This is a genomic window from Okeania sp. SIO2C9 (assembly GCF_010672455.1).
In the GTDB taxonomy this organism is placed as follows: domain Bacteria; phylum Cyanobacteriota; class Cyanobacteriia; order Cyanobacteriales; family Microcoleaceae; genus Okeania.
This window is the reverse complement of the sequence record NZ_JAAHGO010000046.1, coordinates 1-57,671: the sequence shown is the minus strand read 5'-3', so window position 1 is coordinate 57,671 and position 57,671 is coordinate 1. Positions and strand designations below refer to the sequence as shown.

The following is a 57,671-nucleotide window of genomic DNA, read 5'->3' as shown; positions in this document are numbered from 1 at the left end:
TCTATTTGAATTACTGTAAATTTTTCATCTAAATATATTTTTCGATAAGCTTTAACAATCCCATTTGTAATGCTATGCTCCCCACCTATAGCAATGACAAATTTTCCATCATTAACTAATTTTTCTACTGTTTCTTGAGTGACTTTTAGCATATCCAATGGTAATATTTTTTTGCCATTACGAGTATCTGCTATGGATTCGTGGGTATATATACCAACTTCTAAACCAGTTTCCCGGTCTAATTCTTCGTCATAACATTCTAACTGTTGAGACGCATCTAATAATGCTGATGGACCGTTAACACAACCCCTTCTATAAGTGGTAGTTGCTTCATAAGGAATTGGTAAAATTGCTACTTTGGCAGTGGTGTAGTCTGGTTCAATTTCCGAACCGATAAATGGTAGAGTTGATGTAGGGTAAATTGCTGACATTTTTAATATTTTAGTATTCTAGAGTTAAATAATTTTTTGAATTTTTTGATGGTTATTGTAAATTTTAAACGTAGAGTATTATAGCAATCCTATTTAAGTTTTCAACAATTAATAATTAATAATTACTTCTTCTTGTAAAGAAGAGGATTGACTAAAAGGATTTTTTTCTTCTCTTGGTCGATTGGATATGGCGAGAAGACTAGCTCTTGACAGAGCTGCTCCGAATTGCGCCATCCTACCCTACGGGAAGCCGCGCTTTTTCCTATCGGAATGCTCCGCAAAAATTTGGCGTAGCAAAACGACCGCTTTTTTCTCCATGAATGGAGAGGCTTTATACCTTAATTTTTCGGTAATATTTTTGTGGTTGGGGAAGGCGACGTACAAATTTTTAAAGGTTTTCAGTTAAAATTAACTATTATAAAAATTGTCACAACCAATTGAGGATTTATATATAACGTTTTTCATATTAATGATGAATGGTAACTATACTTGAAAACAAAGTATAAGTATGAAAATAAAAACGCTAATATCAAAATTTATTTTAGATAAAACCTTTAAAACTCTTACTCCTATTTCTTAATTAGGGAGTAGGGAGTAGGGAGTAGGGAGTAGATAGGGATCTTGCATACAACGTCCGTACAGAGTAATAATTCGGGAAACAGGAAATAGCGATGCGACCCCGCGGGGTGCGACAGAGGTTGGAACAAAAGGCCAGCAGGTCGCGCCTGAGAAAGCCGACAAATGCACCTGTAACGCACACCAAGAAAGAAAATAAGAAAAACAACTGTAGCTCAAGTAACTTGAGAAACACTATATATATCAACAAATAATAAATCTAATTTAGAAGATAATTATTGAGATAAATTGCTGATTTTTTCTAGGTTTAAGATGAAAATTATTCTTCCATGGCAAACTACAAAAAATTCCTCAAGGTAGATTCAGGTAAAATAATAAAACTAACGATTAATACATCTTAAATCTGATGACTACCGCTAAAACTTGGATATGGCGAGGCTGGCCTATCTGCTACCAAAGCCAAGGAGAAAAAGGCCCTTCTATAGTATTAGTACATGGTTTTGGTGCTTCCTGGGGACACTGGCGCAAAAATATCCCTGTATTAGCTACAAGTTGTCGCTGTTATGCTATTGACTTACTTGGTTTTGGTGCTTCAGCTAAACCAACTCCAAGTAAAGATGTTACCTATACATTTGAAACCTGGGGTCAACAAATTGCTGATTTCTGTAGAGAAATAGTTGGTACTCCTGCTTTTCTGATCGGAAATTCTGTTGGTTGTATTGCGGTTATGCAGGCGGCAGTGGATTATCCAGATATTTCTTTGGGTATAGGAATTATCAATTGTTCTTTGCGACTTTTGCACGAACGGAAACGCTCTACTCTTCCTTGGTATCGCAGTCAAGGAGCATCCTTAGTACAAAAAATGCTAAAAGTCAAGTGGATAAGTCAAATATTTTTTAACCAGTTAGCAACAAAGAAAACAGTCAGGCGAGTATTGTTGCAAGCTTATAAACGTTCTGAAGCTGTTACTGATGAATTAATAGATCTACTCTTAAGTGCAGCAAAAGATGAGGGAGCAGTTGATGTTTTTGTAGCTTTTACTGGTTATTCCCAAGGACCTTTACCTGAAGATTTATTGCCAATACTACCATGTCCGGCTCTCATTTTATGGGGAGAGGAAGACCCCTGGGAAAATATTGAATTGGCAAAAGAATTTGCTAAGTTTGAAACAGTTGAAAAGTTTATTCCTTTACCTGGGGTTGGTCATTGTCCTCAAGATGAAGCGCCAGAATTAGTCAATCCTATTTTGCAAGAATGGATATTTGAAAAATGGGAGCGATAACTCCATTTAGCGTTTTAGTGTAACAAACTTTGTTCGCATTTTTATTTGGGAGGTAGAGACCAAGTGTTATGAAAAAGGTATGGAGGGAATATTCAACAATGAATAATGAATAATGAATAATGAATAATTACCTCTCCTTGAAAAGAAGAGGATTGACAAATTCATGAAAATTTTTTTATTATCCCCTTAAAAGGGGAGGCTTTAAACCACAATTTTTCGGTAAAGGAGAGAAAACAGCAATAAATACTAGCAAACACAAGGATATAAGCTACTCCATCAGTGCACTTTTTTTTATAAAAAAAACCTTAATCTAGATTTACATTTCAAATAAAAACACTATATAAAATCAGCTAATTCTCTAAATATATCAAAATTTTTGATTAATTATTGCTATGCTGATTAAATCTAAAAGCATTAACAGGTAAAGGTTGTAGCTTTTTTTCGCTGTAAAAAAGTGCAACTTTTTAAGCTTGAGCAACCAAAAAGTTAGGATAAAAGGCAGAATAATTGCAGAAAAATCAAGGGATAAAATATCTGACTAACTCCTCTAAATTCCCCATTCCTCCTGACTCCTGATATCAAATCCGTTTAATTGGACATAAAAAAAATCTTCAATCGTCATAACTACTATATCTGGTAGTGGTGCATTGTAATTTTTTCGGTAACGGTATAGCAAGCATTTCAGCCACCATTCACCATTACTATACAGGACTACCCTATATCTTTGTGATTCTCTCTAATCCTGACTGCTAACTCCTGACTCCTGATTCCTCCTTACTTAACCAATCTATAACTATTTAACCGGATTTTATATGATTCCTGACTCCTACCCTATACCAAAAGACTTCCATAAGCAAACCCTAATTATTCATAAGAATAACTGAGCCGATAAAACTTTGAGCGTTAAACTTTCTTCTCATTTACCATTTGATTTTCAAATATTTCTAGGGTTCTTAAAAGAGAAATTGCTGACTGAAAAGCTTCCTCACTAAGTTCTACCTGTTCTTCGGGTGTATCAACTATTTCATCAGCTAATAGTCTTAAAGAACCAATAATTTGATTTAGAAAACCACGAGCTTCATAAGAAGCTTTAGTCAAAAGTTGGTGGTCAATATAACTATCTGGCTTAGATTGGTCGCCAAACTGTATAGAATAGAGACGGCGATAGTAACCATCTTCTTTTTGTAGAAGTTCTAAATGAGTGCCAATTTCCACTAATTCTCCACGCTCTAAAACAGCTATCTGGTCTGCATTTTGAATTGTTGAGAGACGGTGGGCAATAACTAAAACTGTTCGGTCTCGACTTAATTTATCGATGGCCTCCTGCACTAAACGCTCAGAAACAGTATCAAGGGCACTGGTGGCCTCGTCTAAGATTAATATTTCTGGATCTTGCAATAATGCTCTAGCAATAGCCAAGCGTTGACGTTGACCCCCAGAAAGCATAACACCCCGATCGCCTATTTCGGTCTCCCATTGCTTTGGCAATTCCATAATAAAATCATAAGCATTAGCTTGTTTGGCCGCTTTAATCATTTCATCTTCTGTGGCATCAGGACGAGCATAAAAAATATTATTTCTAACTGTGTCGTTGAATAAATGAGTAGTTTGACTAACAATACCAGTTTTTCTTCTGAGACTGGTAATATCGAACTCACGCAAGTCAATGCCATCTATAGTAATGGAACCAGAGATAGGGTCATAAAATCTTGGTAGTAGGTCAGCAAATGTTGACTTACCTGCTCCCGAACCTCCCACTAATGCTAATGTTTTACCTTTAGGTACAGATACATCAACATTTTTGAGGACTAAATTACTATTACCTGGATAAGAGAAAGAAATCTTATTAAAATGAATTTTTCTCCTAACTTTTTGAAAAGGTATGGAACCAGGTTTCATAATTGGTTTATTATCTCTTCTCCATAACTCTACAGCCATATCAAAACTAGCAGACCCTTTGGCAATTTGATTACGACTACCATTAATTCCTGATATCATTGGCAGTAAACGAAATAGAACAAAAAGATAGGTAAGTAATATAGCAGAAACGTTTGCCATTTGATCGGCTAAGAAAGTTTTACCTAATAATAAAATACAGATTACTGTAATTATGCTGGTCACCTCATTCACTGGTGCAATTAATGCTGAATTCATTTTTGCTTTCAGCGCTATATCTTCCAAGGACAGCATTAATTTTCTTAACTGTTTATATTCTCTATTTTCGCTACTTACTGATTTAATTAACCGGATACCACTGAGAGTTTCAATTACTTTGATGGCATAAGTTTTTTGTTGCCGGTTCAACAAAGATCCAAATTTCTTTGAGCGATGTATAAATAATTGATTAATACCTGCTATTAAGCTTACCAATAGAGTAGAAATTAAAGTAAGCTGCCAAGAGATAGAAATTAGTATGCTAACAAATAATAAAATAGTTATTGATTGAGTTATTAAATTAATATAAGCATTAATTGTTGCAGTGCATTGAGCTGTATCTGAGCCTAAACGTTTTGTTAAATCTCCTACTTTTACTTTCGTGAAGAAGTCTAAGTCGCTGTCCATTAATGTTTGGAACATTTCCGATTTAATACTATTTGTGAGGCTACGACTAAAGGCTACTGATAACAAACTCTTTAAATATATGGTTAAATTTTTCAGAATAATAGTTAATATCACTGCTAAAAGCATCACCACAAGGCGATACTTTTCTGGTACTCCGTCAAAAGGAGATAATAAAAACTTAATTATAGTTGGAGCATCCTTCAATTCAATTTCTTGCCCAGAAATTCTCAGTAGTATTGGTACTATTAGGGCTGTATTAACTCCATTAAATAATCCTCCGGCAAAGCCTAATATAATATTTCCTATTATGTGGAAAGGATAACGCCGAATAAATTTTAAAATAAATTCTTTTGTAGACATTTATATTTTCCTGGGATATTAAATTATCTCAATTTTTACTACTATTAATAGCTGCTCGCTAACGCTATATTTTGATTAACTCTGATAAAATGGCTGCCATAGCATCAATACTATAATATTTAATACATCTTTCTCTAGCTTTCATGCCTTTAATATTTGCTGTGGCTAAGTCGTTAAATATTAATTCAATTTGTGCTGCAATTTGTTCGGGAGAACTAGGATCGACTAAATAACCAGTATCGCCTACAATTTCTGGTATGTCCCCTACTTTTGTGGCGATAATTGGTTTGGCCATTGCCATCCCATCAGTTAATTTTAATGGAAATTGTGCTTGAGCTTCTGGAGTATCTCTCTGGGGGACTACTATTATATGGGCGGCCGCTACAATTTCTGGCATAACTGTAGGTGGATATTTTGGCATTTTAATTATCCAATTTCCCCATCTTTCCATTAGTTGACGGTCATAATCATCATAAGGACTACCTCCGACAATGACCAACCTTAAATCTGGCTGATTGATATTCTCTAGGGCTATTAAAACATCTTCTACGCCTTTATAAGGTCGTGGTGCCCCTGGAAACATTAAAATTTTATAATCGCTCAAGCCGTAACTAGTTCTACTTACCTCTGGATCGTACTTGCTTGGGTCGAATAAATTCGTGTCTTTTCCATTTGGTAAATAAGTACCACCAAAGCGTTTTTTGAGAAATTGATTGTGTAGAGTTACCCTGTCTGCTTTGGAGACAAAACTTTCTACCCATTTTAAATAAAAGGGATGGTCTGGTTGTCGCAATGCTCCTTCTGGTTTCAAGATATCTCTAGCTAATTGTTTAAGACTGGGATGATATTTCCAACTATCTCCTCCATGCCAGCTTAACTCCCAATCGTCAATATCTAAAAATACTGGGCGATGGATTTGCATTTTTCTGATTAGAGATAAACCTAGACTGGTAGGTTTTAATTTGTAGGCATAAATTATGTCTCCTGTTATTTTATCTAGAAGTTGTTTGGCTGATAATAAAAATTTGGGATAGTAATTGTGGCTATCTATGGCGATAATAGTATTTTCCTGATTAGTTGTTAGTTGTTGTTTTTCTCCACTAACAAAGCCCACAATTTCTACATCTACTTGTAGTTTTTTTAGTGCTTGAGATAATAAGAAAGGACGTACTGCGCCTCCCCATCTTCCCACACCACTGGTTGATAAGTCACTAACAACTAATGATATTTTCACTGATGATTAATTTCCTGAGTTTACTACTTCTATTATAATTTTATTTATTCGATCTAAGGATTATTTTATTGATTTGGTAATTAGTTATTGAGAAATTTTATTCTATATTCCTATGTAGATATTTTATTTGTGCGATATTTTTGAATCAAAATAGTAGGGATTAGTGTAATGGATAAATTTAAAAAGTATTGATACAACTCAAGACCTATGAAGATAGTCATAAATTATTTTTTTTTTTTATTTATGGATAGCAAGATAGCAAGTTTTTCTAGTTTATACATATAATAAATTTGACTAAACTTGTAGTTCCTCATCAAAAAGATTGTTTCATAAAATATTTTTACTTAAATAATATAATAGAAATTATTTAAATAGGTTTTGAAAAAAATTTAATCATCTAAATACTGACGGTTAATTCTCTTTATATGTAGCTTATATTCATATTCTATCTTAGGATGGCTATAGTTGATTAAGAGTGATAATAACTCATGTTAAAGCTTCCTGTCAATTATTACATGAAAGTTCAGAAGTAAGTATTAACCCTGAACTCTTGAGATAGCTAATTATTTCAAGTGTTAGAGAGTAAGAAGTATAAAATAGGCTGGTTACTATAGTATTTTTCATATTCTCAGTTAACTATTATAAATTTTGTACTTTAGACAATATGATAGATGTAATATTAGGCTGTCATTGATTAACTTTATTTAGTTGAGTTATTGAAAATTGTATAATTTTTATAAAACTCCTGTTATCCCACCAATATTACAGATATTATCGTCATACAATTTACAGTATTATATGTCTACTCAAAACATTCAGAATCTCACTGTTGTTCAAGCTGAAGAAATCCTCCATAAATTTACCTGTCAAAACATTAAGTTAGTAGAATCACCAGAGGAAAAAGCTATTACTCAAGCAGCAATTTTGCTATTAGCTAATTTGTCTGACTATCAAATGTTGGGAATTTGTGCCGAATCAACTACTGAGGCTTTATCTGCTTTAGAAAGCTATCTAGGGGCATTAGGATATAATACTACCCTAATTGATGATTCTAATTTTAGAACAATTGAAGGTTCAGTTTATATCAAGTTTAATGGGATAAAAGAGTCATATCATCTTGAATCCTATATTGGAGAATATAGAGGGGTATTAGTATCTTGTCAATCTGCTGAAGATACAGGAATTAATGGAACTTATGGTCATTTACCGCTAGATTTATTTACTTAAAAAAAGAATTTTTGATGTTAATTCAGTAAATTAACTAGCTTTAAAAGCAAGACGTTCGGAGAAATAAAAAAGCTGACAACTGATACATTTCAGTACAAGCTTTCTATAAAAAGAAATAAAGAAATAAGGAATTGGGTGTTTTAACTCAATTCCTATTCTAAAATTAGGTTTTACTAGACTAATTCAGGCTCCTTGTCTGTTGTTGTTTCTTCCTCAGGTAAGCCAAGTATTGATTTGTACATTTTAATATACTCCTGAGCTGATTTGTCCCAACTAAAGTTTTCTCTCATACCACGTTTCTGTAATTCTTGCCATTGCTCTTTAAAGCGGAAAGCTTCACAAGCTCTAACCATTGCAGTAAAGAAGTCTAGTGGTTCATAGCGATCGAAGCAATAGCCAGTACCAGTATTGTTAACCGGGTCATGGAAAGATACTGTATCAACTAAACCTCCTGTGCGACGCACAATAGGTACACTACCATAACGCATGGCCAACAATTGGCTAATACCACAAGGTTCAAACCGACTAGGCATTAAAAAAGCATCGGTACCTGCATAGATCCGCCTAGATAGGGCATCATTATATAAAAGTTGGACACTCATACGACCAGGGTAACGAGTAGCTATCTGCCACATTTGGGTTTCATAGAAGCGATCGCCTGTGCCTAACAATATAAACTGACTATCGGTATAAGCCATAAACCGATCCAATACTTGCAGCATTAAATCAAGTCCTTTTTGATCTACCAGTCGGGAGACCATTCCTGTTAAAAACGTGTTTTTATTTACTTCAAAGCCTACCTCTTCTTGGAGAGCAATTTTATTAGCAGCACGTTTTTCTAAGGTATCGATAGTATAAGTTTGAGCAATGTATCTGTCATTAGCTGGATTATAAAAGTTCAGGTCAATACCATTAAGAATACCTGTTAACTTACCGCTAATAAAAGACATTAAACCATCTAGGCGTTCGCCATAAGCTGGTGTTTGGATCTGACCTGCATAAGTAGGAGAAACAGTAGTTACCCGGTCGGCAAACTGTATTGCTGCAGCCATTGTATTATGTCCCTCCATATACCAGGGACACCAAGTAATTCTTTCTAATAACCAGCGCCAAGGTCCTTGATAAGCTAGGTTATGAATAGTAAATACGGTTTTAATATCTGGGGTTTCGTGCATCCAAACTGGAATCATGCCTGTGTGCCAGTCATTGCAATGAATAATATCTGGTTTCCAGCCATTCCAGCAAAACTCAGCCGCTCCATTGGCAAATAGAGTGAACCTCCAGTCTTCGTCATCTCCGTAGTAGATACGACGTGGCCAAAAAGTTGGATGGCCAAATAGGTACAACGGCACGTCGCTTTTTGGTAGTACCGTCTCATAAATGCTAAAGCTTTGATACATGGCATTTCCTTCCCAGATTGGTTGTTCTGGAATTTCCATTTTGTCGCCCAGAAAGCCATAGTAAGGCATAAAGATACGGACATCGTGACCCATGGCCCGTAGCACTTTGGGTAAGGCTCCGACTACATCGGCCATACCACCAACTTTGGCTAAAGGAGCTACTTCAGCTGCCACAAATAAAATTCGCATGATTCTTTAATTTGCGTTCCCTTTTTGATGCTCAATATCGTCATCATACCTGTATGGGCGCACCTAAACTATAAGTCAAAAGTTAAAAATTAAAAGTCAAAAGTCAAAAGTCAAAAAAGAGTTATATCATCTTCGGTTGAACAGTTATAAATAAACGATGAAGGATGACCGAGTCAGGAGGGAAGAAAGAAGAAGAAAGATGAGGAGAAGGAGAAAGTTTTTTTATCACGCTATTATCCGGACATGATATTATTTGATTTGATGATAATTCAGGCTGAGAAAAGATAACATTAATATTAAGTAGCTAGATAGATGTTAAAAATTATTGTGATTAAGGGTCTCAGTTGGGTTTGCCAGTGAGGTTTTTTTATTTATTTCAAAAATTTAGTTAAATCAAATTCTGCTTCTGGCTGAGATTTTTGATATCTCTGGGAAATTAAGACTAATAAAAGTCGTTCTGAATAATCTACTGCACCCCGCATTTCATCTCGTAATATTTCTAACCCTCCATTGGCATATTCTTCAAATATTTTAATGTAATTTTCTTCTATTTCTTCATTTGTTGGAGAGAGAATTTGTGTATCTTTTGTGTCGGCGATCGCGATTAATTTAATAATATTTTCATATCCCCTAGACCAAAACACTTCTATACTAATTGGACCTGGTTCTCTTTGAGAAATTTCTGTTAGTGGAACTCGGTGGTTTTTCTTAATTGCTAAAGATGCGGCAAATACCATTACATCAGCATAAGTTTTAAAAGGACCTGTTTTTTCTTCTGACTCGGTTAAAGCTTTGACTAAATCTGCTTTATCTCTGGCAATTCTTATTCTATTCATTACTAAAAATTCAATATATTAATCTATTTGGGATTTGTAAAATTTTCAAAATTTATAGATAAAAGCTATGAATTTTTCACCGAATAATTAAGGTTTAAATCCTCTTTTTAGCTACACTACAGGCTGTCGCTCTACAAGAAGAAATAAACAAAAAAACCCTGTTCGCAAATTCTATCCTTAAAAGGGATAATTAATTATTAATTATTGAATATTATCTATAGTATGATTAAATATAATGTAGATATTTAACCTCTTTATTCTTCTTCTGAAATATCAGCATTTGCTTCAATTTATACTAACATTTTTGGAGATATTAAACGCTTTACTTATACCATTGTAGTAGCGGGTTTAATTTCACCAAATAATGTACTATGTGCCTTACCTATTTGTTCCCATTCCTTGATATTTGTTACATAAATTCTGGTTCTCAGTACGTCTTTTAAACTTGCTCCGACTGTCTGTAAAGCTGTTTCAATATTCTGGATAATTTGTACATTTTGTTCATCAGCATCTGTACTAATAATTTTCCCTGTTTTATCGGTAGCAGTAGTGCCTGAAACGTAAATAAAATTACCGATTTGTACTGCACGGGAATAACCTACAATTGTTTCCCAAGGTGTATTAGTTGATATGTTTTTTATTGACATTTTTAATGGTTTCTATTTAGTAGTATTTTCTTCTGTCCACAATAACATGATTTTCTGCTCAAAATCTCCTTTAGTTGCCCGTTTTTTGTCTCGTTCGAGTATAATTTGATTATGAGAAATACCGTAACTTTTAAGTAAAGCATCTACTACTTCTAATAAGTCAGCTATTTCTATAGCTAAATCAGCGCTACTTGCTGTTGTTGTTTCTTGGGCTTTTTCAATAAGTTTATTTCGTAATGCTTGGCGATATTCTGTTTCTGAGAGAGTTATAGTTTTACACTCTAAACCACTTTTACGGATAATTTAGGGAATGCGATAACGCACTAATTTATTATATTCTTGAGGCATAATTATATTACTTTTTCAACTATTTTTATTTATTTATCAAATTGCTACAAACTACTGTATCTCAAATCAAAATATATACCAAAGGGGTAAAGATGGGAATATTTATGTTGTTTATCACTTGTGGTATAACTAAATTTATTCAGTTTAAAATTATGTGTTTGTGCTTGGATATATAGCATTTTGACTCCAAGTAACCTAATAATTAATTATTAATTATTTTAGGCTTTAATATTCTCTGTTTAAGGATAAAAATTATTGAGATTTATTTTGAGAAATAGGATTTATTAAAAATCAGAGTTTCTTAGGCTAACCTCTTAAATACAACTGCTAACAACAGATATATCAGGTAAGTATAAGGAAAGTAGTTATAACTAAATTTTGCTTTGGCTTTAATTAGTATTCTTGTGGAATATGATAGTATGATTCCAGTTATTTAATTCTAGTTTGCTATGAATATACTGTTCATTAACTCTTTGAAAAATATAGGTATAATTTTATGTATACTTATTCTAAGTCTACTCTTAAATGCTTGTTCTATAAAAACTAATGTTGCTGCTACTTCAGATGGAATTTATCAATATAAAACTATCCATAATCCGGAAGGTCTTGGGAAATTTTATCTAGGTCGAGAAATAGCTAAAGTTATGGGTCATGAAGGTGCTGCATGGTTAGAAAGACCTAGCAGAAGTTATAGAGAAAATCCTCAAAGTGCTATCGATCGTCTTGATTTAAAACCTACTGATGTTGTGGCAGATATTGGTGCTGGTACTGGTTATTTTACTTTTAGAATTAGTTCTTTGATTCCTCAAGGTAAGGTGATTGCGGTAGATATACAACCGGAGATGTTGGAGTTAATTAATTTTGTTAAAAATGAGGAAAATATTACTAATATTGAGACGGTTTTAGGGGATGTAAATAATCCTAATTTGTCTTCTTCTACTGTTGATATTGCTTTGTTAGTTGATGCTTACCACGAGTTTGAATATCCGCGAGAAATGATGTTAGGAATAGTTGCTGCTTTGAAGTCTGGTGGGCGGGTTATTTTATTGGAATATCGGGGTGAAAATCCGATGATTATGATTAAAGGTTTGCACAAGATGACTGAGAAACAGGTAAAAAAAGAAATGAATTCTGTGGGTTTGGTTTGGCAAGAGACTGATGATTTTTTACCACAACAACATTTTTTAGTGTTTAAAAAGTCTGATGTTTCTCGATCAAATTACAATTAAATAGCTGGATTTCTCATAGGAGAGTTATTTAAATTCTTTCTAACTGAAAACGATTGAAGAAGGCAGAAGGCAGAAGGCAGAAGGCAGAAGGCAGAAGGCAGAAGGCAGAAGGCAGAAGGGAAAATTGCATGGGGATTCTCACCCCAAACAATTTTGAGCACCGTGTAGACGGTGGGGTATTAAACCCATAAGGGAAATGATAAAAATTTATATTTATGTGAAATACTATTTTTTTGTTGAATAAAAAGTCATGTGTAGGGGCGAACAACTCCCAACATAAGAACTGTATCACTATTATTTGAGAAATGCAAGGCAAAAAACCCAAAGGTTTTTTTGGTGCTTCACACAATGACAATTTCGTGGGGATTCTCAGTAGAGGGTTGACGGAGCAAGTGCGGTAGCTACATCCCTTTTATATACCTAATAGAAATTACTTTGAAGAAATGGTGTGAGACTGAAGAACCGAAAAAGGTAAATTCATAGGGGCATTTAAACTTCCTGTAATTGAAGCTGAGTATTTCATCTGTGGCGTTGAATAAAAAGTCATGTGTAGGGGCGAACAACTCCTAATATAAGAACTTTATCACAATTATTTGAGCAATACAAGGCAAAAACCTAGGCGATTTTTTGTGCTTCACACAATGAGATTTTAGTGGGGATTCTCAGCAGAGCGATCGCTTCTATATAGATAACTCATAAAAATCACCTCTATTTCTTGAGACTATTTGTGGCAGTGAGTGCTGAGTATTTCATGTATATTATTTGGTTGAATAAAAAGTCAAGTAAAGGGGCGAGTTGACCCTTATACTTAAATTCTCTCACAATTATTTGAGCAATACAAGGCAAAAACCTAGGCGATTTTTTGTGCTTCACACAATGAGATTTTATGGGATTTCTCGCTAGATTTTTTTTAACTTTAAGCTGTAGGGTTGCTGTTTTTTCTCGTAGTCCTAAAGATGTCAGGATATTAGTAGTATATTCCTTTAATTGTTAGGAGTTAAACTTCAAAAATCATTATTTGTTTACCGAATAATTAAGGTTTAAAGCCTCTCCTTGGCTGCGCCGCAAGCTGTCGCTCTACAAGGAGAAACAAGCGGTCGAGAGATGGCGAGGTCTCCTCGCCATATCCAATCGACCAAGAGAGAAAAATTTTTCATGATTAGTCAATCCTCTTCTTTTCAAGGAGAGGTAATTATTAATTATTAATTGTTGAACACTACCTTTTTTCTTAATCAGACCAATCTATAGACCATTTTTTTGATGGTAATTTAGTAGTTGGCACATTGTTATGGGCAGTTTTTCTTTGAATATTTGTTGCCTGAGCAACCCAACTTCTAACAAGACTTAAACTAGGTAAGCGTTGTACCAGTTGTTTTTGACGGTTAAGCTTCATTATCTGAGAGTGGAGTGTTTCAGGAAAGCGATTTTTTAACTGAGAAGTTGTATGTATTCCTAAAGCTGATAATAGGGAAAAATATTCCAGGTCTATTCCTTTAATTTGTGATAAATCAGCAAAATTTACCCACTGAATAATCAGGTCTTTTTCAATGGTAGTAGCTTGCTCTAATTCTTCTATTCCTGTGAGAGAGGAACATTTTTTTAATAGTTCTGCGACATTAGTAATACCTACTTCTATTAATTTGTTAGCATATACAGAGTTCATGCCTTCAATATCTTGAATATTATGTATCATAATTTCTCTCTTATTTAACATTTGACTATTTTACCTTTTTCCGAGGAGCTATATTCAAGAACTCAGAAATCAGAAGTGTGTTTGCGCAGTATTCCGCAGGAAAGTTAGAGGTTAAAATTAGTGGGAGATTGTTACTCACCACTAATTTTCAATGGCTAAAATAAAATTTATAGCGGGGGTCGTGTCACCCTATTTTCCGTCATAAAATAGAGATTTTATTACCGAAAATGATCGTGCGAAAAAACTTCTGACTTGATGAGTTCCTATTTCTGACTTTCCGTTTGTCATGCTACACAAACGAGGGCAGCGATAAGGGAATAATCTATGTATAAATCCAGGATAAAAAGGGTGAGATTACTCCACAATATCTCCACTTAAAAACTTGAGTTGATATAGCGCTACGCGCAAGTTAGAAGTTAAAAGTCAAAAGTCAAAAGTAATCTCTGACGCTGCTTTTTCCTAGGTCAATGCTCCGTAAACAGGGTTTAGTAGTGTCCTAATACCATTTCTCTGTAACAATGCGCTTAATAATTATTGCTCAGACCTGATTAAACTGACTATTCTCATCTTTATATTAAGTGCAACTTCATGGAGAAATGGTATAACCTAAATCCGTAGTGCTATATTACGAAACTAATTCACATAAATAATGTCATTTCAGTTATCAGTTAGCTTTCTGCTGGAGGAACTGCGTTAACAGTACATCTATCTGAAACAAGAAGGTTTAAATATTGAATATTATCTTTTTTATCCCCTTAAAAAGGGAGCCTTGAGGCCAAAATTTTTCGGTTATATCTAATGAGGTGAAATAATCATTTGAAATTATTTTCAATCAAAGTTTAGGTGTTCATGCAATTTTAAAGGATGACTGTCTTGAGTTTGTCTTACCGAATAATTAAGGTTTAAAGCTTCTCCTTTAAAGAAGAAAAAAGTGGTCGATCTTCGTAGCTTCCCGTAGGGTGGGATAGCTAGTTCTCGGAGCCATATCTAATCGACCAAGAGAAGAAAAAATTTTCACGCTCCGCGTCAATCCTCTTCTTTTCAAGGAGAGATAATTGTTAATTATTAATTATTAATTGTTGAACTAGCTGTTTGCGCAGTATTTCCGGAGGAAATTTTTCTCATGATTAGGCAATTGATGGATGACTTCTGTGAAATTGTATAGTTATAGCAGAAGGAAGAAATAAGAAGTAAGAAGGAAGAATCTTGCGTTGTCTGAGTTTTAAACTTTTGATATGTTCTAACTTTTCCTTAGACTGCTATATATTCTACTGTTTAGAGTTTAAAAGACTTCTTGCAGAAGTCAGGGAATAGGGAATAGGGAGTTAACGAAGTCAGAAGTCAGAAGTCAGAAGCGGTGCGACCCCGCGACGACGCCAGCTCGCTTGCGGAATGCGCACTCCTGTGAGTCAGAAGTTATTTTTTTAACAGGGATTTGAGCAAGACTCCAAAAATATTGCGCCTTAAAAGGCGGGGTTTTATACCCATATTATTTTGATAAAATTGTTTATTTCATAGTCTTGAATTGATTTAATGTAAGCATTCCGCAGGAAATGCTTACGATTTAATTAACACTTTTGCCAGAGGTTTAATCATAATCTACTTCCAGCACTTCTGTATATTCAAATTCATTCGGACTACGTTTTACCAAAGGATAAGATTCTCCATTTAACTGAATAGCATCCTCTTCACAATCTAATTTTGGAGAATTATAAGAAAGCACATATTCTCTACCAATATAATTAGCCATTTCTTCCGCTACTTCTCCTCGCCATTGAGTTTTAGTTACTAATACAACTAATTGATTTGCTAGTTGAGGAATAATATTGGCAATTTGTCTGCGATAAATTTCGTCTAAACTGCCAAAAGGGGAATCCATTACTATGGGAAAAGTGCTACTATCGGGTCCCATTAAAGTGTTTTTTTGACTCCAGATTCGTACTTCGTCAATAATACTGCCAATAAATGCCAAACTGAGGATTTGATTTTCTCCTGTAGAAGCGGCAACTAAAGCATCTTCTCCACCAGTATTTTCTACTAAAGTTAATTCATAATTTTCATTCAATTTAGGAATATAGGGAGTAAAAGAAATTTCTGAAAATAATTCTTGTACTCGTTTTTCTAAAGAAACTCTAAACTGTTTTTCTAGACGCCCTCGGACTTCTATCAATCTATTGATAGCATCTTGAGTAGCTGCAATTCGCCTTTGAGCTAAAACTTGTTTTAATTCATTCATTTGTTGTTTATCAAGTTGTTTATCTAAGATTTTTATTTCTTTATTTAAAGTTTCTAGTTGTAGAGAGTTTGAGCCAGTTTCTCGATTTAAGTTTCCTACCTTGATTTCTATTTCATCTAACCGTTTTTGTAACTGCTGAATATCTTCGTCTGGATAATTTCGTAGTTTTTTATGAACTGATTCTAATTCATTTTCAACCCGTGAAAGTTGATAACGCAATTTTTCGATATTAGCTTGTTGTCGATCGACTTCATCCCAAAACTCTAGTACTTGTTTGTCAATTTCATCTATCTGTATACTAATTCTAATTACGGTTTCTTCTACATCAGCAATTTCGGCTTTTTCCATCCATTTTTCTACTGATTTTCTCCCTAGAGAACCTATAGTTAATTCTGCTCCACAAATACAACGTTGTTTGTCTAATAATTGTTGTACAAACTGTCTTTTTATTCCTATAGGTAACTCACCTTTTTCTTTTAAATTACCAAAAATTTCTCGGAATTTTTCTATGGCATCTGACAAGAAAACCATATAACCACGAGTTGATATAGCTCTTTTTAACCCCTGATTAGCTTGTAATATTTGTTCTTTGATTGATAATACCTGGAGATTTAATTGGTCTTTTTGTTGGGGTAATCCTTCTGCACCTTTAAATTCCACTAAACGACTACTAATTTCTTTCTTAACTTCTCGATGATTTTGCAATTCTTTCTCTATCTCTGTTTGGCGTTTTGATAATTTGTTAATTTCTTGTTCAATTTGATTTTTTTCTTTCAGCAGTTTTTTAGTTTCAGGATTACCAATTAATCTCAAATCAGTTTCTAAGGATTTTTTTGCTTCCCCTAAATGTCTAACAGAACGATTTAATACTTCAATTCCTAATAATTCTTTCGTTGCTTCTGCTATTTCACTTTTCCGGTCATCTCTAACAATATACTCAATTCTTTCTCCGTCAAAAAAGAAATATCGATGTAAACTTTCTGGCAAAATTCTACCAATAATATCATCAGGATGTTCTGGGGGTGGAGACCAACGTCCGTCATCTCCAGCTATTTGCATATATAACTCACTTTTACCATGTTCAATTTCATTTTTTTCATTCCTATAAGCTCGTGATAAACGTTTAGCTTGATACCGTTTATTATCATGTTCAAATAAAATTTCTACCCAACAAGCTATGGCTTTACCAAGTTTTGCTTCTGTAATTGCTCGTTTATTTACCAGTTGAGTTTCTACTACAAAAGCGGCGCTAAATTTTTCATAAAGTACCCAAGTAAAGGCGTTCATTATGGTAGTTTTACCTGCACCATTATTGCCATGAATTATTGTTGTATTTTTCTGGCCTGATGCCAGAATTATTTCTGGTGTTTTGCCGTAAAACTGACGAAAGTTACACAAGATAATTGAGATTAATTTCATTGAACTGCTATTTCTTTTTTTGAGAATATCATCTTAATTTAAGGAAGAAGTAAGAAGCAAGAAAACTCCATTTCCCTGATGCCAAAATTATTTCTGGTGTTTTGCCGTAAAACTGACGGAAATTACACAAAATAATTGAAATTAATTTCATTGAACTGCTATTTCTTTTTTTGAGAATATCATCTTAATTTAAGGAAGAAGGAAGAAGTAAGAAGTAAGAAGTAAGAAGTAAGAAGTAAAAAAACTCCATTTCCCTGATGCCAAAATTATTTCTGGTGTTTTGCCGTAAAACTGACGGAAATTACACAAAATAATTGAAATTAATTTCATTGAACTGCTTCCTTGATAATTTTGAGAATATCATCGTTTATCCGGGGTGTTTTTTTATAAAGTCGGTCTTTTTCTAGTTGTAATACTCGCCCAATAATTTGCTTTACTTCTGGGGGTGCAGTAGTAATTGGTTCTTGAATGTTATTCAGTTTTGTTTGAGTTTTATGATTATATTTTGACTGCTTTTCTGAAAAAATAGTTGATATTTCTGTGGTTGGTTTGTCTGAGTATTTTGAAGTCATTTTAATGTCAGAAGGGAGTAGGGAGTAGGGAGTAGGGAAGAAAGAGTAAATTTTGAAAAAAATAAGAGAATGCTAGAGATAGCTGTCTGAAATAAACTGGAGTTACTTTTTTTTACCGAATAATTAATAATTAGAGTTTGCGTATGGAAAGTCTTTTTGCTATGGTAGGGAGTAGGGAGTAGGGAGTAGGGAGTAGTGAAGAGTTAGGATCTAGGGGAGTTAGCTGAAGAACTAGTCATTCATAATCCACCCTTACTTTTTCTATCATTATGATAGAAAAATCTTCACTTTTTCCGCTCCATCAACTGAAAAGCTGCTACTTTTTCAGCACCTAAAATTCTTGAAACCTTTATCTCTAAATGTTTTGATATTTAATCAGCAAGCCCTAATTAATAATTAAATAATTATGGTTTAAAGCCTCCTCTTTTAAGGAAAAAAAGCGGTCGAGGGATGGCGAGGTCTCCTCGCCATATCCAATCGACCAAGAGAAGAAATAATATTTCCTTATCTTCAATCAATAACGGTTTTAACCAGAGGTAATTATCCATTATCCGTTATCCATTAATGAACTATCATTCGGCAGAAAAAATATCATATCTAAAGTTCTTTTATTGCTCATAATGGTATTTACAGGCAATAATAATAATTTCATCAGAGGTACTGATAACTGATAACTGATAACTGAAATAACCCACTAAGTAAAGTCTGAAAAAGCAGAAGCTTCAAATGCAATTCTTTTACTCACTCAACTTCCTCTAATGAAAGTTCAATTAAATTTGTTTGATGTTCAACATTTTCGATTGCATTTAACAGCCTATTTTTGTTAGTTTCACTTTTAAATAAGTAGGCTGTTTCCTCAACTTCAGAAACAATATTTTCAATTTATTTTTCTATTAAAATTTCAATATATTGTTCAATTGATAAGTCTTGTGACGTAGCTTTTTGTTGGATTAGAGCTTCAATTTCTGGTTTTAAATTAATAGTAATCATCATCTGACAAACTTTTAGACAGGTTTGGGCTTGTTTATTGGTTGGGTTCATTGGTTTATACTCACTAAACATTTAATTCTAAATATTTAATTAATTTTAGCTAGGTTGCCCCACAAAATCTAATATTAGCCCAACAAATTTTATTCTAACATTGTTTAGGTTTAGTTAGTAGGTTGGATTAAGCGACAGCGCAACCCAACTCACCAAGATCGTGCTGGGTTTCCTTCATCAACCAAACCTAAATTTTCAGTAACTTTATAACTTTAAAACTGCCATTAATTTGGTTATTTTTGAACAATGTTTTGTTCTAGAAATGTTTTGAGTTGCTGTCTATTATCTTGAGTGATCGAGTTATAAAATATTCCGGTTGTTTCATTGGGTGTATAAAAGCGATAAAAACGCTCATCTTCTGGAACTTGATCTACATAAATTAACGGAATATTTACAGTAGATAAAATTTGATATTTGTAGTAGTCGTTTTCTTTTACTTCTGGGAGTTTATGGCAAAATGACTGACATTCTATTACTAATTTTGCTTGACGATTTGTTTTTAAACCTCGTTCTATTACAGCAATATCTACTTTGGAATTAATCCAAATTTCCCAAATATTTTTGGGTATCCAGCCAGCGTTAAGACAAATACTATTGAGAGTAATTTGGGGACAATAACGGAAATTATTTCCTAAAACAATTTCCAAAATGTCTATGACTTTCATTTCTAATTCGTTGATAACTTCGCCACTTTTAAAATTACGATAAGCAGAAGATAAGTCATCTAAATTATTAGATTTACTAGAGATATATTCAGTGTTAGGGAAAAGGCTGAGTTGATAAGTAGTCATAATTTTTTCTCCTTTCTGTTAACTATTTACAGCTTATCTAGAAGATTAGATAAAATCTATTCACAGTCTGTGAGTAAGTGTGAGTAAAACTGTGAGTATTTTGTGAGTGCTAGTAAGCAGTCAGCCATCAGCTATCAGCTATTTGTTATTAATTCATGATCATACTGAAGGGGAATTATCCGCCAAGAAGGATTAAAATTCATTAATTAAATTGCCTATAACCTAACCTCATTTCTTGCTTGAATATGTTCAAAAGCTGATGGCTGTTTGCGCAGCATTCCGCAGGAAATGCTAATAGCTGAATGCTTACAAGTGCTATGATAAATATTGATAAAATTAGATTTGTAGATTTATCAAAATAGTTTAAGTAAATGACATTTGAAGAAGAATTTTCAGAAGCTTATCAAAATTGGGAAATAGATAGACTTTATCTTGATTTAGCTGATGCAGGTGGGAAATCTTTATCACCAAATGCCAAAATATTTCTACGAGGAGTTTTGTGTGCTAACTCTCCTAATGAAATAGCTAAAAAATTGAACTATCAGAGTAAAAATATTTCTGATACTGTTCGACAAACTTTATCTAAAGAAGTCTATCCAGCAATAGAAAATTTAGTTAACTCTGGAAATAAAATTAACTGGCGTAAAACTTCTGAAAATTCTGTTTCTCGACTCCTCAAAGACTACAGAAAAAAACTAGAAAACTTACCTCCCACCCCCACTGAAATAAAAATTAATTGGCGTGAAGTATGTGCAAAAATGCTGGAAAAGCAGCAAACAACTCAACAACTCAGACGTAAAGCAACTCAAATAGGATGTGAAGTTGAAGTATTTGTGAAATTGGGGTTAGTTGAACGCAAATTACAACAACGTCACAGTGAGAATAATGGGATGGAAAAGTTCAGGGAGAAAGAGGTTATTACCCGCACTTACGAATATGATGAATTTTTGTTGGATGTTATTCAAGGGAAGAAAAATAAATTTACTGCTATTGTTGGAGAAGCAGGATCGGGTAAGACGACTTGGTTAGATAAAATTGCTACCTACCTGAAAAACACAAACCATCTATATATATGTATCCCATTGGGAGATTTGCAGGGAAAAACACTGGAAGAGTACATTCTGAAAAAGTGGTTGCCAAATGCGATGTTTTTCATAGATTTAGATATTGACTCAGCAACTTTGGAGAAACTTTTAACAAAATTATTACAAAAGAATGAGGTGTGGTTGTTGCTTGATGGTGTGGATGAAATAGGGGAAAGTTCGGCAGGGAAAACTCTGAGAAATATTCAACAACAACTTACTGGTTTCTTAAATGCAGCGCGAGTAGTTTTAACTTGTCGCACAAATGTTTGGGATGTTAATTTTAATAATCCTCTTAGTGGTTTTGAAACTTACAAAACTTTGGAGTTTAAATTTGAGCAAGTCGATGATTTTATTCATCAGTGGTTTGTTAAAGCTGAGAATGAAAAACGGGGTAAAAAGTTGGAGGAAAAGTTAAAAGAGTCACGCCATGAAAGGATTTATGATTTGGTTAGAAATCCTCTGCGGTTATCGTTGTTGTGTCAGATTTTTTATTTTGACGAAAATGCAGAATTGCCAGAAACAAAAGCAGGACTTTATCAACAGTTTATCCGGTATTTTTATGAGTGGAAGCCTGAAAAAATAGATATTGATTGGAATGTTAGGCTTAATTTAAAAAATGAACTTCATCAAGCTTTAGGTAGGGTGGCTTTAGCTGGTTTAGATAGTTCGGAAAAGTTTCGGCTATCTGAGAGTTTAATTTACAAAGAAATTCAGGATTATAAATTGTTAAAGTTGGCTTTAGATTTAGATTTATTAGTTTTAGTAGACGAAAAATTTAAGACAGATAAAGTTTATACGTTTTTCCATCGAACTTTTCAAGAATATTTTGCTAGTCTTGTTATTCCTAACTGGGAGTTTTTGTTTAATCATATTCCTGGAGATGTATCAAACTCAACCTACCGAATTTTTAATTCATACTGGCAAGAAGTAGCTTTAATGTGGATGGAAGGTGGTAATTGTTCACCAGAAGATGGAAAAAAGTTTCTCAAAATTTTTAATTATTTTAAATTAGATGAGTGTTTATCTTTTTACGGTTATCAAATTCTACCTTTTGTAATTTCAGGTTTTTACATAACAGCAGAAACTTCTTTATTTAACAAAGAAATATTTAGTTTAATTCACTCATATTTAACTAAACCTATAAACTTGTGTTATGAGGATTTATTGTTAGATTCTCTAAAGGTATTGCCTACTCTAGATTCAAATATACTAAATAATTGCGTAAAATATGCAACAAATGATCGTCGTAGTTTTAAGGTTATTAAGTTTTTGTCTCGTATATTTTCTATATCTCAAATAAAAGAATCTGTAATAGCAAAATTAGTTGATTTTTTACATTGGAATGATTCAATTGTATTAGAGGCTGCTAAGGTTATATTACAACATGAAAATTTATATCCACCAGCTATAACTAGGTTAGTTGAATTATTTTTGACTAATCAAGAGGAAAAAAAATGTCTTATAATTATTAACATTTTATTGAAAACCAAAAGTATAAATACAGAAATAATAAGCCAAAAAGTTTTAGAAAAGCTTTTAGTTTTTCTGTTTAGTGAAGACTATGACATCCGGTTGCTAACAACTGTAACACTTGCTCAACTAAGCAATTTTAATGTAATGAATATCTCTGATAACGATGAATTGCTAGAAATCATAATTTCAGCCATGATTCAACCTGAAGTAAGTTCTATGATAATCTTAAATCTTGTTGATTTATTAGAAAAGTTAGAAATTAAGAATGAAACATACGATGAAGCTTTACTTTACCTGGTGTGCTCAAACGGAGAATTTAGAGTTTTTCTACAATTACTAAAAGTATTGGAAAAAAGAAATCTCAATTTAGAAATGATAAATCAGATAATAACCGTATATAGCTGGGCAAAAAATGAAGAAGAATACTTGATTTTGATCTATTTTATAGAAAAATATAGCTTATCTAATCCTCATTTTTTTAATGAACCAGAAATTTTAAAAAATCTACTACTAATTCCTCGCATACAATGGCACATCCATAAATCAGAAGATATATTTTCATGTGCTTATAGATTTATCGTCGATATTATTTCTAGAGATAAAAGCATTTTCAAAGCATTAGAAACACTGCACAAGTATTATAATGATACAAACATCATTGAATTAGCAGATATTGTACTTAATGAAATTACTACAAATAAATTAGAGCTTGAGAATGAAATTACCACAAATAAATTAGAGCTTGAGAATGAAATAATTGATGATAGTTTTGAAGCTAATAATGAATTTAATCAAAGAGAAATCCAAATATATGAAGACTTTAAGTTTTTTTTAGTAACTCATAAAAATATCACATCTGAATCTGTAGATTATAATTTTTTAAAATGTATACAGTATGGAATTAATACAAATGATAATGATACAATCAAGCTACTCTTAGAGCGTATTACATTCAATAAATATTCATTATTTCGTACAATGTGTCTAACAGCTTTTAGAGACAACGGAACTTTCTTAAATGTTTGGATACTTGAAAAAATTATTGAGTTTTTTTCAACTATTAAAAATAATGACTTTCCAATTGAAATTACTATCTTATTTAAGGAAATTACTGAACTAGAACAATTAAAAATCATGGTTACTAGCTTCAAAGAGTATGTACAAGACAAAGTTCCTAATGATAATTTCACACGATATATAGCTGCAAATGAAATTGTTTGGCACTGCGCCCAACACATGAGCTACCCAGACTTCTACAACGCTTGGCATTCTGCAACTTCTACCACCTACCCAGAAACAACCGATAATATTCCTGTCATTAACTCCACCACAACTCAACACCTCAACTTAACCCAACTTCCCATTACTCTGCGCCAAAATCTCACCAATAATCCCAACCTAAACCAAACTATTATTCCTATCTGCATCGACGGAGCAAACTTTACTAACCCAGATAACCCCGCCCCAGATATCTATATTGAAATGATAGAAAAAGGTTGCCCAGAAATAACACCAACCCCCACTACAATGTCATCCCTCAAAACATACTTGCGACTCAATCTGAAAAAATTAGACAAACAAATAGCACTCATATTTTACACATCCAAAAGCGATCGCTCATTCAGCGAAACATTTATCACTTCCTTAAGCACTCTTGGTAATTCCATTTATCTTATCTCAGACCAAAAATGTGACAATATAGAATCTATTTCACCCCACCATCCCAATTTAATAGATAATATTATTAAGTGGTTGAGACGAGAAATTTTAGAAGCTTAGAAATTATTCTTTTTCATAAATTAAAAACACAGAAATACTTCTTCTTACTTTTTACTTCCTTCTTCCTTCTTTCTTCTTCCTTCCTCCAAGTTAAATATCCAATAATCCATATCTTTTTTGAATGTTTAATAATTTCACCCTAGCTTCTCCAGCGTTGTCTGCTAAATCGGCAAATTCTAAGAACCTTTTTAACTCCTTTCTCAGTAAATTTCGTTCTACTTCCAATGTACTTCTACCCATATCTGGAGGCAAAACAATCATATCAAATAAAGTTGCCCTTTCCTTACTTGGATGAGGTCGTAAAATTCTGCCTCTTCTCTGAATAAATTGTCGTGGATTTTGACTACTTGCCAAAATAACTGCATTTTTAATTGCTGGTATATCTACTCCTTCATCTAAACATCTAATTGCTACTAAACCTTGCAATTCTCCACTTTCAAATTGTTGCCTTAATTTTTCTCTTTTCTTAATCGGAGTTTCAGCAGTATAAGTATTAACTCGATAACCTAATTCATAACCTAATATTCTTACCACCGCTTCCATTTGCCTTAAATTTGAAATATCTTCAGTTTCTACCGAACTATCCCCACAATAAAATAAAGTATGACTGGTTTGTAAACGGTTTGCCATTAATGCTTTTAATGCTGTTAATTTATTTGTTGCTGAAGCGACTAAACGGGAACGCTGAATTAATAAAGCAGTTAAATCTTCTTTTTCTATTTCTACATTTTCTTTTTCTGATAATAATAATGCCCAACCAATCTTCGAGGTTAATTTAGCATACGCCCGACTTTCTGCTTCAGTCAATTCCACTAAAATTGGATAATAAAGATAACGAGCTAAAGCACCTTGTCTAATGGCATCAGCTAAAGTTAATTCAGGCTGTAATACTTCACCAAAATAATCTAAAATTGCCGTAGTTCCTTGGTCATCAAAATATCTTTCTGGCGTGGCAGACAAAGCAAGTCTTAAACCAATATTTTTTGGTAAACTCTTCTCTAACTTAGGCGAACCTAAATGATGTGCTTCATCCCCAATAATCAGAGTTTTTTCAGGAAAATATTTAATCTGAGATTGGAGACTATCTGAAATAAAAGTAGAGTTTGTAGTAATAACAGTAATAAATTTTTCATAGCCAGAATGAATATTATAAAGTGTAGTAGAAAGTTGATTTTGCCAAGTATTTACATTCTCAAAAGCTAGAATTGGCTGAAGATTAAACTTTTCACATTCTCTTGCCCATTGAGTTACTAAATGACGATAAGGACAAACCACAATTAATGCTTGTAAAGCAATTTTTTGATAAAGTTGAGTAGCGATCGCTAAGGCAGTTATTGTTTTTCCACTACCTGTTGCCATCTTTAAAATTCCCCTACCTCTATTTGTAAACCAATTATTAATAGCTTGCTCTTGATAGTGTCGTAATTTCAGATTAGATGGCATTCTCGGACAGCAAAAATTTACTTTTAGTTTATTCATTTACACTAATTTTTAGATACACCAATTTTCAATAAATAAATTTATTATATAGTTATCAGAACTTAGTTTTAAACTTAAATCAAAACTATTAATTGCAGTGTACTAGAATCTTATGGTTGTTACAGGCGTTTTTTGTAGTGCCATACTCTACTAAAAATTTTTACAAGTATCTATGAGATAGATGAACAGAAAAAATTAATGACTCACATCAGACTATTTGTCAGATTAATTTCTTGAGGTTTAAGATAAACCGGATATTCAAAGAGGGCAAAATTTATCTTAGCTGTAAGTAACTCTATATTTTTTTATCTGAATATTGACTGTGGAGGATAAATATTTTTTGGCAAGTTAGCTATGAGCTTTCAGTGTAATTTTTTCAAGGATAATAGTTGTAATAGCCATTTTTTGTAGTGCCATACTTTACTAAAATTTTTCACCAGTATTTATGAATGGATTATCAGAAAAAATTAATGACTCACATCAGACTATTTGTCTCCTTAATTTCTTGATATTTATGATAATTCAGGCATTCTCAAGATGACAAAATTTATCTTGGCTGTAAGTAACTCTATATTTTTTCATTCTTATACTTAACTTTGGAGGATAAATATTTTTTGGCAAATTAGCTATGACTAGCACTAGACTATTTGTCTCCTTAATTTCTTGATATTTAAGATAAACCGGATATTCAAATAGGGCAAAATTTATCTTAGCTGTAAGTAACTCTATATTTTTTCATGATCATACTTACTGTGGAGGATAAATATCTTTTGACAAATTAGTTATGAGTTTTCAGTGTAATTTTTTCAAGGATAATAGTTGGATAAGCATTTTTTGTGGTGTCATACTAGACAAAAATTTTTCACCAGTATTTATGAATGGATTATCAGAAAAAATTAATGACTCACATCAGACTATTTGTCTCCTTAATTTCTTGATATTTAAGATAAACCGGATATTCAAATAGGGCAAAATTTATCTACAGCAAAGATAAATCTATATCTTTTCATCTGAATATTGACTGTGGAGGATAAATATCTTTTTTAATGGAGGAATTTTATGAACAATAAGTTTGTTGCAGAACTAAGAAGTAGTAGTAGTAAATATTTCTAATTCCCAACCCTTGATTTGTAGCAAATTTTTTTTTATCCATATTAGGGATTATGAGCTAGATAATTTTTTAAAGATTTAGGTGAATACCAAATTTTACTCCTAAGCATTAATATTGAGGAATACCTGGATTTATTGTTCCTAATACAATACTTACTTTACTTTTGGATATAAATATATTTTTTGAAATTGGTAAACCCGAAAAAAAACAATGACTAAAACCGGATTATTTGTCGGATTAATAACCTTAGATTTACTTTATCTCACAACAACTTATCCCGAAAAAAATCAAAAAATTGTTGCTGCTGATTATACTATTACAGCAGGGGGACCTGCCACAAATGCCGCCGTAACATTTAGCTACTTTGATAATCAAGCAACTCTTCTGTGTGGGTTAGGAAATCATCCGATAACTCATCTAATTAGAGCAGATTTAGAAAAGCATAATGTCACAATACAAGACTTAGATAAAAATCGTTCCGAACCACCACCAGTTTCATCAATTATTACTACTCAAAATACAGGCGATCGCTCTGTAATTTCTATCAATGCTACTAAGTCTCAAATTTCAAAAGAATTGATTGACCCAGAAATTATTCATAATATTGATATTGTTTTAATCGACGGTCATCAAATGGCGGCGAGTTTAGAAATTGTTCAACTTGCTAAGTCAAAAAATATTCCTATTGTTATAGATGGTGGTAGTTGGAAACCAGGATTTGAGAAAATTTTACCTTTTGTTGATTATGCTATTTGTTCTGCTAATTTTTATCCTCCTAACTGTGAAAGTCAAGAGGAAGTTTTTACCTATTTAGCGAATCAAAATATTCCACATATTGCTATTACTCAAGGAGAAAAACCTATTAAATATTTGAGTCAAGGTAAGTTTGGTAATGTGGAAGTTCCGAAAATTAATGCTGTTGATACTTTAGGTGCTGGTGATATTTTTCATGGAGCTTTTTGTCACTATATTTTTCATGGGGAATTTACAGAAGCTTTGGCAAATGCTGCGAATATTGCGGCTCATTCTTGTAAATATTTCGGTACTCGGCAGTGGATTAACAGTTAACAGTTATCAGTTATCAGTTGTTAGTTAACAGTTAATAGTTAGCAGTTATTAGTTGTCAGCTATAGCGAATTTCATCAGATTTAATTAAAATGGGAGAGCTTAATATTACAAATTTGGAAACTTATACCATTTATTCAGTTAGCAGTTAATAGTTAGCAGTTAATAGTTGTCAGCTATAGCGAATTTCATCAGATTTAATTAAAATGGGAGAGCTTAATATTACAAATAGTGATAAAACTCTTCCATATATTTAACAAATTGGTATAAAATTAATCATTGTCAGGGTGCATCTCAATTTTGAATAAAGCCAAAAATTTATCGCTTTTAGGGAACAGGGAACAGGGAATAGGGAATAATAAAAAAGTATTTTTGCACATAAGAGATGCACCCCATTGTTATTAAAAAAAATAAGGAGATTATCAGATGGATAACTTAAATGAATATCCGAAAATAATTCAAACACTATTAGACAATAGTGATTTTTGGCAAAAAGTTGCTATTGCTATTATCTCTGGTTTTTCAGTAGCGTTGTTTAATTATTTCTCATCGAAAAAGCAACGTCAAGACCAAGCAATGGAGCTTTCCTATACAATAAATATATTAAATATTTTAGAGTTTAAAAAAGATATAGATCAGAAAAATATTAGTATCCTTTATGGTGAAAATTATGAGCTTACAGATTTGTATCTAATCTCTTGCGATATTGAAAATACTGGTAGAAAAGTCATTAAAAACCAAGAAATTACCTTTGAGCTTTTTTCTACAAACGTTGGAATTTTAGAACAATTTTTCGAGCCACCTTTGAATGATAATTTAATGGGTATAGAGGAAATTGAGATCAAGGATGTTAAGCCTAGTGAAGTAAAAAAAAGGTATTTAGTTAGATAAATTTTACCGAAACGTAAAGTAGGATTTCAATTTTTGTCGGGAAGGCGAAACCAGGAAAATGAAGTACCAAAATTATTTATTTCAAACCAAGATAGTACCGTTGAACTTACTCGAAAAGAATATAAAGGAGAGAGAGATGAAATTTCTATAATTATGAATTTTGTTATCTTCTTGATTTTGTTTTTTATTCTTCCACAAATATTAGAATTGATTCCTTTTGCAGGTAACATTCTCGCTTCTTCAGCAAAATTGGTTACATTTGTAATTTTCATTCGAGATATAGGTAATTTTTCTAAAAAAATTGCAGAGTTTCTAGTACTGCTTAATGACAAAACAATAAATATACAAATATCTCCTATACTGCCTAATGACGAGGCAATAAATATACAAACATCTCCAAAAACAGGATATTCAAAAATTTCTGATTTAGGAGGTTTAAGAACAGGAATTGCGATAGGTGAGAAGTTAGCAGGGTTTCTAATATCAAGAAGGATTGACTAAAACACGATAAAAAAAAGATGAGCCTAGGTATTGCCAACAAGGCTCATTTAATAATATTTAATAATTACGAACAAAAATAAAATCAAAAGTCAAAAATATATAATCAGGACTTACGCAAAGGTACTATATACATACGGCGTATTGGTGCGTTACGCTAGCACGCTTCACACCCTACCAATAGCGTTCATGCGTAAGTCCTAATAATAAAAATCAGCCTTTGATAAATTTCAACAATAAGCCATTTTCATGTAGACTTATCTAATATACTTAAAAATATTCCACATAATAGAAATTATATATAAATACTATAACGATCTAGTTATGAGTACAGAAGTTCGTACAACAGAAGCAGCATTTTTACTCAATATATCAACAGGTAGACTGCGGATATTACTCCAACAAAACAGAGTTTTAGGAGCCTACAAAGTCAAAAGATTGTGGATGATTCCTCTTAACAGCCGAGGAGTGCCAGAAATTGTACCCGGTCGTCGCGGTCCTCAAGGAACCTGGAACAAGGCTGAACGTACAGGCAATACCTTTATTCATGTTCTACGAAAAACTATTGACTATAACCGAGATAATAAAACTTCTCATCCCGCAATTGCAGTAAAAGTGGGAGATCAAAAAAATTATTGCCACGCTCTAAAAATTAACGGACCTTGCCAAATCGTTTATCAGCCACATCAGCCAAACAGAAATCAGGCAGGAGGCGCTCGTCTGTGGATTGAGGTTGAGCCACAACATCAAGTAGAACGAATTTATTTTTCAAGAGGAGATTATGGTCCGCCCCCGGAAGTGATTCAGCAGAGGCAAAAGCTTAAAAGAAAGAGGAAAGAAAAAAGTTAAAAATATTCTCAGAAGAAATGTTCGAGAAAATAAAAAAATCTTAGCCTCTAGTCTTTAGGCAGCTACAAAAATATCTAGAATAACTTTGAATTATTGGGGTTGCCAAAAGACTCCTCAGATTTATGCTGAATATTTAAGCTCAAATTTTTTATCGAAGATCTTGCCGAGATTTTAGAGTTCAGACTTTCTCATCTCGGCAAAGAATGAAGTTGAAAATCTTTAACTCGTAGGAAATTAAAATATAGTGATCGCTAGAAATTTTTTCTCCCATTTCTCCTCAACTATAACTGGGAAAAACAACAAACAGAAACTGTCTATATTTCCTACTAATGAGTAAAGTATTGTAGGAAGGATAAGGATAATTTTCAGAATTGGGAATGACAGAATATTCCGCAGATTTTGCCGAGATTTCAGAGTTCAGACTTTCTCATCTCGGCAAAGAATGAAGTTGAGAATATTCAATTATTCTAAATAAAACGAATAAACCAACGCTCCTTAAAACTCACACCAGCTAACGCCTCATATTCTGCCAAACTTCTGACATTTCCTAATCCATAAATCCCAAAATCTTCCGTTGCAGTTTCCATTCCCAAAATCTGACGAAAACGAGATTCAGATATCTTATTTTGTACCCACCAATTTTGATGATCTTCCCAATGTACAACCCGCTTTTTACCAGTATTATAAAAATGCCAACAAACACTAAGATTAGGATGATAAATATCCCATCCCCTTGTCCAAGCTTTCGCAGCAAATAACACCTCTTCCCCAGTAAAATAAATCTCTGGGTCGTAGGGTACTTCCTCAATAATTAACCCATCTGCAAAAATAAACCCAGCAGCAACAAAAGCTCCTAGTTGTGGAATACTACATTTACTCAAATCGCCTATTGCTCTCAAACTTAAAATACCAGGATCTCCAAACTCCTTTGCTTCTAAACGACTTGGCGTATCCCCAACCAATTCCCTAGGGGGTCTGTAAGCAGGAGGATAAGTACTCAAAAGAGGTTTTTCACTGGGACACATTTCCAGCATTTTAATCAATTCTATGTCCCAACCAGGCAAAAATCTCATGTGGGCATCAATTTGTAGAGTATAACGTTCCTTTTGCCACAACTTTTGTACCAAAGACCTTGCCCAACCGACCCCACGAGCTTCAGAAGCAGGCACTGCAATAATACGGCAATCTTTAATACCTTTAACTTTACTGATATAGTCCTTTTCCTCATCCGTACCATACTGCCAACAAATGCCAAAAGTGAGGCGTTCAGGATGAGTTGCATGGGCGATCGCTTCTTCTACTGTTGGGACTAATTCTAAATCCCGATAGGCAACTATTTGAATAAAAATATCATCCATAAAATTTGTTTATAGCCATCTTAATTATATTGTTTAACCTATTACTACTTTAGATAGCACAAATCAGAATCCAGTTATTTAAATACTCAAATCCTACTTTAAGCAAAAACTTTGACTTTTTTATAAATATTACAAGCTAAATCCAATTTGACATTGTATCAACGATAAAAAAGAATGCTACAGCAAAAAGTAAATTTTAAAATTATGCCTAGAGAGAACTTCTTCCATACTAAAAGCCACTTATATCTATTATTTTTACTTTTTTATTCTTCCTTATTTGCGACATTTGTACTATCTCATGGACTAGAGGTTAGGCATCGATCCATAGGTAAAAAAGGTCGTTTACTTTTTTCTTTTCCTTAATCCTCACTTCTCCTCATATAGCTCCTATTATTTTCTTAAACATCCGTAGATCCACAATAGGTCATACTATTAAATTGAGCTAAATTGCAAAAGACATAAAAATTTGTCACAATAACACCTTGACTAGCCTCACTGAAATTACGGCATGAATAATCAGATGATATATTAAGATTGAACAATTGATTAAAATTCAGGGTTTTTACTGATATTAAATTATGGAAGTTAATACTAATAATCCAATAAATGTTAATTCTGAAATACCTAGTCCTGTTGAATGGGTAGAAGAACATTATTCGATCGCCAATTTAATAGATACTCTCAGTAATTTACAAGAGGTACTTGCTCATGGACTACTATTCCAAGATAATCAAGATGGAGAATTAGTTATTAATGCTGATGTGAAAGATTTACTACGAGAAGAATACGGACATCAACATTGGGAGTATTTAGAAAAATATTTATTGAGTAATGGTTGAAAATAATATTCTGTAACCTATTATTACTGATTCTTGAGTGCGGGAGTAGGGGAGAATTCAAGAATTTAGAATTTAGAATTTAGAATTTAGAATTACCGAACTGGAGAGTACAAAGTTCTGCCAAAAAACTATTTGCTTTGAAGACTGAAAGTATTACTGGAAAAGGCTTACAGTACTTACAGCTCTCAATAAAGAGTTTTTAACCTTTAGATCGCTGAAAGCCTTAGCTAGCAATAGTTATTCCAAGAACTTTGCACTGTCTAGTTACCGAATAATTAATAATTAAATAATTCTGATTTAAAGCCTCCTCTTTTAAGGGGAAAAAAGTGCTAGGATATTTCCTTATATTCAATTCCGTAACGGTTTTAACCAGAGGTAATTATTAATTATCAATTAATGAACTCTTCTTATAAATAAGAGAATTGGATCAAAGGATTTTTTTCTTTTTTCTCCATAAATGGAGAGGGTTTATACCTGAATTTTTCGGTAAACATAAGAATTATTAATACGCTCCTGGTGTGCTAATTATCAAAAATGTCATTGCGCTTGTGTTAATTACTTAATAATTGAAGTTTCACCTCACAAAAGCATTCTTTTTTCACCCTTGGTATAAAACAGCTCTCATTGCAGATAAATTTTTGTAGCTTATTGCATTAAAGCTAGTCTAAAGAATTTGAAAAAATTCAAAACATCAATCAACTCTTCCTCACCGAAAAATTGTGGGTATGCGCCTCCCCTTTTAAGGGGATAAAAAAATAGAATATTCCTTATTTCAAGCCTCCTTATTGCAGAGGTACTGATAACTGATAACTGATAACTGATAACTGATAACTGAAATGACCTTGCCTTTTTTTAATACTTTAAGACAAAATTTTCGGCAACCCTACCTTTTTTAATTCCACAAACTTACCTTGAAAATCTACAGCTTGATTATCCCCAACTCTCCTTGCTTCTGCCAACTCTCGACGAATTTCTGCTCGTTCCATTTTGTCAGAAATTCCATCTAATATATAGATAAACAATCTCATAGCTAAATCTCTCCCAGCTACGGACATTCGCTTCCGATTAAAATCATATAAAACCCCATACCAAATAGAGTCAGAAAATTCTATTCCACTCAAACCACCATCCACGTCATACTTATTTAATTTCTGAAAGACCTCCTCCAAAGAAAAGCCTTTTTTATATATTAGAATTCCTAGAGCTTCAGCAAAAGCAATTTGCCCGACGGGGCGAAATAAAACATGACCTTCTCCTGGTTTTATTTCAAAACTAAATCTTCTCAATTCTGGAGTTTCGGCACCATTTTCTAATCTTGAATAACTAGGTAAATTAGATAAATAATTCCAAAACAACATAAATTCCTCTAGCCCCTCTTCTAATTCTTCTTCTTCAGGACGCATGGGAATTAAACCTCTATCTGAAGGTTTCCAATGAGGATAACAAGGTTTTAAATATCTTTCAGACATTTCTTGAATTGCCTGAAGAGTTGTTAAAACAGTAGACTTAGTTGCCACAGTTGCACTATCCCAATTCACTCGTCGATTTCTATCATCTTTCTCTTTTAATAAAGGATGATAAATTGCTGTTTTTCTAGCCACAATGGCAAACCCGTCATCCTCATTTAATAATGCCAACTGCCCTTTACTTAATTTTACAGCCGTCAAATTTACATGAGCAAAAACTGACCTAACTCTCCGTCGTGCTTGTGCTCTATTTTCTCCTTTTACTACTGCCGGAATAAATTCTATACCTATTTGTTCGTAAGCTAATTTTTGTAATTCTGGCAATTCAATATGATGGGTTTCCGCTAAATCATCAATGTTAATAGCTGCACCTACTGGTTTTTTTTGTTTGTTATATCTAGGCAACCTACCTGTTTTTATTAATTCCATTAAACCTTGAATTCCCATCAGTCGATGTTGACCGTCTAGGGCAAATACTGCTACTTCTAAACGTAGGTCTAATAATCCTACTTTTCCGGCTGAATCTAGGGGTAAAAAATCAGTAGCAGATTTATTTGCTTCACCTTTTTTATTCCATTCTTCTGCTTTGGGATTATCTACCCAACTGGGGCTAATTACTACTAATACTGCTGGAAATTTATGTGCTTTTCTTGTTGCTAAATATAGGGTTAATGGGGCTTGACGAGACCAATCTAGGGGACGTTGTTGAATTTCATCTATTGTTTCTGCGTCACGAATTATATTATCTGTTTCTACATCAAATTTTTGCCGAAATAATGGTAGTTGAGAGGCAAAACGTACTCGACTATCTAACCATTCTAGAGTGACGGAACCTATATAAGCTTCGGTTTTTCCCATCATGGTTTTTTGTACTAAAAGTCTGTCATCTTTGCCTATATGTTTGTCTAATAGAATGGCGATCGCTTCTCTTTCTCGATTATCATTTTCTAAAATTTCTTTTGCTATTTCTGAGGTGGGTTTATTGGTCTTTTTCATCGCTGATTTTGGGAAATATTTTAACGTTTTTTAAAAATTGCTATATATATAAATTTTTGTCAACAAACGTTTTTAAAAACTTTTGAGTCAGTATAATTGTTAATTGTATAGTAATTTTGATATCATATACTATTTATTATGTCAATACTAACGGATGGTACATGAGGCATGAATATTGATGTCTTTTTATAGCTATAAGCATTTCCGTTTGTCATGCTCCGCAAACAACATTCAGCTATCAGCTAGAGTCAAAAATTTTAACTGTAATATTTTGAAGTTTCTTAGCTGTCCTAATTTTAATGCGTAGTGCTATACCATCAAAATAATAGCCATTTAGCTATTAACAGCTAGTGCCGCTACGCGGAAGTCAGAAGTCAGAAGTCAGAAGTCAGAAGTATTGATTGGTAAGGCTTTTAGGATTGTGTAACTGGTCAGTTATTTCCGCCATTCTGCACTAGTTTTCACAGAGCATAGTGTTTAGAGAAAAATGAATAATTTATTAGTATTTTTCCTAAAACTTACTACTTAATAAATTTGAATATCAGCTATTTTAGTTGACGAATACATCCTTACTGAAAATAGAAATAGTATCTAATATACAGTTTATTTATTTCTGCAAAAAAAAGGGATTAAAAACTTATTTATTTTGTATAAGTATAAGATTAAAATGGATAATTGATAATTAATCGAATCTAGGTTTAAAGCCTCTCCTTTGAAGGATAAAAAAGCGGTCGTTCTTAGGAGCGCACCCGTTGGGTGGGATTGATGGGTTTCCTAACCATATCCAATCGACCAAGAGAAGAAATAAAATTTCCTTATATTCAATTTCGTAACGGTTTTAACCAGAGGTAATTATCCATTATTCATTATCAATTAATGAAAGTAGCAGGTATAACTGAGAAACTAATCAACTTAATTTTGCAATTTAAAAAGCGTTTCGTGACGGAATGCTCTGGAAATAGCAGTTCAGCAATCAGTTTTTTAAAGGGGATTTAAACCCCTCATCAAATTAAACAACTTATAGAAGTCTATGCACAAATTTTTAGGCTGATAGCTAATAGCTGATAGCTAGTTAAAAAAGGAGGAATTAGAATAGTTATGGTAAATTTAACTTTGATAGTTATTTTAGATTTAATTTTGCCTACCTATTTACTAAATCTACTGGTTTATCAGAAATAAATAGTGAAAATACAGATGTTTTAGCTAGTGCTATAAATGAGTGAAAATCAAGAATTACATAGGGAAAAAAAATTAGCATACTACTGTCAACGTTTTACCGAACTTAAGACAAGTAAAAGACTAAGTCCGAATGCAGAATATAAGCCCATTTTAATTTTGTCTGTAATTGATTTAATTGCACAAGGTTTCATTGAAAATAATCAGATAGCTGCTTCAGAGCAATTAATTGATACCTTTAATAAACATTGGGATATTTTATCTTCTGGTACTTATCAAGGTAAAGATAATTTACACCTTCCTTTTTTCTATCTACAGAGCGAAGGATTTTGGCATATTGAATCTAAAAATAATTCTTTAAAGCGAGTTCCAAGTTCCGTGAAAAAATTGAAAGAGGTAGTTGAGTATGCCAGTTTAGACCCAGAACTTTTTGAACTACTGCAAGACAAAAATTATAGAAAAGAATTAATAGATGTACTAATTGCAACTTGGTTTTCAGGCAATCAAAAAGATATTAAAGAACTTCTAGCAATTAATGAAAGATTCCAAAAAGAGGATGATGAGGAAGAACATTCAATTAATTTATTTAACCAACAGCAAAAACAACCTAAATCATATCTCATAAAATCTGTAGTTAGAGATGGTATCTTTCGTAAAGCAGTTGTACATACCTATAACTATAAATGTGCTTTTTGTGGAATGAAAGTCACCATGTCAATAAAGCAAAATATTGTAGATGGAGCCCATATAAAACCATTTGCCAGATTTTATGACAATAGAATAGATAACGGCATATCATTTTGTAAAAATCATCATTGGGCATTCGATAAAGGTTTATTTACCATAACTGATGATTATAACATCATCGTTTCCAATAATTTCTTAGAAGAATCACCCAATTCTAAACCAATGAAGGAATTTAATAGTAATCAGCTTTGGTTGCCAAATGAAAAAGAATCTTTCCCCAGAATAGAAGCTTTACAATGGCATCGCCAAAATGTATTTATCTCATAAACATAAACATAAAAATACAGAATAAATTAAAAAAAATTTTAGGAGTATTAAAAAATGGTAGGAATACAAAAATCTCTTTTTCCAGAGCGGACAACTGCTGAACTAATCAAAGATATAGAAAAGCTAACTATAGAAATTCAAGAATTATATTGCCTTGATGAAATCCCTTTAATTGTTGGATATTCTGGAGGAAAAGATAGTACTGCAGTTTTACAACTTATATGGAATGCGATCGCTGCTTTACCAGTAGAAAAAAGAACTAAAAAAATCTATGTAATTACTACTGATACACGAGTAGAAAATCCTTATGTTTCTGCTTGGGTTAAACAATCTCTAAAAAACATTGACAGAGTTGCCCAAGAACAGAAAATGCCAATAGAAACTCACCTTCTACAACCAGATATTCAATATACATATTGGGTAGGCTTAATTGGTAAAGGTTATCCCGCACCCCGTCTGAAATTTAGATGGTGTACGGGACGTTTAAAAATTGAACCATCTAATCTTTTTATTCGTAATGCTGTACGAACTAATGGAGAAGTTATCCTAGTTTTAGGTACTCGTAAAGCGGAAAGTCTTAACCGCGCTAAAACAATGAAAAGACTAGAAGAAAAACGAGTACGGGAACGCCTTAGTCCTAATGCCAATTTACTTAATTCTTTAATTTATTCCCCTATTGAAGACTGGCGAACTGATGAAGTTTGGCTATATTTAATGCAGTGGGAAAATCCTTGGGGAAATAGTAATAAAGATTTACTAGCAATGTATCGAGGTGCAACGGAAGATAATGAATGTCCGTTAGTAGTTGATACTTCTACTCCTAGTTGTGGAAGTTCTCGTTTTGGATGCTGGGTTTGCACCTTAGTAGATAGTGATAAATCTATGTCAGCAATGATTCAAAATGATGAAGAAAAAGAATGGTTACAACCTCTTGTAGATTTGCGTCGGGAACTAGATATTTCTGATAGAGATAAAAGAGATTTTCGGCGAATTTGGGGTACAGTTCAACTATTTGAACGAAATATAGATGGTGAAGTTTCTGTAGAACCAATTCCTGGTCCGTACAAAAAAGAATGGCGAGATACTTTACTGAGAAAACTGTTAGAAGCTCAAAGACAAATTCGTGAAACTGCTCCAGAAAATATGCGAGATATTACTCTCATTTCTCTGGAAGAACTGAGTGAAATTAGACGCATTTGGTTAGAAGAAAAACACGAGTTTGATGATAGTTTACCTCGTATATATGAAGAAGTAACAGGAGAGAAATTTGAAGACTGTCGTCCTGGTGCAGGAATAAGTCTTTTAGGTAGTGATGAATGGTCAGTATTAGAAGAAATATGTAATGGGGATGAAATGCACCTTGAACTTATGGCAAAACTGTTAGATACAGAGCGGCAATATTATATTAAGTCTCATCGATATAAGATTTATGAAAGTCTCGAACAATGTTTTGAAACAAGTTCTCGTTCCAAGGAAGAAGCTATTCAAAACGCTCATAATAAAAGAGATTTAAAAGAAGCTGTCGAGAAAGGAAAAGTTTCAGAAAAAATTAAACAATTAAGCTGGGCAAATATGAAATTTTCTGGTCAAAGTTCCACAGGTACTGAGGAAGAGTAAGAAATAATTTTCTTGTTTATTAAACTTCTCTTTTTCCCAGTCTGAGTCAAAGGCAAAAATTCGGGCGTTACTTGACAAGAAAATTCTCTTTGTCAGACTTACCTCCCACTGGGAAAATTCCACAATGACTAGAAAGTTATGGAATTTTCTCTGGAAACCTCATCTGTGGGAAACTTCTGTTTTTCTCGGTCTAAGTCAAAGGCAGAAATTATCTGTTACTTGAGAAGAAAATTCTATTTGTCAGACCTATCTCCTACTGGGAAAAATTCCACAATGACTAGAAAGTTATGAAAATTTTTCTGGCAAACTCACCTCTGGAAAACCTACCTTTTTCTCAGTTTGAGTCAGAGGTAAAAATTTGGGTGTTACTTGAGAAGAAAATTTTCTTTGTCAGACTTACCTTCTACCGGGAAAAATTCCACAATGACTAGAAAATTATGAAAATTTATCTGGAAAAATTATCTGTGGGAAACCTCTGTTTTTCTCAGTCTAAGTCAAAGGCAAAAATTACGAGAAAATTTTCTTTGTCAGACTTACCTCCTACTGGAAAAATTCCACAATGACTAGAAAATTATGAAAATTTATCTGGAAAAATTATCTGTGGGAAACCTCTGTTTTTCTCAGTCTAAGTCAAAGGCAAAATTCAGGCGTTGGTTGACAAGAAAATTTGATTGGTCAGACTTACCTCCTACAGTCAAAATTCCACAATGACTAGAAAATTATGAAAATTTATCTGGAAAAATCATCTGTGGAAAACCTCGGTTTTTCTCAGTCTAAGTCAAAGGCAAAAATTACAAGAAAATTGGATTTTCAGACTTACCTCCTACCGGGAAAAATTTCACAATGACTAGAAAGTTATGAAAATTTATCTGGAAACCTCATCTGTGGAAAACCTTTGTTTTTCTCAGTCTAAGTCAAAGGCAAAAATTACAAGAAAATTGGATTTTCAGACTTACCTCCTACCGGGAAAAATTTCACAATGACTAGAAAGTTATGAAAATTTATCTGGAAACCTCAATGACTAGAAATTTATGAAAATTTATCTGGAAAACTCATCTGTGGGAAACCTGTGTTTTTCTCAGTCTCAGTCAAAGGCAAAAATTACGAGAAAATTTTCTTTGTCAGACTTACCTCCTACTGGAAAAATTCCACAATGACTAGAAAATCATGAAAATTTATCTGGAAAAATTATCTGTGGGAAACCTCTGTTTTTCTCAGTCTAGGTCAAAGGCAAAATTCAGGCGTTGGTTGACAAGAAAATTTGATTGGTCAGACTTACCTCCTACAGTCAAAATTCCACAATGACTAGAAAATCATGAAAATTTATCTGGAAAAATCATCTGTGGAAAACCTCGGTTTTTCTCAGTCTAAGTCAAAGGCAAAAATTACAAGAAAATTGGATTTTCAGACTTACCTCCTACCGGGAAAAATTTCACAATGACTAGAAAGTTATGAAAATTTATCTGGAAACCTCATCTGTGGAAAACCTTTGTTTTTCTCAGTCTAAGTCAAAGGCAAAAATTACAAGAAAATTGGATTTTCAGACTTACCTCCTACCGGGAAAAATTTCACAATGACTAGAAAGTTATGAAAATTTATCTGGAAACCTCATCTGTGGAAAACCTTTTTTTTTCTCAGTCTAAGTCAAAGGCAAAAATTACAAGAAAATTGGATTTTCAGACTTACCTCCTACCGGGAAAAATTTCACAATGACTAGAAAGTTATGAAAATTTATCTGGAAAACTCATCTGTGGGAAACCTCTGTTTTTCTCAGTCTCAGTCAAAGGCAAAAATTCGGGCGTTGCTTGACAAGAAAATTCTATTTGTCAAACTTATCTCCTACTGGGAAAAATTCAACAATGACTAGAAAGTTATAAAAATTTATCTGGAAAACTCATCTGTGGGAAACCTGTGTTTTTCTCAGTCTCAATCAAAGGCAAAAATTACAAAAAAACTCTCTTTGTCAGACCTATCTCCTATGGGAAAAATTCAACAATGACTAGAAATTTATGAAAATTTATCTGGAAAACTCATCTGTGGGAAACCTGTGTTTTTCTCAGTCTCAGTCAAAGGCAAAAATTACAAAAAAATTCTCTTTGTCAGACCTATCTCCTACCGGGAAAAATTCCACAATAACTAGAAAGTTATGAAAATTTATCTGGAAACCTCATCTGTGGAAAACCTTTGTTTTTCTCAGTCTCAGTCAAAGGCAAAAATTCGGGCGTTGCTTGACAAGAAAATTCGATTTTTCAAACTTATTTCCTACTGAAAAAAGGTAAATTCTAAGAATAAAAAAATCAAGTTAATTATCCCACTACTTTTTTTCCTACTCCCTACTCCCTATTACCCTAATTCCCTATTCCCTATTCCCTACTTCTTAAAAAATGATTTTCCTAGAACTCGTCTTACAAAATTTCGGACCCTACTCCGGTAAACAAACAATAAACCTCCGCCCTACCCTTACCGATCGCCCTCGCCCCATCATCTTATTTGGAGGTATGAATGGAGGAGGAAAAACTACTCTTTTAGATGCTATTCGTCTTGCACTTTACGGTCATCGTGCCCAATGTTCAACTAGGGGAAATTTAACTTATGGCGACTTTCTTTCTCAATGTGTAAATCGTAATACTCCCCCTACAGAAAAAACTCGCATTGAATTAGCTTTTGAACATATTCAAGACGACCAACTTGTAGAATATCGCGTAGTTCGTACCTGGGAAAAAAATCCTAAAGATGGCAAAGATAGTTTAGGAATTCTTGATGGTGAATGGCCTGATTCTTACTTAGCAAATGCCTGGGATGAATATATAGAAAATCTCTTACCTTTGGGAATTTCTAATTTATTTCTCTTTGATGGAGAACAGGTAAAAGAATTAGCTGAACTAGAAATTCCTCCACCTTTGGTTGTAGATGCAATTCAATCATTATTAGGACTGGAATTAGCTGAACGTCTGGCAACAGATTTAGATATTTTGGTGACTCGGAAAAAGAAACAAATTGCTAAAACTACAGAATTAAAAAATTTAGAAGAAATTGAACAAAAACTCCATCAACAAAAGACTGATTTGGAAGTTGCTACGGAAAAATTAGCAGATTTGCGAAAGCAGTTAAAAAAGGCTGAACAAAAACAGCAAAAAGCCATGAGAAAATTTGTTTCGGAAGGGGGAAAAATTGCTGCGGAGAGAAGTCAGTTAAAACAAGAATTTCAAGATGTCGAATTAGAGATGGATAATGCTCGTCAGGAAATGATTGAACTTGCTGCGGGAGCTTTACCTCTGGCTTTAATTTCTCCTCTTTTGGAACAAGCAAGTTCTCAGGGTGATGTAGAGATTTTACGCCATGAAGCAGAAATAGCTTTGGATGCTTTTCAGGAAAGAGACCTACGTTTAGTTAATTATCTGAATGAGTTGTCTATTCCTACTGGCAAAATTAGTAAAATTCAAAAGTTTCTTCATCAAGAAAATCTGATGATTGAAGAGGATATTAATCAAAGTGATGAACCTTGGTTATTGGCAGATGAGGAGGCGTTAACTTTACTAGAAAACTTGTTGCGCTATGAGATTGAAAATTATCGGACAAATGCTAGGAAAAGTTTAACTCGTCTCAAAGATTTTGAAGTGGAAATTAATGTTTTGGAAAAGCAGTTGGTAAGTGCAGCATCTCCGGAAGCTTATGAAATTTTGGAAACTGCTTTACAGGAGGCACAAACTGAATTAGCTAGGATACAGATAGCTTGTGAAAATAGTGAACGCAATTGTAAAAAATTGGAGGATACTATTACTCAAACTAAGAAAGAATTATTTAGTTATACTGATGAAACTATCGAGCGTCACAATATTCAAAATATCATTGAATCTTCTGGCAAAGTGAAGAAAACTTTGCAGCTATTTAAGGAGAAGTTAACCCTGAAAAAATTGAATAAGCTAGAGATGGAAGTTACTGAGTGTTTCCGCTATCTTTTGCATAAATCAGACTTGGTGCACCGTGTGGCTATTGATACTAATAACTTTGCTCTTTCTCTCTACGATAATCAAGGGCAAGTTGTTCCTAAACATCGCATTTCTGCTGGAGAAAAACAGCTTTTGGCAATTTCATTTTTGTGGGGTTTGGCAAGGGTTTCTGGTAGACATTTACCCGTCGCTATTGATACACCTTTGGGTAGATTAGATTCATCCCACCGTCAGAATTTAGTAGAACGTTATTTCCCTTCTGCTAGTCATCAAGTTATTCTTTTATCTACTGATACTGAAATTGGTAAATCAGAAGTAGAAAATCTCCGTAGTTTGGAGGCGATCGCTCACGAATATTTACTTAAATATGATGCTCAAAAAAATCAGACAAATCTCAAAAAGGGGTATTTCTGGTAAGCCACTTTTTTCTCTCTACTTTTTCAACTGCAGTTGTCTAGGCAGAAATAGAAAATCTGCGTAATTTAGAGGCGATCGCTGACGAATATTTACTCAAATATGATGCTCAAAAAAATCAAACTAATCTGGAAGTAAGCTATTTTTGGTAAGCAAATTTTTTCCTTCTGCCTCTTCAACTAAAGGTAAGCATTTAGCTCTTAGCAGTCAGCGCTGAGTGCAAATAATGAATAATTCCTTCTAAGGTTAAAGGAGCGTACCTTGGCAGTAACTTTTAATTCTCTCTTAATTTTTCAATTGCTTTTACCTCCTTCTCTCATCAATAGCTGAAGTCCGCAGTTCCGACCATAGGAAACTAGCTGATGGCTGTTTGCGCAGCATTCCGCAGGAAATGCTTACAACTAAAGTTAATCCTAGTGCAGAATGGCGGAAATAACTGACCAGTTACAAAATCCTAAAAGCCTTACCAATCAAGACTTCTGACTTCTGACTTCTGACTTCTGACTTCTGACTTCCGCGTAGCGGCACTAGTAAAGATTGATAGAAAATTTCTCTACCAATAGAAATCTCCAAAAATCCAAAATAAAATCTATTCTTATCCATAAATATTTTAATATTTCTTCCTGTCCCTTATTCCCTCTTTTCTGGAGATATCTAATGTGCTGGAGTTTAGGCTAAAACCAAGGGTGAATATCTATAGGAAATTTAAGTTTTTTCAGTCTTTTAAGCCTTCTTCCCTCTTCCTTCTTCCTTTCTCTTACAAACAGAGTTTGAGCTATATTTAGGCTTAAAAATTGTGTCAGTCCCAATAGCTAAAATTTTCTTCTATAGTGATTTTCAACATCTTTATAGGTTCGCCTCGCCGTCGCAGGTTTAAACTGAGTATCTACAAATTGCACCGGATGATAGGTCTCAATCCACAAATGAGCACCACAACTTAAGGGGTGATAAGGTTTATATACTATACGACAAGGGCCATGAATCTCCATCTGATAACCCAAATCATTGCGTGTTCCCTGCTTCATGGAAACCACTGGTATTAATTGATCTGGAGTCATTTGAGGATCTGTATTAATTCTCTTACCATTGGCTTGAATTTTCTTTTGATTGACATGAATTCTTGTGGGGGCTTGTCGCAGCCTCTTACACCAGACACCTTCCGGGCCTCTAGTACCTGGTATAACAACAGGCATTTGGCCATAAAGAGGAATACGCCAAAATCCTTTATGTTTATAAGCCCCTTTTATCCTTCCCTGAGAAAGTAGAACTCTAACTCGTTGACAACAGATACCCAATAAAAAAGCTGTTTCTCTAGTTGTAATAATAGTCATTTTTACTCTAGCACTATAGTTTTTATCAATAACCTATAAATTTTTGTTTTTGGAGGTGTATAAATTTTTAAGTTATCATAGGCAAAAGTGCTGTTAATTTTGTTACATTATACTAAAAAAGTTAGCTGACTCCTAAAAATATAAAATTATGGAAAAATATTTCTCAATTTAGCATACTTAGGGCGTTGAGAACATTATTAATTGCGTGGCAGCAATCTTGATAATCGTTCAATAGTAGAACACACTTCATTCTCTACTTTGTATGTGATCTGGACTTTAGTAAAAAAATGCAGTAAAATAGTCGAAAATCATTATCCAGTAACACTTTTACCTGAGAATACTTCTGCGATGAAAGAAACAACCCTGTGTGCCTTACCTCCATGCTTTGAAAAGTAGTGTCAAAAGTTTGATGATTTATTTAAAACCAAAGGCTCACGGGGTTAAAATGGCCTCAAAAGTATTACTAACAATGGTTTAAAGAATTAAAGTAACTCTTGAAAATTGCAATCAATAGTGAAAATAATTATTATTAGTGGGGTTTGTGTTAAGCGATCGCTCAACTACAACCACACATCAAGTTGATTTTTGCCTCAATTAAAGACCACTAACAAAATTTATATCAGCCCACTAAAAAATTTTTTTTAGTTATTAAATCAACTGTGAACTCTTGAAAGTACAAATACTTAATCTAATTTTGATAATTTTTGCCTGGTTTTCTATAGTAAGTATTTATTGTTTGTCTGAAAATAAAATAATTTTTTTGAGGTGATTTTCGATGTTTCAACCAGTAAGATAACTCTGGACCTTGGAATTATCTATCTCCAATAATTACTAATTCATATTTGTTTAGTAAACGTAAAACAGGCTTAATAAGTGCTTTCTGCTCTCCTCAATTACTACTACCTTGCACAATGGAATGAAAACTTGATAAATGAGCGTTGTTTACAAATTATGAACAAAGGTAATCAGACGAAAATTAGGAATGGATTTTCTCTGATTATTGATGCCATACGGACATAGAAAAAGTGTTCAACAATTAATAATTAATTATTAATTATTAATTATTACCTCGAGAGTGAAAACGGAATTGATTGACTAATCATGAAAAATTTTTCTTCTCTTGGTCGATTGGATATGGCGCAGGTTTAGGAGCCATCCCTCCACCGCTGTTTCTCCTTGTAGAGCGACAGCTCGTGGCGCAGCTTAGGAGAGGCTTTAAACCTTAATTATTCGGTGATTTTACTTCAGGAGTAGGTAGGCAATATCTTGGGGAAATTGGTAAAACAGACAATGGAATAGTGATAGTTACAAGCCATTTATATGATGGAGAGAGAACTCTCCCAATAGACATTGAATTATATCAAAGTTCATCCTCTTTTCCTTCTGGAAAAGAAGATAAAGAATTTGTCAAAAAACCGGATTTAGCACTCAAATTAATTCATAAAACTTTGTCCAGAAAATATCGTCCTGGTGTAGTTTTAATGGATGGAGGTTATGGTAATAATTCCTCATTTTTAGAAGAGCTAGAAAGGCTATAACTAAACTATATAGGTGGTTTTGCGAAGAATCGCTAAGTCAGTGTGATCAATCGAAAAACCAGGAAAAAACACTTATAAAAAAGGTTAGATGAAATTGCATTGTCTTTACCTCAAAAGGATTTTCAAGAAGTCACCTTAGAACAAGATGTACCGAAGACAGTGTGGGTAGCTACCATATGAAGCTGAAATCAAAGGTCTGAGTGGTCAAAGAACTATTGCAATCGTCATGAATAATAGTTCTGTAAAAGATGCAACTGAAGTTGATTATTTAATCACTAATAAACAAGATAAAAACCTAACAGGAGAATGGATAGTGGCAACCTTTTCTCATAGAAACTATATTGAAAAGTGGTAGTCCTGTATAGTAATGGTGAATGGTGGCTGAAATGCTTGCTATACCGTTACCGAAAAAATTACAATGCACCACTACCTGAAAAGTTTTATAGAGAAGCCAAGGGGTGGTTAGGTTTAAAAGAATATCAAGTAAGAAATAAAACCAGTCTCATACGTCACTTTGTTTTTGTTTTTACAGCCTATACTTTCATTATTTATCAGCAATTAATGGGAGGGCTAAGAAAACGTTATGCTCAGAAGCCTTTGACAAATTTTACAGAAACCTTAGAAGCATTTCTCACAGGTGTTTCCTACAAATTTTTTTGCTGGTGACAAGAGAATCGAGAGGTTTTTATTCAGCATAAAGCCGATCTAGGATTTATCTGGGGATCAATTCAGGTATAACCTATTCTCTATCTAGAATAGAGGCTATTATACTTTACTTTTTTCCAAAAGTCCAGTTATATTCATCTTGAATTTGTGCATCATTACAAATAGGAGTTGCTTGAGTTAATCCTAATTTAGTAGGAGTTAAAATTAGGATGTAACTTATAGCTAAATTGTCAAAAAAAACTTGGTATTTTATCGTAAGTTTTCCCTAGTTATCTTCTCATTGGTGGCTGAAAAATTTGTATTTCCCACCCTACTTAACTCCTGAAAATACAGAAACTCTCCAACTCCAGATTATTTTTCAGCAACCAAGCAATAACCAATCATAAATTGCTGAAAAATCTCCTAATCAAACCTACTACTAACTAAATAGAACAACTTAAACCACCTGATTTTTGAGTAAAACGAGCATTTTCTCGATAATCAACAGAACAATCGATTACAGCCGGAACATCTTGAGCAAGAGCCTCTTTCAAGGTAGGAATTAAATCAGCAGCAGACTCTACTCTATAACCTTTCAAACCAAAACTTTCAGCAAACTTAACAAAATCTGGATTGCCAAACTTAATAAAAGACGACTTACCGAAATGGTCTTCTTGCTTCCATTCAATCAAACCATAACCACCATCATTAAAAATTAAAGTTACAAAAGCAGTACCCACTCGTAAAGCAGTTTCCAACTCTTGACAATTCATCATAAACCCACCATCCCCTGTTGCAGCTATTACCTTACGATCAGGACGGACTAATTTAGCAGCGATCGCTCCAGGAATAGCAATACCCATTGCGGCAAATCCATTAGAAATCAAACAAGTATTAGGACGGTCACAATGATAATGCCTAGCTATCCACATTTTATGAGCGCCAACATCAGAGATGACAATATCTTCTGGCCCCATTACTTGACGTAAATCATAAATTATTTTTTGAGGCTTAATTGGAAAGTCATTATCTTTACTATATCCCTCATATTCAGAGCGAAGATTTGTTCTAATTTCTGAGACAGTTGGACTTAATTCATTTATGCGTTCCGAGCGTCGCAAAATTTCATTCAAAGAATCAGAAATATCTCCCACTATTTCAGCTATCGGAATATAACTACTATCAATCTCCGCATATTTTGCTCCAATATGAATAATTGGAATTTCGCCTTGAGGATTCCATTTTTTTGGTGAATATTCAATCAAGTCATAACCAACTGCAATAACCAAATCTGTTTGGTCAAAAGCACAACTAATATAATCTCGTTGTTGTAATCCTGTGGTCCATAAAGATAAAGGATGAGTGTAGGGAATGGCACCTTTACCCATAAAAGTATTAGCAACAGGAATATTTAATTGTGTAGCAAACTCCGTTACAGCTTCACTTGCATTAGCTCGAATTACTCCATTTCCCACTAAAATTAGAGGATTTTTTGCCTTAGAAATTGCTATTGCTGCTTCAGTCATACTTTGATAAGCAGAATAAGATTTTTCTTGCTTATCACGATTCAAAGGTTGCCCTTCCACAGACATTGCCGCAATATTTTCTGGTAAATCAATATGGACTGCACCAGGCTTTTCTTGTTGAGCGACTTTAAATGCTTTGCGGACAATTTCTGGTGTATTACTAGGGCGAACAATTTGAGCATTCCATTTAGTTACTGGCTCAAACATTGCCACCAAATCTAAATATTGGTGAGATTCAATGTGCATTCGATCTGTACCAACTTGACCTGTAATTGCTACTAAAGGTGCGCCATCTAAATTAGCATCAGCAACACCTGTCATTAAATTAGTAGCTCCAGGGCCTAATGTTGATAAACAAACTCCTGCTTTTCCTGTTAAACGACCATAGACATCTGCCATAAAAGCGGCACCTTGTTCATGTCGGGTAGTTATAAATTGAATTGGGGAATCTTTGAGAGCTTCTAAGATATTCAGATTCTCTTCTCCAGGCAGTCCAAATACATATTTGACTCCTTCATTTTCGAGGCATTTTACCAATAATTCTGCAGTGTTCATTTCTATTTTCTCCTTTGGTTAAAGGTGGTAGAAAAATAAATCGAAAGTTTTAACTTTAACTAGCTCTAGGTTAAGAGCTTTGAGCTATCAGCTTGGGTTTAAATTCCTGTAGGCACCAGATAATTTAATCTGGGTAATCCCCTTTGAATTTGCATTTCTCTCGGTTTCAGAATCACTCGCTGTTTGTTGATTATGACTTTAGGAAATTCTGACTGCACCAATTGCTGTTTGCATAGCATTGCCTCAGGAAACGCTTTTTAAATTTAACAGGACTTACGGGTATAGTGAATAGTAATTTTTACTATTTATCTAAATTATCAGCCTGAAATATAATACTTAATATTAAAACACAAATTCTATAAATGATTACTTTTTTCTTTTCGGGAGTAAAGATCAATTAAATCACGATTTAACTTTTTTGCCAAGTAATTAAGTACCTGAGGAAAATTAATTTAACATTTGCTCAAAATCGGCAACAGGGAGTAAAAAATATACCTTAGTAGTAGATATAAAAATTATTTTTCCTCCCTACTTTAAATTGAGTATCATACTAAATCCGGTTGTCAAAACCAACTTTTCAATATTGACTAAATCTTTTTCTCTCAAACAGTTACGCTATAAAAATAAGATATTTATCTAATGTTGGCAGAATACCCGCACCATAATCTTTGATTTGGTGTCGTATGGGAATGCCAACCTGTGCTACAATAAGATCACTTAATGTTAATAACAGGCCAAAAGCATTGAAGTCCAGATACAAGTACCGCATCTATCCAAATCATATTCAAATAACCAAATTAAATCAACTATTTGGTTGTTGCATATATGTTTGGAATAGTACGCGATTCACATTGTAATCAACTATATTCTAACGGCCAAAAGAGACCTAGCTATGTGGACTTAACTAAACAATTCATTCCTCAGGCCAAGCAAGAATTACTTTGGTTAAAGGAAGTTGCATCTACCCCATTACAGCAATCTCTTAAAGATTTAGAAAGTGCCTATAAAAACTTTTTTGATAGTTGTAAAGGTAAAGGCAAAAGGATTAAAGTTAGACCGCCAAAGTTTAAATCTAGAAAGTCTAGGCAATCTGCAAGATTTGTAGGTACTAATTACAAGATTGGTCAAGATAAAATCTATCTACCAAAAATAGGTAAGATTAAAATAGTTTGCTCTAGAAAACTACCTAATAAACCTACCTCTTTAACAATAATCAAAGACTCGAACAATCGTTATTTTGTTAGTTTTGTAGTAGATACTAAGTCCGAACCTTTACCTGAAACTAATAATTCAATAGGAATTGATTTGGGGATTTCGACTTTTGCAACTTTGAGTAATGGAGATAAAATTAATGCTCCAAAGCCTCTGAAGAACAACCTCAAAAAGCTAGCTAAATTCCAGCGTAAATTTCTCGTACTGAAAAAGGCAGCAAGGGTCGTGAAAGGCATAGGTTAAAAGTAGCCAAACTTTCCTACGGAATGCTGCGCAAACATGGCAAAATTAAAGATATTAGAACGGATTTTTTACACAAACTCTCAACGGATTTAGTCGAAAAATACGACATAATTGTTTTAGAATACTTGAATGTTTCTGGTATGGTTAAAAACCGTAAGGAGCGCTAAAGCAATCAGCGACTCAGGATGGACGGCAGTTCAGGACTTTAACTGAGGCTAAATGCGAGAAATATGGTAGGGAATTTAGAGTTATTTCTAGGTGGAAACCTACTTCTCAAAAATGTTCTAATTGTGGTTTTAAGGGAGGCAAAAAAGAACTAAATGTTAGAAAATGGACTTGCCTTAATTGTGGAACTTTGCACGAGCGTGATGTAAATGCTGCCATCAATATTTTAGAAACTGTTCAACCAAAAACCAAGGTTGAAACTAAAGCAACAGAAAATCCGATTCAACTATCAATTTTTGATGAGGTCGCCGAGGGGCACTGGTCGATTATTTATCGGACAGGGAGGAAATGTCAGACTGGCAAGCCAGCATTTTCTAGTGATGTGTCAACCCGCTCTGAGTCATTCGTTCAGCTTAGTCTGTTTGAATGATGGATGGGAATCCCGCGCTGTCTCGCAGAGCAGTGTCGGGAGGATGTCAATTAACCCAAACTGTCTTAATATTGACAAATTCTAGAATTCCTTCTTTGCTAAGTTCTCGACCATAGCCAGAACGTTTAATCCCACCAAAAGGTAGACGGGGGTCAGACTTAACTAAACCATTGATAAAAACTGCACCTGCTTCGAGTTCTGATATTAACCTATCTGTCTGTGCTGTATCTGTAGTCCATGCACTTGCACCTAATCCGAAAGGAGAGTTATTGGCCAGTTCTATTGCTTCATCAATATTAGTAACCCTAAATATTAAGGCAACAGGACCAAAAAACTCCTCTTCATAAGCAGGGGAATCTACTGGTATCTCCGCCAAAATAGTAGGGGGGTAAAAATTTCCGGGACTGTCAGATAAAAGATGACCACCAGTCAAAACTTTTGCTCCTTTCTCAACAGAAACTTCTACTTGATAATTTAACTCTTGAAGAATAGATGGAGTTGCTAACGGACCAATGTCTGTATCTGGCAACATAGGGTCTCCTACCTTCAAAGCTTCAAATTTTTCTACTAGACGCTGTTGAAATTCTTCAGCAATGGTTTCTGCCAAGATGAAGCGTTTAGCTGCAATACAAGATTGGCCATTATTCAACATCCGAGCTGTAACAGCAGTAGACACAGCTTGTTCTAAATTAGCACTTTCTAATACTATAAATGGATCGCTACCTCCCAATTCCAAGACTGTTTTTTTAATTGATTGACCTGCTATTGCTGCTAAGGCCATTCCTGCTGGTTCACTTCCAGTTAAAGTTCCTGCTTTTACTCGGTCATCTGCCATTATGCCTGCTACTTCATTGGAACCTATCAATAGGGTTTGAAATACTCCTTCTGGGAAACCTGCTTCTTTAAATATTTCTTCAATGGCCAAAGCACATTGGGGAACATTAGAGGCGTGTTTCAATAAACCTACATTTCCTGCCATTAAAGCTGGTGCTGCAAATCTGAAAACTTGCCAAAAGGGAAAATTCCAAGGCATGACAGCTAGTACTGGACCTAATGCTTGATAACGGACAAAGGACTTACTTGCGTCAGTTTGTGCTGGTACGTCAGCGAGAAATTTTGCTGCATTTTCTGCATAGTAGCGACAGACCAGGGCACATTTTTTAGCTTCGGCGATTGCTCCACTCAGAGTTTTACCCATTTCCATGGTCATTATTTTAGCAAATTTTTCAGCATTTTTCTCTAATATGTCGGCTGCTGCTAATAACCATTCCCCACGTTGAGTCATGGGAATTTGACGATATTGACGGAAGGTTGTTATTGCGAGCTCTAGTTTCGTTTCAATCTGTGCATCTGTGATTGGTTCAAAAGTTTTTAGTGTTTCTCCTGTTGCTGGATTAATTGTAGCGATCGCCATTAATTTTTTCTCCTCAATTTAAAGTTAAAATTACTTTTGAAATTAAGTCACAAGTTATGAATATCAATACATCTTGTGACAATAATGTTTTTGACAATAACTTTTTTTCTTGCTGCTGTAAATCCTTGGATAGTTTAACTTATTCGCTTCTTTACCCCTGGGTGTTAATTTCATCCAAGAGCTTACTAATTTTTGTTAACTTTAGTTTGGCTTTATACTTTATCATACTCGCTTGCAGTAGCCAAAACAGTTAATTCTTAACTATCTTTTACAATCATTTAACGAGATAAAAAAATATACACTTAGAGCTGATTTGTAAACTGAGCTGAAATCCCTTTCTAGCATGGGTTTTTCCAAAGTTATGACCTTGGGGTTTAGATAGTGTCAAACCCTTACACTGTAAAGTATTTATCCTTTTAATATTTACTTGATAAATCAGATATTTATAGATAAGATTTACAAATTTTTCAGTTATAAACTCCATATATAGTGGAGCACTCTAGTTTTTAAGTTCTATATTAGAGTTGTTGGGAAATAAAAATTCAAAAGCCTCAAAAGCTTACTATATAAGATTTTCAGGATTGGAGGCTTAAAAAACACTATAAACTTTGACTAATAAGGGTTTTAGCCATTTTCTCAGCTTAATTCCCAACAACTCTATTATAAGTGTTTTTTCGTAAGCCCTGATAGACAGTCTTTATTTCCTATTCCTCAAACTGTAGCGAAGTCTATGTATATATATTTTATCTCAATCACCTACAATATTGCTAGACTTTGTCTAAATCTCCCTATCAGGCCAGAAAAACCAGCATGATACCCCTATCATTAAATGTATAAAAAGTATCACACTTTTATCAAAATAATTGGTCTAATACCAGTTTGAAAAAAGAATGCTATAAAAAGTGCATCTCTATCGGATATGCCTAAAAATAGTTTCTCTAGTTCATTTTAGATGGTTATCTCTATCTTTATCCCTTTTTTTTCAATATTTATCCCTTCTTCCTTCTTGCTTCTTCCTTATTTCGTACGGACGCCCTTATGCAACGTCCCTACTATTTGTAGCAAACATTGATCAATTTGGTATAAAATTTAGCCTTGATTCGCGAAATATTTTTGTAGGGTTGCTCAAAATCCCCGTTACAAAAATAACTTCTGACTTCGTTCAAGATACCATGTCTGAATTGACTACTGTTTATCAAAAAATATTTAATCTAGTAAGAGGGATTAGACCTCAACTTCCTAAGGGACTTTGGAAAGGCAAAAAGAAACCTGGACGAGCGATCAAAATTTCTGTACCTAGTTTTCAACAAGAGCGTTGCGCGTGCGTGGTATCAACTTAAATATCGTCCTCTAGTTGTACGATGGGAGTGTATTTCTGCTTGCGCGTAATGCTTTTTTAGCGTTCGCGGAGCGTGGCGTTAGTCATATCGTCACTGTACATATTTGGATTAATCGCATTTTATTAGTGGCATAGGTTCAGTAATATCTAAAATTTCATAAAAACACTATTAATTATGATTTATCAATCATAAATTTTGACGACTACACTATTTGATACAATTTTATAACATAATTATCAACTAAGATTGCAATATCAAACTTAGATATTTATAATGTTGAGATATTAGTAGATGTAGATTTAAGTAAGCTAGATTTTAAAACTAGTAATCTTATTTTATACGGAAAACTAACTAATTATCAGGGGCAGTTGACATACGTTAAGTTGTTTGTACAAGAGTAATTTGAATCAGTCAAAAGTGAATAGTTAGCCTCCTGTGGAGGAACTGCGTTAACAAGTGTGTGATGGAAATGAGCAACCTGCCATCAATATATACCATAAGTTTTTTAACCAGAAGCGTGAGGGTCTTCAACGAACCTGTTTAAAATATTAACGGATGACTGATGAACGATCAAAAATAACTTCTAGATATATATCTTTGATATTGAAACTATGAGAATGGGATGAAAATAATCTTTCAAGATTCAAATATAACTATAACCGTCATTTTAAATTTAATACTTTACAATTCTGTAAAAGTATAATTATTTGAAAACTTACTACAAACCTTATTGAATTCAGCAGATATAAAAATACATTGAAATTATAATTTAAAAACATTAAATTCAGCTTGTAATGCTTGTAATTATCTACAGGAACGTAGTTATACTGAAGATAATTACAAGCAGAGGAAGCAATATTACTAATTCAGTTAGAATTAACAGCAGATAAATCACAAACAGCAGATATTTATATAGGTAAAATTATTGGTGTAGCAGTAGTTTTTTCGCTATAATGTAAATAAAAATTGTAAACTTTGCAACTATTATTTTAATATAAATTACAGTTTATATTCTGATATTATTAATGCAATTGTAGAGGAAAAGTTGCCAATGAAATTTAGTATCGTAATTACAACTTATAATCGCTTAGATTTATTAAAACGGGCAATTAATTCGGCATTAGAACAAACGGTTGAATGTGAAATAATAGTAGTTGATGACTGTTCAATAGATGGTACAAAAAAATATGTCAATAGCTTAGGAGATCGTGTCATTTACTATTGTACTTCTTCTAACCAAGGTCATGCAGCAACAATGAATTTAGGGGTGCAAAATGCTCAGGGAGATTGGATAAAACCTTTAGATGATGATGATTATATGGCAGCTAATTGTATAGAGGAAATGACTAAAGCAATTACTCTTCATTCTCAAGCAGTAATTCTTTCTTGTCAGGCAGCACAAGTTGATTGTCATCAGGTAGAAATTAGTCGTACTTATAAAACAGGACCTGGAACAGCATTTTATATTTCCCAAGAAGATATTCACTATGGGATGTTACTAGAATCAGTGCCATTTGGTACTCCTATTCAAGTTGCTTTTCGTCGGGATGCTTTTTTAGCATCTGGAGGATGGGATACTAATTTAAGGAGTTGCGATGATATTGATTCTTGGATTAGAATTACTGAGTTTGGTGATGCTATTTTTCTCAACCAATGTTTAGTTTATCGTACTATTTGGATAGGAGGATATGACAGGAAAATTCCTTTGAAAAAACGTTGTAATACTAATATTTTAATGAAAGAAAAAATCTATACTAAAGTTCATAAAAAGTATTCTAATCTAATTCCAGACCTTGAAGATATACGACAATACATAAATTTACATTGGGGTATAGTAGCTTTCAAACAAAAACAATTATTAACAGCTATCAATATATTATTACCAGCAGTTTTTTCTCTGAAAGCCTGGCAAATTTTTTTAGAAGTTACTATTACCAGAAAACTGAAAAAAAACAATACAAATTTAAGAAAAAAAGTTTTGATTAATTAATTTTATATTTATATAGCAATGAAGATAAAAGAAGATTATGAAACTTTTTTTTATAGAGAATAAAACAGTTTTATGTAAAATTATATAGATTCCAAATTAATACTAAATGTAGTATCAATAGTTGTTGATGAAAAACTTAAAAATAATTATCTGCTCTATAAATATAAGGGAATAATTCCAAGTTAAATAATTATAAATCATAGTTTTATGACAACTTTATAATTTTTAATTGGTTATGAAAAACATAATTATTACCAACAATACAAACCATTAATAATAATATTAAAAATAGGGTTGCATACTTAATATTATGTGCCCCCTCCGGGAGAGCTAAACTATAAGATAATCAGTTATAAATAACATTTAAGAATTGACAGTACCGAAGAAATATTTGAATCATGTTTACTTGATCTGCTTTCTACTCTTCTAACTCCTGACTCCTGTACGTCACCGATCCGACGGATCCTCATTCCTCACTAAGTTATTTATAAGTATTTAACCTATAGCGTAGCTCCCTCGGAGGGGCACATCATATTACCCTATTCTCTACTAGAAAAAATTCCCTTTTCTCGTAATTGCTGCATAAAATACTCTTCTAGACTAAGTCTTTCTATATTCATTTTCATCAGTGTAGCTTTCATTAATCCCAAACTAACTAAAAATTCTTTAGGGTCTCCCCGCAAATGACCTTGCCAAAAATTATGCTCAAATTCTAAATCTGGTATCCATTGTTTAAGAATCTTAAGATTACCACTTTTACCCTTAACATAATAACTTTCATTAGTTCCTAATACTTCATCTAAAGTACCAATACAAATTAATTCTCCCTCTACCAGAATAGCAATGCGATCGCATATTTTCTCCACATCAGACAAAACATGACTATTAAAAAAAATAGTCTTCCCTTGTTTTTTGAGCGAAATAATAATTTCTCTGATTTGATAACGTCCCATTGGATCTAAACCTGACATAGGTTCATCTAAAAATACTAACTCAGGGTCATTAATCAAAGTTTGCGCCATACCAACTCTTTGCAACATTCCTTTAGAATATTGACGTAGTTGCTTTCTAATAGCTGTTGATTTAGACAATCCCACTAGGTCAAGTAATTCTGGAATTCTTTGTTTTTGTATTGATATTGGTATTTGAAATAATCCTGCTACAAATTCTAGAAATTCCCATCCAGTTAAATATTCATAAAAGTAAGGATTTTCTGGTAAGTAACCAATTTTTTCTTTAATCACTCGATCGCCTATTGACTGCCCTAATAAAAGTCCCGATCCAGATGTAGGGCGTACAATTCCTAATAAAGTTTTAAGTAGGGTAGTTTTACCTGCACCATTTTGTCCCAAAAGTCCAAAAGTTTCTCCTTGATAAACTGTCAAAGTACAGTTTTTAAGAGATTCTATTTTTTGATTCATCCAAAAACCAGTGCGGTAAAATTTACCTAAATTATTAGTTTCTATCACTGGCAATTTTTCTGGTGTCTTTGCTTCTGTGGGAATATTGACAGCAGATTCCATAAAAATTCAGCTTATATATTTAATATTTTATTTTTTATCATAAACTGAATCAGGACTTTGGTAGGAGAGCCCGAAAACTTGGTTTTTTCATAGATTTTTATGTTAAAAAACTATAACGTTATAGTTTTAACAGAATGTCGGGCAGAATTCCCTCATCCTCTAAAGGTTAGGGATGAATGCCCTACCAATAAATAAACTGCGTAGCACACCAATTTCGATTTTATTGTGTTATACTTTTAATTTAGCGTAAACTATATTTCATGTGAAATCATTGTACAGAACAGATTTTCTGCATAAGTTATCCACCGAAATAATTTTTGAAAACCAAACAATTGTTTTAGAGGTATGACAATGTTTCTGGAATGGTCAAAAACCGTAAATTATCCAGAGCTATATCTGATTTAGGTTGGCGGACATTCCGAACATTTCTAGAAGGTAAAGCAGAAAAATACGGTCGCGATTTCAGAGTAATTAATAGTTGGGAGCCAACCAGCCAAAAATGGTGCGATTCGTTCAGTCGAAACCTAGAAATAGGGGGATGACTGGCTTGTGTTGAGTAACCGATAAGGTAGAGTTCGCACTTTAATCCTCAACAGATGACAACTAAATAACCATATTGGTGCGAG

38 protein-coding genes and 4 pseudogenes (1 of these 42 running past the window's edge) are annotated in these 57,671 nt (G+C 33.4%); 24 read left to right on the top strand and 18 right to left on the bottom strand.

The features are described 5' to 3' along the window. A protein-coding gene (speB, locus tag F6K23_RS27270; RefSeq protein WP_293161599.1) for an agmatinase crosses the window boundary here: on the bottom strand, nucleotides 1–431 show its 5' end (the start). Its footprint begins 481 nt before the window's first position; 431 of the gene's 912 nt are visible here — the first part of the coding sequence; it begins with the start codon at nucleotides 429–431; its stop codon lies off the left edge, out of view. 982 nt (nucleotides 432–1,413) lie between these two features. On the opposite strand from speB, the gene F6K23_RS27265 reads away from it, so the two are divergent. Further along, nucleotides 1,414–2,289 (top strand): alpha/beta fold hydrolase, encoded by an 876-nt coding sequence (locus tag F6K23_RS27265; RefSeq protein WP_293161597.1) that lies wholly within the window; start codon nucleotides 1,414–1,416, stop codon nucleotides 2,287–2,289. A gap of 903 nt (nucleotides 2,290–3,192) precedes the next feature. On the opposite strand, the gene F6K23_RS27260 is transcribed toward F6K23_RS27265, so the two are convergent. Together F6K23_RS27260 and F6K23_RS27255 are read right to left on the bottom strand one after the other, a co-directional pair. Next, on the bottom strand, nucleotides 3,193–5,211 hold the full coding sequence (locus F6K23_RS27260; protein ID WP_293161595.1) for an ABC transporter ATP-binding protein: 2,019 nt from the start codon (nucleotides 5,209–5,211) through the stop codon (nucleotides 3,193–3,195). 64 nt (nucleotides 5,212–5,275) lie between these two features. Further along, on the bottom strand, nucleotides 5,276–6,445 hold the full coding sequence (locus F6K23_RS27255; protein ID WP_293161593.1) for a glycosyltransferase family 4 protein: 1,170 nt from the start codon (nucleotides 6,443–6,445) through the stop codon (nucleotides 5,276–5,278). A 798-nt stretch (nucleotides 6,446–7,243) separates the two neighbouring features. On the opposite strand from F6K23_RS27255, the gene F6K23_RS27250 reads away from it, so the two are divergent. Continuing rightward, nucleotides 7,244–7,672: a DUF1824 family protein gene (locus F6K23_RS27250; RefSeq protein WP_287276798.1), complete on the top strand. Its 429-nt coding sequence runs from the start codon at nucleotides 7,244–7,246 to the stop codon at nucleotides 7,670–7,672. A 173-nt stretch (nucleotides 7,673–7,845) separates the two neighbouring features. Here the strand turns inward: F6K23_RS27250 and glgA are convergent, their stop codons facing one another. The 3 genes from glgA to F6K23_RS27235 form a co-directional block, all read right to left on the bottom strand. Beyond that, entirely contained in the window at nucleotides 7,846–9,261 is a 1,416-nt protein-coding gene (glgA, locus tag F6K23_RS27245; RefSeq protein ID WP_293161591.1) for a glycogen synthase GlgA, read from the bottom strand. Between the two features lie 371 nt (nucleotides 9,262–9,632). Then, the gene (locus F6K23_RS27240; RefSeq protein ID WP_293161589.1) at nucleotides 9,633–10,097 is read right to left on the bottom strand and encodes a DNA phosphorothioation-associated protein 4; all 465 of its coding nucleotides are present in this window, start codon (nucleotides 10,095–10,097) and stop codon (nucleotides 9,633–9,635) included. Nucleotides 10,098–10,423: 326 nt separating this feature from the next. Beyond that, nucleotides 10,424–10,744: a RidA family protein gene (locus F6K23_RS27235; RefSeq protein WP_293161588.1), complete on the bottom strand. Its 321-nt coding sequence runs from the start codon at nucleotides 10,742–10,744 to the stop codon at nucleotides 10,424–10,426. Between the two features lie 797 nt (nucleotides 10,745–11,541). Between F6K23_RS27235 and F6K23_RS27225 the strand changes: the two genes are divergently transcribed. After that, nucleotides 11,542–12,321, top strand: coding sequence for a class I SAM-dependent methyltransferase (locus F6K23_RS27225; RefSeq protein WP_293161586.1), 780 nt, complete (start codon nucleotides 11,542–11,544; stop codon nucleotides 12,319–12,321). A 1,228-nt stretch (nucleotides 12,322–13,549) separates the two neighbouring features. Here the strand turns inward: F6K23_RS27225 and F6K23_RS27220 are convergent. From F6K23_RS27220 to F6K23_RS27200, 5 genes are all read right to left on the bottom strand, one after another. Further along, nucleotides 13,550–14,035 carry a DUF4332 domain-containing protein gene (locus tag F6K23_RS27220; RefSeq protein ID WP_293161584.1) on the bottom strand — a complete coding sequence of 162 codons (486 nt, stop codon included), beginning with the start codon at nucleotides 14,033–14,035 and terminating at the stop codon, nucleotides 13,550–13,552. Nucleotides 14,036–15,602: 1,567 nt separating this feature from the next. Beyond that, nucleotides 15,603–17,669: an AAA family ATPase gene (locus F6K23_RS27215; protein ID WP_293161582.1), complete on the bottom strand. Its 2,067-nt coding sequence runs from the start codon at nucleotides 17,667–17,669 to the stop codon at nucleotides 15,603–15,605. Between the two features lie 326 nt (nucleotides 17,670–17,995). Then, a complete protein-coding gene (locus F6K23_RS27210) occupies nucleotides 17,996–18,241 on the bottom strand; it encodes a hypothetical protein (RefSeq protein WP_293161580.1) in 246 nt (81 codons plus the stop codon). A gap of 882 nt (nucleotides 18,242–19,123) precedes the next feature. Beyond that, the gene (locus F6K23_RS27205) at nucleotides 19,124–19,282 is read right to left on the bottom strand and encodes a hypothetical protein (RefSeq protein WP_293161578.1); all 159 of its coding nucleotides are present in this window, start codon (nucleotides 19,280–19,282) and stop codon (nucleotides 19,124–19,126) included. A gap of 233 nt (nucleotides 19,283–19,515) precedes the next feature. Next, on the bottom strand, nucleotides 19,516–20,073 hold the full coding sequence (locus F6K23_RS27200) for a hypothetical protein (protein WP_293161576.1): 558 nt from the start codon (nucleotides 20,071–20,073) through the stop codon (nucleotides 19,516–19,518). 371 nt (nucleotides 20,074–20,444) lie between these two features. Between F6K23_RS27200 and F6K23_RS27195 the strand changes: the two genes are divergently transcribed. Then, the gene (locus tag F6K23_RS27195) at nucleotides 20,445–24,410 is read left to right on the top strand and encodes an NACHT domain-containing NTPase (protein WP_293161574.1); all 3,966 of its coding nucleotides are present in this window, start codon (nucleotides 20,445–20,447) and stop codon (nucleotides 24,408–24,410) included. A gap of 90 nt (nucleotides 24,411–24,500) precedes the next feature. On the opposite strand, the gene F6K23_RS27190 is transcribed toward F6K23_RS27195, so the two are convergent. Then, entirely contained in the window at nucleotides 24,501–25,889 is a 1,389-nt protein-coding gene (locus F6K23_RS27190) for a DNA phosphorothioation system restriction enzyme (protein ID WP_293161572.1), read from the bottom strand. Between the two features lie 1,321 nt (nucleotides 25,890–27,210). On the opposite strand from F6K23_RS27190, the gene F6K23_RS27185 reads away from it, so the two are divergent. From F6K23_RS27185 to F6K23_RS27170, 4 genes are all read left to right on the top strand, one after another. Then, complete coding sequence (locus F6K23_RS27185) at nucleotides 27,211–28,068, top strand: sugar kinase (protein ID WP_293161570.1); 858 nt, start codon at nucleotides 27,211–27,213, stop codon at nucleotides 28,066–28,068. A 423-nt stretch (nucleotides 28,069–28,491) separates the two neighbouring features. Continuing rightward, on the top strand, nucleotides 28,492–28,956 hold the full coding sequence (locus F6K23_RS27180; protein WP_293161568.1) for a hypothetical protein: 465 nt from the start codon (nucleotides 28,492–28,494) through the stop codon (nucleotides 28,954–28,956). A 33-nt stretch (nucleotides 28,957–28,989) separates the two neighbouring features. Then, complete coding sequence (locus F6K23_RS27175; protein WP_293161566.1) at nucleotides 28,990–29,457, top strand: hypothetical protein; 468 nt, start codon at nucleotides 28,990–28,992, stop codon at nucleotides 29,455–29,457. 321 nt (nucleotides 29,458–29,778) lie between these two features. Then, nucleotides 29,779–30,303: a DNA-binding protein gene (locus F6K23_RS27170; RefSeq protein WP_293161564.1), complete on the top strand. Its 525-nt coding sequence runs from the start codon at nucleotides 29,779–29,781 to the stop codon at nucleotides 30,301–30,303. A 467-nt stretch (nucleotides 30,304–30,770) separates the two neighbouring features. Here the strand turns inward: F6K23_RS27170 and F6K23_RS27165 are convergent, their stop codons facing one another. After that, nucleotides 30,771–31,661 (bottom strand): GlcNAc-transferase family protein, encoded by an 891-nt coding sequence (locus tag F6K23_RS27165; RefSeq protein WP_293161562.1) that lies wholly within the window; start codon nucleotides 31,659–31,661, stop codon nucleotides 30,771–30,773. A gap of 578 nt (nucleotides 31,662–32,239) precedes the next feature. On the opposite strand from F6K23_RS27165, the gene F6K23_RS27160 reads away from it, so the two are divergent. After that, entirely contained in the window at nucleotides 32,240–32,500 is a 261-nt protein-coding gene (locus tag F6K23_RS27160) for a hypothetical protein (RefSeq protein ID WP_293161561.1), read from the top strand. 860 nt (nucleotides 32,501–33,360) lie between these two features. On the opposite strand, the gene F6K23_RS27155 is transcribed toward F6K23_RS27160, so the two are convergent. Next, nucleotides 33,361–34,962 carry a DGQHR domain-containing protein gene (locus F6K23_RS27155; RefSeq protein ID WP_293161560.1) on the bottom strand — a complete coding sequence of 534 codons (1,602 nt, stop codon included), beginning with the start codon at nucleotides 34,960–34,962 and terminating at the stop codon, nucleotides 33,361–33,363. A 1,215-nt stretch (nucleotides 34,963–36,177) separates the two neighbouring features. Between F6K23_RS27155 and F6K23_RS27150 the strand changes: the two genes are divergently transcribed. The 8 genes from F6K23_RS27150 (at nucleotide 36,178) to dndD (ending at nucleotide 43,136) form a co-directional block, all read left to right on the top strand. After that, a complete protein-coding gene (locus F6K23_RS27150) occupies nucleotides 36,178–37,152 on the top strand; it encodes an HNH endonuclease (protein ID WP_293161558.1) in 975 nt (324 codons plus the stop codon). 54 nt (nucleotides 37,153–37,206) lie between these two features. Continuing rightward, nucleotides 37,207–38,769 (top strand): DNA phosphorothioation system sulfurtransferase DndC, encoded by a 1,563-nt coding sequence (gene dndC / locus F6K23_RS27145; protein ID WP_293161556.1) that lies wholly within the window; start codon nucleotides 37,207–37,209, stop codon nucleotides 38,767–38,769. A gap of 437 nt (nucleotides 38,770–39,206) precedes the next feature. Next, a complete protein-coding gene (locus F6K23_RS27140) occupies nucleotides 39,207–39,332 on the top strand; it encodes a hypothetical protein (protein ID WP_293161554.1) in 126 nt (41 codons plus the stop codon). Nucleotides 39,333–39,342: 10 nt separating this feature from the next. Next, nucleotides 39,343–39,480, top strand: a complete 138-nt coding sequence (locus F6K23_RS27135) for a hypothetical protein (RefSeq protein WP_293161552.1) — start codon at nucleotides 39,343–39,345, stop codon at nucleotides 39,478–39,480. Between the two features lie 320 nt (nucleotides 39,481–39,800). After that, a complete protein-coding gene (locus tag F6K23_RS27130; RefSeq protein ID WP_293161550.1) occupies nucleotides 39,801–39,926 on the top strand; it encodes a hypothetical protein in 126 nt (41 codons plus the stop codon). Between the two features lie 10 nt (nucleotides 39,927–39,936). Beyond that, nucleotides 39,937–40,074 (top strand): hypothetical protein, encoded by a 138-nt coding sequence (locus F6K23_RS27125; protein WP_293161548.1) that lies wholly within the window; start codon nucleotides 39,937–39,939, stop codon nucleotides 40,072–40,074. 418 nt (nucleotides 40,075–40,492) lie between these two features. Continuing rightward, nucleotides 40,493–40,636 (top strand): hypothetical protein, encoded by a 144-nt coding sequence (locus tag F6K23_RS27120; protein ID WP_293161546.1) that lies wholly within the window; start codon nucleotides 40,493–40,495, stop codon nucleotides 40,634–40,636. A gap of 517 nt (nucleotides 40,637–41,153) precedes the next feature. Beyond that, nucleotides 41,154–43,136 carry a DNA sulfur modification protein DndD gene (gene dndD / locus F6K23_RS27115; protein WP_293161544.1) on the top strand — a complete coding sequence of 661 codons (1,983 nt, stop codon included), beginning with the start codon at nucleotides 41,154–41,156 and terminating at the stop codon, nucleotides 43,134–43,136. 809 nt (nucleotides 43,137–43,945) lie between these two features. Here dndD and F6K23_RS27110 read toward each other — a convergent pair. After that, nucleotides 43,946–44,464, bottom strand: a complete 519-nt coding sequence (locus tag F6K23_RS27110) for a hypothetical protein (protein ID WP_293161542.1) — start codon at nucleotides 44,462–44,464, stop codon at nucleotides 43,946–43,948. 1,232 nt (nucleotides 44,465–45,696) lie between these two features. Between F6K23_RS27110 and F6K23_RS27105 the strand changes: the two are divergent. Continuing rightward, a pseudogene (locus F6K23_RS27105) lies at nucleotides 45,697–46,668 on the top strand (transposase); the annotation flags it as partial. Between the two features lie 422 nt (nucleotides 46,669–47,090). On the opposite strand, the gene F6K23_RS27100 reads toward F6K23_RS27105, so the two are convergent. Continuing rightward, nucleotides 47,091–48,728 carry an acetolactate synthase large subunit gene (locus tag F6K23_RS27100; protein WP_293161540.1) on the bottom strand — a complete coding sequence of 546 codons (1,638 nt, stop codon included), beginning with the start codon at nucleotides 48,726–48,728 and terminating at the stop codon, nucleotides 47,091–47,093. Between the two features lie 683 nt (nucleotides 48,729–49,411). On the opposite strand from F6K23_RS27100, the gene F6K23_RS27095 reads away from it, so the two are divergent. From F6K23_RS27095 to F6K23_RS27075, 4 genes and pseudogenes are all read left to right on the top strand, one after another. Continuing rightward, on the top strand, nucleotides 49,412–49,585 hold the full coding sequence (locus F6K23_RS27095) for a helix-turn-helix domain-containing protein (protein ID WP_367267837.1): 174 nt from the start codon (nucleotides 49,412–49,414) through the stop codon (nucleotides 49,583–49,585). Next, a pseudogene (locus F6K23_RS27090) lies at nucleotides 49,554–50,350 on the top strand (RNA-guided endonuclease InsQ/TnpB family protein). Before F6K23_RS27095 ends, F6K23_RS27090 begins: the two are co-directional and overlap by 32 nt. Nucleotides 50,351–50,433: 83 nt before the next feature. After that, nucleotides 50,434–50,520 (top strand): annotated as a pseudogene (locus F6K23_RS27080) (hypothetical protein); the annotation flags it as partial. 18 nt (nucleotides 50,521–50,538) lie between these two features. Next, on the top strand, nucleotides 50,539–50,778 hold the full coding sequence (locus F6K23_RS27075) for a hypothetical protein (protein WP_293161536.1): 240 nt from the start codon (nucleotides 50,539–50,541) through the stop codon (nucleotides 50,776–50,778). A gap of 46 nt (nucleotides 50,779–50,824) precedes the next feature. Here F6K23_RS27075 and F6K23_RS27070 read toward each other — a convergent pair whose 3' ends face one another. Continuing rightward, complete coding sequence (locus F6K23_RS27070) at nucleotides 50,825–52,192, bottom strand: NAD-dependent succinate-semialdehyde dehydrogenase (RefSeq protein ID WP_293161534.1); 1,368 nt, start codon at nucleotides 52,190–52,192, stop codon at nucleotides 50,825–50,827. A 2,391-nt stretch (nucleotides 52,193–54,583) separates the two neighbouring features. Here F6K23_RS27070 and F6K23_RS27065 point away from each other — a divergent pair. Continuing rightward, a complete protein-coding gene (locus tag F6K23_RS27065; protein ID WP_293161532.1) occupies nucleotides 54,584–55,522 on the top strand; it encodes a glycosyltransferase family 2 protein in 939 nt (312 codons plus the stop codon). Between the two features lie 539 nt (nucleotides 55,523–56,061). On the opposite strand, the gene F6K23_RS27060 is transcribed toward F6K23_RS27065, so the two are convergent. Continuing rightward, nucleotides 56,062–57,045 (bottom strand): ABC transporter ATP-binding protein, encoded by a 984-nt coding sequence (locus tag F6K23_RS27060; protein ID WP_293161530.1) that lies wholly within the window; start codon nucleotides 57,043–57,045, stop codon nucleotides 56,062–56,064. A gap of 277 nt (nucleotides 57,046–57,322) precedes the next feature. Between F6K23_RS27060 and F6K23_RS27055 the strand changes: the two are divergent. Beyond that, a pseudogene (locus F6K23_RS27055) lies at nucleotides 57,323–57,542 on the top strand (IS200/IS605 family accessory protein TnpB-related protein); the annotation flags it as partial. Nucleotides 57,543–57,671 lie beyond the last annotated feature (129 nt).

Excerpts from the sequence above, each read along its gene's own strand:
- F6K23_RS27265 (WP_293161597.1), top strand. The coding sequence starts at position 1,414 with ATGACTACCGCTAAAACTTGGATATGGCGAGGCTGGCCTATCTGCTAC.
- F6K23_RS27260 (WP_293161595.1), bottom strand. The coding sequence starts at position 5,211 with ATGTCTACAAAAGAATTTATTTTAAAATTTATTCGGCGTTATCCTTTC.
- F6K23_RS27250 (WP_287276798.1), top strand. The coding sequence starts at position 7,244 with ATGTCTACTCAAAACATTCAGAATCTCACTGTTGTTCAAGCTGAAGAA.
- glgA (WP_293161591.1), bottom strand. The coding sequence starts at position 9,261 with ATGCGAATTTTATTTGTGGCAGCTGAAGTAGCTCCTTTAGCCAAAGTT.
- F6K23_RS27240 (WP_293161589.1), bottom strand. The coding sequence starts at position 10,097 with ATGAATAGAATAAGAATTGCCAGAGATAAAGCAGATTTAGTCAAAGCT.
- F6K23_RS27235 (WP_293161588.1), bottom strand. The coding sequence starts at position 10,744 with ATGTCAATAAAAAACATATCAACTAATACACCTTGGGAAACAATTGTA.
- F6K23_RS27225 (WP_293161586.1), top strand. The coding sequence starts at position 11,542 with ATGAATATACTGTTCATTAACTCTTTGAAAAATATAGGTATAATTTTA.
- F6K23_RS27220 (WP_293161584.1), bottom strand. The coding sequence starts at position 14,035 with ATGTTAAATAAGAGAGAAATTATGATACATAATATTCAAGATATTGAA.
- F6K23_RS27215 (WP_293161582.1), bottom strand. The coding sequence starts at position 17,669 with ATGAAATTAATCTCAATTATCTTGTGTAACTTTCGTCAGTTTTACGGC.
- F6K23_RS27210 (WP_293161580.1), bottom strand. The coding sequence starts at position 18,241 with ATGACTTCAAAATACTCAGACAAACCAACCACAGAAATATCAACTATT.
- F6K23_RS27205 (WP_293161578.1), bottom strand. The coding sequence starts at position 19,282 with ATGAACCCAACCAATAAACAAGCCCAAACCTGTCTAAAAGTTTGTCAG.
- F6K23_RS27200 (WP_293161576.1), bottom strand. The coding sequence starts at position 20,073 with ATGACTACTTATCAACTCAGCCTTTTCCCTAACACTGAATATATCTCT.
- F6K23_RS27195 (WP_293161574.1), top strand. The coding sequence starts at position 20,445 with ATGACATTTGAAGAAGAATTTTCAGAAGCTTATCAAAATTGGGAAATA.
- F6K23_RS27190 (WP_293161572.1), bottom strand. The coding sequence starts at position 25,889 with ATGAATAAACTAAAAGTAAATTTTTGCTGTCCGAGAATGCCATCTAAT.
- F6K23_RS27185 (WP_293161570.1), top strand. The coding sequence starts at position 27,211 with ATGACTAAAACCGGATTATTTGTCGGATTAATAACCTTAGATTTACTT.
- F6K23_RS27180 (WP_293161568.1), top strand. The coding sequence starts at position 28,492 with ATGGATAACTTAAATGAATATCCGAAAATAATTCAAACACTATTAGAC.
- F6K23_RS27170 (WP_293161564.1), top strand. The coding sequence starts at position 29,779 with ATGAGTACAGAAGTTCGTACAACAGAAGCAGCATTTTTACTCAATATA.
- F6K23_RS27165 (WP_293161562.1), bottom strand. The coding sequence starts at position 31,661 with ATGGATGATATTTTTATTCAAATAGTTGCCTATCGGGATTTAGAATTA.
- F6K23_RS27160 (WP_293161561.1), top strand. The coding sequence starts at position 32,240 with ATGGAAGTTAATACTAATAATCCAATAAATGTTAATTCTGAAATACCT.
- F6K23_RS27155 (WP_293161560.1), bottom strand. The coding sequence starts at position 34,962 with ATGAAAAAGACCAATAAACCCACCTCAGAAATAGCAAAAGAAATTTTA.
- F6K23_RS27150 (WP_293161558.1), top strand. The coding sequence starts at position 36,178 with ATGAGTGAAAATCAAGAATTACATAGGGAAAAAAAATTAGCATACTAC.
- dndC (WP_293161556.1), top strand. The coding sequence starts at position 37,207 with ATGGTAGGAATACAAAAATCTCTTTTTCCAGAGCGGACAACTGCTGAA.
- F6K23_RS27140 (WP_293161554.1), top strand. The coding sequence starts at position 39,207 with ATGAAAATTTATCTGGAAAAATTATCTGTGGGAAACCTCTGTTTTTCT.
- F6K23_RS27135 (WP_293161552.1), top strand. The coding sequence starts at position 39,343 with ATGAAAATTTATCTGGAAAAATTATCTGTGGGAAACCTCTGTTTTTCT.
- F6K23_RS27130 (WP_293161550.1), top strand. The coding sequence starts at position 39,801 with ATGAAAATTTATCTGGAAAACTCATCTGTGGGAAACCTGTGTTTTTCT.
- F6K23_RS27125 (WP_293161548.1), top strand. The coding sequence starts at position 39,937 with ATGAAAATTTATCTGGAAAAATTATCTGTGGGAAACCTCTGTTTTTCT.
- F6K23_RS27120 (WP_293161546.1), top strand. The coding sequence starts at position 40,493 with ATGAAAATTTATCTGGAAAACTCATCTGTGGGAAACCTCTGTTTTTCT.
- dndD (WP_293161544.1), top strand. The coding sequence starts at position 41,154 with ATGATTTTCCTAGAACTCGTCTTACAAAATTTCGGACCCTACTCCGGT.
- F6K23_RS27110 (WP_293161542.1), bottom strand. The coding sequence starts at position 44,464 with ATGACTATTATTACAACTAGAGAAACAGCTTTTTTATTGGGTATCTGT.
- F6K23_RS27100 (WP_293161540.1), bottom strand. The coding sequence starts at position 48,728 with ATGAACACTGCAGAATTATTGGTAAAATGCCTCGAAAATGAAGGAGTC.
- F6K23_RS27095 (WP_367267837.1), top strand. The coding sequence starts at position 49,412 with ATGGGAATGCCAACCTGTGCTACAATAAGATCACTTAATGTTAATAAC.
- F6K23_RS27070 (WP_293161534.1), bottom strand. The coding sequence starts at position 52,192 with ATGGCGATCGCTACAATTAATCCAGCAACAGGAGAAACACTAAAAACT.
- F6K23_RS27065 (WP_293161532.1), top strand. The coding sequence starts at position 54,584 with ATGAAATTTAGTATCGTAATTACAACTTATAATCGCTTAGATTTATTA.
- F6K23_RS27060 (WP_293161530.1), bottom strand. The coding sequence starts at position 57,045 with ATGGAATCTGCTGTCAATATTCCCACAGAAGCAAAGACACCAGAAAAA.